At 64.8% G+C, this 56,059-nt stretch carries 52 protein-coding genes and 1 riboswitch (2 of these 53 only partly in view); of the genes, 17 read left to right on the plus strand and 35 right to left on the minus strand.

The genetic code is table 11. The features are described 5' to 3' along the window. From CK230_RS06480 to CK230_RS06490, 3 genes are all read right to left on the minus strand, one after another. A protein-coding gene (locus CK230_RS06480) for a caspase domain-containing protein (RefSeq protein WP_095816324.1) crosses the window boundary here: on the minus strand, positions 1-1,903 show its 5' portion. The gene continues 413 nt to the left of window position 1, outside the view; only the first 1,903 of its 2,316 coding nucleotides appear in the window; its start codon is at positions 1,901-1,903; its stop codon lies off the left edge, out of view. A 161-nt stretch (positions 1,904-2,064) separates the two neighbouring features. After that, positions 2,065-3,306 carry a class I SAM-dependent RNA methyltransferase gene (locus CK230_RS06485; protein ID WP_095816325.1) on the minus strand — a complete coding sequence of 414 codons (1,242 nt, stop codon included), beginning with the start codon at positions 3,304-3,306 and terminating at the stop codon, positions 2,065-2,067. Next, a complete protein-coding gene (locus tag CK230_RS06490; protein WP_095816326.1) occupies positions 3,303-4,076 on the minus strand; it encodes a TlyA family RNA methyltransferase in 774 nt (257 codons plus the stop codon). The genes CK230_RS06485 and CK230_RS06490 overlap by 4 nt, the downstream gene beginning before the upstream one ends. 100 nt (positions 4,077-4,176) lie before the next feature. Between CK230_RS06490 and CK230_RS06495 the strand changes: the two genes are divergently transcribed. Further along, positions 4,177-4,578 carry a GFA family protein gene (locus CK230_RS06495; protein WP_095816327.1) on the plus strand — a complete coding sequence of 134 codons (402 nt, stop codon included), beginning with the start codon at positions 4,177-4,179 and terminating at the stop codon, positions 4,576-4,578. Here the strand turns inward: CK230_RS06495 and CK230_RS06500 are convergent. From CK230_RS06500 to CK230_RS06525, 6 genes are all read right to left on the minus strand, one after another. Further along, positions 4,575-4,862, minus strand: coding sequence for a hypothetical protein (locus tag CK230_RS06500; RefSeq protein ID WP_095816328.1), 288 nt, complete (start codon positions 4,860-4,862; stop codon positions 4,575-4,577). The two genes, CK230_RS06495 and CK230_RS06500, sit on opposite strands and share 4 nt — an antisense overlap. Positions 4,863-5,012: 150 nt before the next feature. After that, on the minus strand, positions 5,013-6,920 hold the full coding sequence (gene dxs / locus CK230_RS06505) for a 1-deoxy-D-xylulose-5-phosphate synthase (protein ID WP_095816329.1): 1,908 nt from the start codon (positions 6,918-6,920) through the stop codon (positions 5,013-5,015). 435 nt (positions 6,921-7,355) lie between these two features. Continuing rightward, positions 7,356-8,276, minus strand: a complete 921-nt coding sequence (locus CK230_RS06510; protein WP_095816330.1) for a pirin family protein — start codon at positions 8,274-8,276, stop codon at positions 7,356-7,358. Between the two features lie 9 nt (positions 8,277-8,285). Then, complete coding sequence (locus CK230_RS06515) at positions 8,286-8,552, minus strand: DUF2277 domain-containing protein (RefSeq protein WP_095816331.1); 267 nt, start codon at positions 8,550-8,552, stop codon at positions 8,286-8,288. A gap of 211 nt (positions 8,553-8,763) precedes the next feature. Then, positions 8,764-9,015 carry an exodeoxyribonuclease VII small subunit gene (locus tag CK230_RS06520; protein ID WP_027164646.1) on the minus strand — a complete coding sequence of 84 codons (252 nt, stop codon included), beginning with the start codon at positions 9,013-9,015 and terminating at the stop codon, positions 8,764-8,766. A 3-nt stretch (positions 9,016-9,018) separates the two neighbouring features. Then, the gene (locus tag CK230_RS06525; protein ID WP_095816332.1) at positions 9,019-9,945 is read right to left on the minus strand and encodes a histone deacetylase family protein; all 927 of its coding nucleotides are present in this window, start codon (positions 9,943-9,945) and stop codon (positions 9,019-9,021) included. 115 nt (positions 9,946-10,060) lie between these two features. After that, positions 10,061-10,238, plus strand: a riboswitch (cobalamin riboswitch). Between the two features lie 42 nt (positions 10,239-10,280). Here CK230_RS06525 and bluB point away from each other — a divergent pair. Further along, positions 10,281-11,012: a 5,6-dimethylbenzimidazole synthase gene (gene bluB, locus CK230_RS06530; protein ID WP_176480027.1), complete on the plus strand. Its 732-nt coding sequence runs from the start codon at positions 10,281-10,283 to the stop codon at positions 11,010-11,012. Here bluB and CK230_RS32360 read toward each other — a convergent pair whose 3' ends face one another. Both CK230_RS32360 and CK230_RS06535 read right to left on the minus strand, forming a co-directional pair. Continuing rightward, the gene (locus CK230_RS32360) at positions 11,013-11,996 is read right to left on the minus strand and encodes a hypothetical protein (protein ID WP_176480028.1); all 984 of its coding nucleotides are present in this window, start codon (positions 11,994-11,996) and stop codon (positions 11,013-11,015) included. 130 nt (positions 11,997-12,126) lie between these two features. Further along, complete coding sequence (locus CK230_RS06535; RefSeq protein WP_095816333.1) at positions 12,127-12,720, minus strand: TetR/AcrR family transcriptional regulator; 594 nt, start codon at positions 12,718-12,720, stop codon at positions 12,127-12,129. 119 nt (positions 12,721-12,839) lie between these two features. On the opposite strand from CK230_RS06535, the gene CK230_RS06540 reads away from it, so the two are divergent. Further along, on the plus strand, positions 12,840-14,060 hold the full coding sequence (locus tag CK230_RS06540) for an MFS transporter (protein ID WP_095816334.1): 1,221 nt from the start codon (positions 12,840-12,842) through the stop codon (positions 14,058-14,060). Positions 14,061-14,314: 254 nt separating this feature from the next. On the opposite strand, the gene ribB is transcribed toward CK230_RS06540, so the two are convergent. After that, positions 14,315-15,415 carry a 3,4-dihydroxy-2-butanone-4-phosphate synthase gene (gene ribB / locus CK230_RS06545; protein WP_095816335.1) on the minus strand — a complete coding sequence of 367 codons (1,101 nt, stop codon included), beginning with the start codon at positions 15,413-15,415 and terminating at the stop codon, positions 14,315-14,317. A gap of 84 nt (positions 15,416-15,499) precedes the next feature. Then, complete coding sequence (aroC, locus tag CK230_RS06550; RefSeq protein ID WP_095816336.1) at positions 15,500-16,615, minus strand: chorismate synthase; 1,116 nt, start codon at positions 16,613-16,615, stop codon at positions 15,500-15,502. Positions 16,616-16,818: 203 nt separating this feature from the next. Between aroC and CK230_RS06555 the strand changes: the two genes are divergently transcribed. Then, positions 16,819-17,082 carry a DUF1344 domain-containing protein gene (locus tag CK230_RS06555; RefSeq protein WP_095816466.1) on the plus strand — a complete coding sequence of 88 codons (264 nt, stop codon included), beginning with the start codon at positions 16,819-16,821 and terminating at the stop codon, positions 17,080-17,082. A 461-nt stretch (positions 17,083-17,543) separates the two neighbouring features. Here the strand turns inward: CK230_RS06555 and CK230_RS06560 are convergent, their stop codons facing one another. The 4 genes from CK230_RS06560 to CK230_RS06575 all read right to left on the minus strand — a co-directional run bounded on the left by CK230_RS06560 (position 17,544) and on the right by CK230_RS06575 (position 20,671). Further along, positions 17,544-18,131 carry a histidine phosphatase family protein gene (locus CK230_RS06560; protein ID WP_095816467.1) on the minus strand — a complete coding sequence of 196 codons (588 nt, stop codon included), beginning with the start codon at positions 18,129-18,131 and terminating at the stop codon, positions 17,544-17,546. A 105-nt stretch (positions 18,132-18,236) separates the two neighbouring features. Beyond that, entirely contained in the window at positions 18,237-19,055 is an 819-nt protein-coding gene (gene fabI / locus CK230_RS06565; RefSeq protein WP_095816337.1) for an enoyl-ACP reductase FabI, read from the minus strand. Positions 19,056-19,163: 108 nt separating this feature from the next. Continuing rightward, positions 19,164-20,093 carry a J domain-containing protein gene (locus tag CK230_RS06570; RefSeq protein ID WP_095816338.1) on the minus strand — a complete coding sequence of 310 codons (930 nt, stop codon included), beginning with the start codon at positions 20,091-20,093 and terminating at the stop codon, positions 19,164-19,166. 113 nt (positions 20,094-20,206) lie between these two features. Continuing rightward, positions 20,207-20,671, minus strand: a complete 465-nt coding sequence (locus tag CK230_RS06575; protein WP_095816339.1) for an RT0821/Lpp0805 family surface protein — start codon at positions 20,669-20,671, stop codon at positions 20,207-20,209. Between the two features lie 40 nt (positions 20,672-20,711). Here CK230_RS06575 and pdxH point away from each other — a divergent pair, with 40 nt between their 5' ends. Continuing rightward, positions 20,712-21,329, plus strand: a complete 618-nt coding sequence (pdxH, locus tag CK230_RS06580; protein WP_095816340.1) for a pyridoxamine 5'-phosphate oxidase — start codon at positions 20,712-20,714, stop codon at positions 21,327-21,329. 12 nt (positions 21,330-21,341) lie between these two features. Here pdxH and CK230_RS06585 read toward each other — a convergent pair whose 3' ends face one another. From CK230_RS06585 to CK230_RS06620, 8 genes are all read right to left on the minus strand, one after another. Further along, positions 21,342-22,094: a crotonase/enoyl-CoA hydratase family protein gene (locus CK230_RS06585; RefSeq protein WP_095816341.1), complete on the minus strand. Its 753-nt coding sequence runs from the start codon at positions 22,092-22,094 to the stop codon at positions 21,342-21,344. A gap of 19 nt (positions 22,095-22,113) precedes the next feature. After that, a complete protein-coding gene (locus tag CK230_RS06590; protein ID WP_095816342.1) occupies positions 22,114-23,883 on the minus strand; it encodes an acyl-CoA dehydrogenase family protein in 1,770 nt (589 codons plus the stop codon). Positions 23,884-24,079: 196 nt separating this feature from the next. After that, positions 24,080-25,687, minus strand: a complete 1,608-nt coding sequence (locus tag CK230_RS06595) for an FGGY-family carbohydrate kinase (RefSeq protein ID WP_095816343.1) — start codon at positions 25,685-25,687, stop codon at positions 24,080-24,082. Between the two features lie 136 nt (positions 25,688-25,823). Continuing rightward, positions 25,824-26,552: an SDR family oxidoreductase gene (locus tag CK230_RS06600; protein ID WP_095816344.1), complete on the minus strand. Its 729-nt coding sequence runs from the start codon at positions 26,550-26,552 to the stop codon at positions 25,824-25,826. 24 nt (positions 26,553-26,576) lie between these two features. Then, positions 26,577-27,827 (minus strand): ABC transporter permease, encoded by a 1,251-nt coding sequence (locus CK230_RS06605; protein WP_095816345.1) that lies wholly within the window; start codon positions 27,825-27,827, stop codon positions 26,577-26,579. Further along, complete coding sequence (locus tag CK230_RS06610) at positions 27,824-28,654, minus strand: ATP-binding cassette domain-containing protein (protein WP_095816346.1); 831 nt, start codon at positions 28,652-28,654, stop codon at positions 27,824-27,826. The genes CK230_RS06605 and CK230_RS06610 overlap by 4 nt, the downstream gene beginning before the upstream one ends. A 67-nt stretch (positions 28,655-28,721) precedes the next feature. Further along, positions 28,722-29,804, minus strand: a complete 1,083-nt coding sequence (locus CK230_RS06615) for a sugar ABC transporter substrate-binding protein (RefSeq protein ID WP_095816347.1) — start codon at positions 29,802-29,804, stop codon at positions 28,722-28,724. A gap of 288 nt (positions 29,805-30,092) precedes the next feature. Next, positions 30,093-30,977, minus strand: a complete 885-nt coding sequence (locus tag CK230_RS06620) for an AraC family transcriptional regulator (RefSeq protein ID WP_042641694.1) — start codon at positions 30,975-30,977, stop codon at positions 30,093-30,095. A gap of 252 nt (positions 30,978-31,229) precedes the next feature. Here CK230_RS06620 and CK230_RS06625 point away from each other — a divergent pair, with 252 nt between their 5' ends. Beyond that, positions 31,230-32,390, plus strand: coding sequence for a glycoside hydrolase family 25 protein (locus tag CK230_RS06625; protein WP_095816348.1), 1,161 nt, complete (start codon positions 31,230-31,232; stop codon positions 32,388-32,390). Positions 32,391-32,400: 10 nt separating this feature from the next. On the opposite strand, the gene CK230_RS06630 is transcribed toward CK230_RS06625, so the two are convergent. After that, entirely contained in the window at positions 32,401-33,243 is an 843-nt protein-coding gene (locus tag CK230_RS06630) for an AraC family transcriptional regulator (protein WP_095816468.1), read from the minus strand. 249 nt (positions 33,244-33,492) lie between these two features. Between CK230_RS06630 and CK230_RS06635 the strand changes: the two genes are divergently transcribed. The 6 genes from CK230_RS06635 (at position 33,493) to CK230_RS06660 (ending at position 42,473) form a co-directional block, all read left to right on the plus strand. Continuing rightward, on the plus strand, positions 33,493-34,959 hold the full coding sequence (locus CK230_RS06635) for an alpha-glucosidase/alpha-galactosidase (RefSeq protein ID WP_095816469.1): 1,467 nt from the start codon (positions 33,493-33,495) through the stop codon (positions 34,957-34,959). 99 nt (positions 34,960-35,058) lie between these two features. After that, positions 35,059-37,143 carry an ABC transporter substrate-binding protein gene (locus CK230_RS06640; protein WP_095816349.1) on the plus strand — a complete coding sequence of 695 codons (2,085 nt, stop codon included), beginning with the start codon at positions 35,059-35,061 and terminating at the stop codon, positions 37,141-37,143. Positions 37,144-37,256: 113 nt separating this feature from the next. Next, positions 37,257-38,264, plus strand: a complete 1,008-nt coding sequence (locus CK230_RS06645; protein ID WP_095816350.1) for an ABC transporter permease — start codon at positions 37,257-37,259, stop codon at positions 38,262-38,264. After that, complete coding sequence (locus tag CK230_RS06650; protein WP_095816351.1) at positions 38,265-39,401, plus strand: ABC transporter permease; 1,137 nt, start codon at positions 38,265-38,267, stop codon at positions 39,399-39,401. A 10-nt stretch (positions 39,402-39,411) separates the two neighbouring features. Beyond that, positions 39,412-41,082, plus strand: a complete 1,671-nt coding sequence (locus tag CK230_RS06655; protein ID WP_095816352.1) for an ABC transporter ATP-binding protein — start codon at positions 39,412-39,414, stop codon at positions 41,080-41,082. A 20-nt stretch (positions 41,083-41,102) separates the two neighbouring features. Further along, positions 41,103-42,473, plus strand: a complete 1,371-nt coding sequence (locus CK230_RS06660) for an alpha-glucosidase/alpha-galactosidase (protein WP_095816353.1) — start codon at positions 41,103-41,105, stop codon at positions 42,471-42,473. A 7-nt stretch (positions 42,474-42,480) separates the two neighbouring features. Here CK230_RS06660 and purD read toward each other — a convergent pair whose 3' ends face one another. Both purD and CK230_RS06670 read right to left on the minus strand, forming a co-directional pair. Continuing rightward, the gene (gene purD, locus CK230_RS06665; RefSeq protein WP_095816470.1) at positions 42,481-43,761 is read right to left on the minus strand and encodes a phosphoribosylamine--glycine ligase; all 1,281 of its coding nucleotides are present in this window, start codon (positions 43,759-43,761) and stop codon (positions 42,481-42,483) included. A 311-nt stretch (positions 43,762-44,072) separates the two neighbouring features. Next, positions 44,073-44,867 carry a phytanoyl-CoA dioxygenase family protein gene (locus CK230_RS06670; RefSeq protein WP_095816354.1) on the minus strand — a complete coding sequence of 265 codons (795 nt, stop codon included), beginning with the start codon at positions 44,865-44,867 and terminating at the stop codon, positions 44,073-44,075. Positions 44,868-44,958: 91 nt separating this feature from the next. Here CK230_RS06670 and CK230_RS06675 point away from each other — a divergent pair, with 91 nt between their 5' ends. Both CK230_RS06675 and ubiA read left to right on the plus strand, forming a co-directional pair. Continuing rightward, positions 44,959-45,870, plus strand: coding sequence for a LysR family transcriptional regulator (locus CK230_RS06675; protein WP_095816355.1), 912 nt, complete (start codon positions 44,959-44,961; stop codon positions 45,868-45,870). A gap of 66 nt (positions 45,871-45,936) precedes the next feature. Beyond that, positions 45,937-46,920 carry a 4-hydroxybenzoate octaprenyltransferase gene (gene ubiA / locus CK230_RS06680; RefSeq protein WP_095816356.1) on the plus strand — a complete coding sequence of 328 codons (984 nt, stop codon included), beginning with the start codon at positions 45,937-45,939 and terminating at the stop codon, positions 46,918-46,920. A gap of 165 nt (positions 46,921-47,085) precedes the next feature. Here the strand turns inward: ubiA and CK230_RS06685 are convergent, their stop codons facing one another. The 3 genes from CK230_RS06685 to CK230_RS06695 all read right to left on the minus strand — a co-directional run bounded on the left by CK230_RS06685 (position 47,086) and on the right by CK230_RS06695 (position 50,310). Then, positions 47,086-47,652, minus strand: a complete 567-nt coding sequence (locus CK230_RS06685; protein ID WP_095816357.1) for a DUF6101 family protein — start codon at positions 47,650-47,652, stop codon at positions 47,086-47,088. A 185-nt stretch (positions 47,653-47,837) separates the two neighbouring features. After that, the gene (locus tag CK230_RS06690; RefSeq protein ID WP_095816358.1) at positions 47,838-49,271 is read right to left on the minus strand and encodes an FAD-binding oxidoreductase; all 1,434 of its coding nucleotides are present in this window, start codon (positions 49,269-49,271) and stop codon (positions 47,838-47,840) included. Between the two features lie 76 nt (positions 49,272-49,347). Continuing rightward, entirely contained in the window at positions 49,348-50,310 is a 963-nt protein-coding gene (locus tag CK230_RS06695; protein WP_245429838.1) for an L-threonylcarbamoyladenylate synthase, read from the minus strand. 273 nt (positions 50,311-50,583) lie between these two features. Here CK230_RS06695 and CK230_RS06700 point away from each other — a divergent pair, with 273 nt between their 5' ends. Together CK230_RS06700 and CK230_RS06705 are read left to right on the plus strand one after the other, a co-directional pair. Continuing rightward, positions 50,584-51,117, plus strand: a complete 534-nt coding sequence (locus CK230_RS06700; RefSeq protein ID WP_176480030.1) for a hypothetical protein — start codon at positions 50,584-50,586, stop codon at positions 51,115-51,117. A 101-nt stretch (positions 51,118-51,218) separates the two neighbouring features. Beyond that, the gene (locus CK230_RS06705) at positions 51,219-51,608 is read left to right on the plus strand and encodes a hypothetical protein (protein ID WP_095816360.1); all 390 of its coding nucleotides are present in this window, start codon (positions 51,219-51,221) and stop codon (positions 51,606-51,608) included. 97 nt (positions 51,609-51,705) lie between these two features. On the opposite strand, the gene CK230_RS33045 is transcribed toward CK230_RS06705, so the two are convergent. The 3 genes from CK230_RS33045 to CK230_RS06720 form a co-directional block, all read right to left on the minus strand. Further along, complete coding sequence (locus CK230_RS33045; protein WP_176480031.1) at positions 51,706-52,029, minus strand: ATPase; 324 nt, start codon at positions 52,027-52,029, stop codon at positions 51,706-51,708. A 163-nt stretch (positions 52,030-52,192) separates the two neighbouring features. After that, a complete protein-coding gene (gene glyS / locus CK230_RS06715; RefSeq protein WP_095816362.1) occupies positions 52,193-54,502 on the minus strand; it encodes a glycine--tRNA ligase subunit beta in 2,310 nt (769 codons plus the stop codon). A gap of 68 nt (positions 54,503-54,570) precedes the next feature. Next, positions 54,571-54,972 (minus strand): DUF559 domain-containing protein, encoded by a 402-nt coding sequence (locus tag CK230_RS06720; RefSeq protein WP_095816363.1) that lies wholly within the window; start codon positions 54,970-54,972, stop codon positions 54,571-54,573. Positions 54,973-55,224: 252 nt separating this feature from the next. Here CK230_RS06720 and CK230_RS06725 point away from each other — a divergent pair, with 252 nt between their 5' ends. Further along, on the plus strand, positions 55,225-55,407 hold the full coding sequence (locus tag CK230_RS06725) for a hypothetical protein (protein ID WP_095816364.1): 183 nt from the start codon (positions 55,225-55,227) through the stop codon (positions 55,405-55,407). Positions 55,408-55,503: 96 nt separating this feature from the next. Here CK230_RS06725 and CK230_RS06730 read toward each other — a convergent pair whose 3' ends face one another. Continuing rightward, a protein-coding gene (locus tag CK230_RS06730) for a glycine--tRNA ligase subunit alpha (protein ID WP_176480037.1) crosses the window boundary here: on the minus strand, positions 55,504-56,059 show its 3' portion. The gene runs 368 nt beyond the window's last position; the window shows 556 of its 924 coding nt (coding positions 369-924); its start codon lies beyond the right edge, outside the window; the stop codon is at positions 55,504-55,506.

Below are 56,059 nucleotides of genomic sequence, written 5' to 3' on the forward strand. Positions count from 1 at the left end.
CACCGTTGACGCTGGGCAGCTTGCGGAATTTGCCCTTGCCGGTCTGCCCCTCGGCGCCCTGACCGGTGACGATTTCACCCTGCTTGCCGAGCGTCTTCAGGCGGCTGTCCGCCGCTGCCGGCTTGCCGTTGACGAGCGGGAGCGGCTTGCCGTTCGCGAGCGGAACCGTCTTGCCATTCACGAGCGGAACCGTCTTGCCCTTCGCGAGGGGGAGCGGCTTGCCGTTAACGAGCGGCAGTGTCTTGCCGTTGGCTCCCGGCAAGGCATGCTCGGTCGCAAGCTTCTTCGAAAAGGGCGTTTCCAGGGGCGCCACCAGGCCGGGCTGCTTGTCTTGCTTAAGCGCAGCCTTCTTTTGCAGAAGCGGCGGCACCTTGGTGGCCAGGGCGGCGGCGCCCAGCCCAACCGCGCCGGCGGTCAGCTTCTGGCCGGTGGTCAGGCCACCGCCCTGCCCCGCCTGGTTGTTCTCGTTGATCACCGTGTTGTTGATGATCGTGGTGTTGTGGATGTTGTTGAAGATGATGTTGTCTGGCGGCGGCACGATGCTGCGCGGCGGGTTGACCCACACGGGTACCGGCACGAAAACCGGCACCGGTAGAACAAAAACCTCGACCGGCGGCCGTGGCGGCAGCAGCACGATGAAATCCGGCGGTGGTGGCGGCAGGAAGATCACCGCCACCGGCGGCGGCGGATCGAAATCGAAATCGGGGTCGTCGAAATAGAGGACCGGACGGTCGACATAGATAATTTCCTCCGGCGGCGGCGGCGGCACGTCATAGACGATGATGGAGAAGCTCGGCGGCGGCTCGAGCTCGGCGTCGAAATGCTCGAGCCGGCGGCGCGCGTCCCAAGCGTGCGGCCCGTGCGGATAGCGCTCGAGGTAAGACCAGTAGGCCTCGGGCGTGTCGCGCATCCAGGTCTGGCGCCAGGTGATCGCCTCGCGCCGCGCCGCGATGATGGCGCGCACGCGCTTGGCCATCGGGTCGTGCGGATAGGCGACGAGGAAATCCTCGTAGCCGCGCATCGTGTCGCGGTCGAGGGCCGCGACGTAGGCGTCGTGAGCGTCGAAGTCGCGGATCTCCCGCGTGCGGTCGGCCTGGGATTCCGCTTCGGAAACCTTCGGCGCCGGCGCATCCGGCGCGCGGTCGAAGAAGACGAAGGGCGCGTCGATCTTCGAGGCGTTCCACGGCACCTGCGCGCCTTGGGTGACCTCGTTGACGCGCAGGCGGGTGCGGTCGAACACATCCTCGAGCGACAGGCCGCCATCGCGCATCATCTCGGCGAGCGCCTGGGCGTAGGCCCCGTACGGCCCTTTGCCTTCCGGTGCGGCCGTGCCCGGCGCGGCGTTGAAGGCGATCAGCATGTTCGGGTCGGGATCGACCAGCGCGAGACCGCCGGCCAGCGGCTGGTCCGATTCGGGAAAATCATTCGGCCGCGCCGCGTCGAGCACGACGATGTTGACCTTGTTCGGCAGGGCGGCGAGCGGCCTCGTAAGATCGGAGACCCGCACGGCCTGGATCGGCAGGTCGGCCGGATTGGCGATCTTGGCGTCGACCGGCAGGAAATAGTTCTCGCCCTCAAACTGCGCGCCGTGGCCGGCCAGGTAGACGAAGACGACCGCGTCGGGACCGGCGGCCGAAACCTTGGCCAGGAAATCGCGATAGGCGCCGCGCAGCGATTCCTGGTCGACATCGCGGGCGCCGACCACGTCGAAGCCGGCCGCCTGCAACGTCTGCGCGATCAGTCCGGCGTCGTTGGCCGGCGTTGCCAGTTCGCCCGATGGATAGGCGGCATTGCCGATGACGAAGGCCAGGCGCTTTTCACCTTGCGCGAGCGCGCCGGTCGCCGAGACGGCGACGAGGATGATGAGGACAAGCGAAGCGAGGAGTTTCTGGAGCGTGCGCATTTCAGGCCACCCTGGATAAAAGCAACCAACGCTGACAGGGCCCTTCCTCTTCCCCCAGCGATTGCGAACTAGATCTACGCAAAGAGGCGGCTTTGCGGCGCGGCTCCGGCGGCCCGCGCGCAAGCGGGGACTTCAACAAAATGTGATCGGGGTTGCTTCGGCTATCGCCGCCGCTTCGGCTTCTCCAAAAGCGCCACGGCCTCGACATGCGGCGACCACAGGAACTGGTCGATCGGCGTGACGCTCTTCAGCGCATAGCCGCCGCCGATAAGGATGCGCAGATCGCGCGCGAGCGTCACCGGATTGCAGGACACGGCTGCGACCAGCGGCACGTCGGAGCGGGCGATCTGCTTCGACTGATCCTCGGCGCCGGCGCGCGGCGGGTCGAAGACCAGGCCGTCGAAGGCGTTCAACTCCTTGAAAGTCAGCGGCCGGCGGAACAGGTCGCGGCGTTCGGCGGTCACCCGTTTCAGGCCGGTGGCGAAGCGGTAGGCGCGATCGAGCGCGGCGAGTGCCGCGGCTTCGCCTTCGACGGCATGGACCTCGGACTTCGCGCCAAGCCGCAGGGCGAAGCTGCCGCAACCGGCAAACAGGTCCGCGACCTTCCTGGCGCGCGACAGATGCTGGCCGACAAGGCCGGCCATCGCCTGCTCGGCGGCTTCCGTCGCCTGCAGGAAGGCGCCAGGCGGCACGGCGACGGCGACCGGTCCGAACTGCACCACCGGCTTCTTCGGCTCGACAATGATCTCACCGTCGACGGAAAGCCGCGCAAGGCCCTCGGCCATGACGAAGTTGGAGGCGATGCGGCGCTGGTGGTCGCCAAGCTTGCCGGCTTCATGGACGGCAATGTCGAGCCCCGAAGCAGTGACGGTCACCGTCATATGGAAGGCTTTCGGCGTGGCGCAGACCAAGTCAGCCAGGGCGCGCAACCTGTCGAGCGCCGAGACGATCGCCGGAAGCGAGATAGGGCATTCCTCGATCGGGATGATTTCCGACGACAACGCGCGCACGAAGCCGAGCAGCATGCCGGCCTCGGTACGCCTGGCGCTGAAGGTGACGCGACGGCGGCTGTGTGGCGCGCAAGGCACCAGCGCGTCGATCTCGCAGGCGATGCCCTTGGTCTTCAGCGCCTGCACGACCCTCTCGCGCTTCCATTGCTGGTAGGCTTCGGCCTCAAAATGCTGGAGCGCGCAGCCGCCGCATTCGGTGAAATGGCGGCAGGCAGGATCGATCCTGAGCGGCGAGGCTTCCAGCACCGACATCAACGTGGCGCGGTCCTTCTGGCGCGCGGCGGTGACCGTTTCGCCGGGCAACGTGAACGGGATGAAGACCTCCCCGCCCTCGGCATTGGCGATGCCGTCGCCCTGCGAGCCCAGCCTCGCGATGGTGAAGCGTGTGCTCATCGGGATTTTGCGTCCTTGATCGCGGCAAGCAGGAACTCACGGTTACCGTCACCGCCTTCGATCGGCGACGGATGGAGTCCCAGCACGCGCCAGCCGGGAATGCCGGCGAGCCAATCGCGCAGATTTCCGGCAATGCGCACGGCATCGTCCGGATCCTTGAGCAGGCCGCCCTTGCCGATCGCCTCGCGCCCAGCCTCGAATTGCGGCTTGATCAGAAAGATCGCCTTGGCGCCCTCGCCCGCCAGTTCCAGTGCCGGCGGCAGCGCCAGCTTCAGCGAGATGAAGGAGACGTCGCAAACCAGGAAACCGGGAACGCGGACGCCTAGATCGGCTGCCGTCAGGTCGCGGGCGTTCAGCCCTTCGATCACCGTGACGCGCGGGTCGCCGGCGATGTCGGGGTGCAACTGGCCATGGCCGACATCGATCGCCGTGACATGCGCCGCGCCGCGCTCGAGCAGCACCTGGGTGAAGCCGCCGGTCGAGGCGCCGATATCGAGCGCCTCGCTGCCGGCAGGATCGAAGCCGAAACGGTCGAGGCCGGCGATCAGCTTCAGCGCGGCACGCGACACGTAAGCCTGGGCCGGATCGTCGATGGCGACCAGGCACTCGAACGCGACGGGTTGGCCGGGCTTGCGCGCAACGGTGCCGTCAACCGTCACCGTGCCGCGCTCGATCGCATCGCGGGCGCGCGAGCGGCTGGCGAACAGGCCGCGCCCGACGAGCAATTCGTCGAGCCGCTGGCGCTGGCTTGATGGCAAAGGGGAACTCATCGGCCTTCATTGGCGAAAGCCGGCCGCGAACGCAATGGGTTGAATACCGCGCACGAGGCTGCAGAATGCCGCCACGGTGGGCTGTCGATCGGAGGTATCGATGCTGAAGGGGACCTGTCATTGCGGCGCGGCCCATTGGACGCTGGAGGGTGATCCCGGTGGAATCACCGCTTGCAATTGCACGCTTTGCCGCCGCTACGGCGCGCTTTGGGCCTATGACTATCTCGACGAACGAATTCACATCGCCGGGCCGCTGAAGTCCTACACGCGCGCCGAGGTGGCCGAACCCGCGCTGGAAATCCTGTTCTGTCCGACCTGCGCCTGCGTGCTCGCCTGGCGCGGCCTGCGCTCCGGCAAGAGCGGCCGCACGCGCATCGCCGTCAATGTCAGGCTGGCGCCGCCCGAGGAGGTCGCCGACCTGCCGATCGACCATTTCGATGGGCTCGATACATTTGACGACTTGCCGCGCGACGGCCGCTGCGTGCGCGACATGTGGTTCTAGAAAACGGTACGGGAGACGCGGCGCACGACGGCCGGCTTCGGGCCGTCATTGCCGGAGGCTTCCTTGTGCGGAGGCTCGGCCGGCACCGGCGCGGGTGGCGGGGCATCCGGCAGCACAACGAACTGCGGCCTCTGCTTGTAGGAGAAGCCGCCGCGGATGTTGCCCATCTTGCCGGCGACGATGTCCATCGCCGCCTTTTCGATATTGCGGTCGTAACGCGTCTCGGCTGCCACCGGCGCCGCCAAAGCCGCCAGCAAGGCCACGCCGCAAAGGAACGACTTCATTGTTCTTACCCCCTGCCCAGGACCAAGGTCTTAGCAGGGCGCCGTTGAAAATCGGCCAAGAGACAGGGTAAGCAAACCGCCAAACGGAAGCGCTAACAAATGGTTAGCATAGAAAGCCGGCAAATTGATTCAAAAAGCTAACGTCTTGATTCAGGCGCGCTGCGCCTGAACACCATGGCCGAGCGTCGCGAAGACCGTGCGCACGATGCCGGCCGAATCCAGGCCGGCATCGGCATACATCTTTTCGGGCTTGGCGTGGTCGCTGAACACGTCCGGCAAGACCAGTGGGCGCACCTTGATGCCGCTTTCCAGCAGGCCTTCATGGGCGAGGAAATGCAGCACTTGGGCAGCGAAGCCGCCGATGGCGCCCTCCTCCACGGTCACCAGCACTTCATGCGAACGGGCGAGCCGCCGGATCAGATCCTCGTCGAGCGGCTTGGCGAAGCGGGCGTCGGCGACGGTGGTGGAGAGGCCCGCGGCGCCGAGCTCCTCGGCGGCCAGAAGGCAATCCTGCAGCCGCGTGCCGAAGGAAAGCAGCGCGACCTTGGTACCCTCTCTCACAACCCGGCCCTTGCCGATCTCGAGCACCGAGCCGCGCTCCGGCATGTCGACGCCGACGCCGTTGCCGCGGGGATAGCGGAAGGCGATCGGGCCGTCGTCATAGGACGCCGCCGTGCGCACCATATGGCGCAGCTCCGCCTCGTCGGCCGCGGCCATGACGACGAAGCCCGGCAGCGTGGCGAGGAAGGTGGTGTCGAAGGCGCCGCAATGGGTGGCGCCGTCGGCGCCGACGTAACCGGCGCGGTCGATCGGGAAGCGCACCGGCAGTTTCTGGATCGCCACGTCATGGACGACCTGGTCGTAGGCGCGCTGCAGGAAGGTCGAGTAGATGGCGGCGAAGGGCTTGTAGCCCTCGGTGGCCAGCCCAGCGGCGAAGGTCACCGCATGCTGCTCGGCGATGCCGACGTCGAAGGTTCGCTTCGGAAACACCTCGCCGAAGAGATCGAGGCCGGTGCCGCTCGGCATGGCGGCGGTGATGGCGACGATGCGCTCGTCCTCGCGCGCTTCCTGGATCAGGCTCTCGGCGAAGACCTTGGTGTAGGAGGGCGCGTTGGCCGGCGCCTTGGCCTGCGCTCCGGTGATGACGTCGAACTTGTTGACGCCGTGATATTTGTCGGCGGCGGCTTCCGCCGGCGCATAGCCCTTGCCCTTCTGGGTCACGACATGGATCAGCACCGGACCCTTGCCATTGTCGCGGACATTCTTCAGCACCGGGATCAGGTGCTCGAGATTGTGCCCGTCGATCGGGCCGATGTGATAGAAGCCGAGCTCCTCGAACAAGGTGCCGCCGGTGACGTAGCCGCGCGCATGCTCGACCGCCCGGGTGATGGCGCGGTCGGCGCGCTTGCCGAGATAGGAGGTCAGCTTCTTGCCGAAATCGCGCAGGCCCAGATAGGCCTTGCCGGAGGCTAGCCTGGCCAGATAGGCGCTCATGGCGCCGGTCGGCGGCGCGATCGACATGTCGTTGTCGTTGAGGATGACGATGAGGCGGGCATCGAGCGCGCCGGCATTGTTCAGCGCCTCGAAAGCCATGCCGGCAGACATCGAGCCATCGCCGATGACGGAAATCACATTGTTGCGGCCACCCGAAAGGTCGCGGCCCATGGCCATGCCGAGGCCGGCCGAAATCGAGGTTGAGGAGTGCGCGGCGCCGAACGGGTCGTATTCGCTCTCGGCCCGCCGGGTGAAGCCGGAAAGCCCACCTTCCTGGCGCAGCGTGCGGATGCGGTCGCGGCGGCCGGTTAGGATCTTGTGCGGATAGGCCTGGTGGCCGACATCCCAGATCACCCGGTCGTCCGGCGTGTTGAAGACATAGTGCAGCGCGATGGTCAGCTCGACGACGCCGAGTCCGGCGCCTAGGTGGCCGCCCGTCTGCGACACGGCGTCGATGAGCTCGGCGCGCAGTTCGGCCGCAAGCTTCGGCAGTGCCCCCTCATCGAGCTTCCGCAGGTCCGCCGGGATGCGGACCTTGTCGAGCAGCGGCGTGTCTGGCTTCACTCGGGCGCGTCCTGCCTCAATTGATCGAACACGGCGCTACCAGCAGATTGCGCCATAATCATGCGCGGAATAGGCCGCCGGCGGTCGAATGTAAATGCGCGTCAGTGACGCGCAGGCCCGTTTCGATGAACATCGCAAACGTCTGGAAATTGGCGGAAACCTTCCCAGCGTCGTCATTCCAGGGCGAAGCAGGAGCGAAGCTCCGTCGCGGAGACCCTGGAATCCATGCCGTGACCTTGGCCGAAGAGTGCAGCGGAGCAGAATTCTGCACCGTTGCAACGCTTGGAAGTCACGGAATGGATCCTCGGGTCTACGCGCGTCGCTTCGCTCCTTGCTCCGCCCGTGGATGGAGACGCGATCGATGTGTTCAGCCAATCGCCATGGCATACAACCTTGCTAACGCAGGCATGTCCGGGCGGTCGAAATTCTGCGCTACTAACCTTCTGGCAGCGGGATGAACTCTTCCTCATCGCCGGGAACGATATCGAAGCGGCCTGTCTTCCATTCCTGCTTGGCCTGTTCGATGCGTTCCTTCGAGGACGAGACGAAATTCCACCAGATGTAGCGCTGAGAACCCAGCGAAGCGCCGCCGAACAGCATGAAATGCGCGCCGCGCTCGGAGGAAACGACGATCTCCTCGCCCGGCTTGAACACGAGGAGCCGCTCGGCCGGGAAGACATCGCCGGCGATCGAGAGGTCGCCTTCCAGCGTGTAGATGGCGCGTTCCTCGGCATCGGCGGGAATCTGCACGCTGGCGCCCGCCGCCAGGCGCAGATCGGCATAAAGCGTGTCCGATGCTGTCGCGACGGGCGAGCGCAAGCCTGAGAATTCGCCGATGACGATGCGGCCGCTGACGCCTTCGGCGTCGATCTCGGGCAAGCGGGCGACCGACGTGTTCGCGAACACCGGGGCGATCTCCTCCTTGCCGTCGGGCAGCGCCAGCCAGGTCTGCAGGCCGGAGACCGACATCGGCGCGCCGCGCAGTTCCTCGGGCGTGCGCTCGGAATGAACGATGCCGCGTCCCGCGGTCATCAAATTCACGTCGCCCGGCGCGATAACCATTTCGGTGCCGAGCGAGTCGCGGTGCCTGATCTTGCCGTCGAACAGATAGGTGACGGTGGAGAGCCCGATATGCGGATGCGGGCGCACGTCGAGCGCATGGCCGGCACGCAGGATCGCCGGGCCCATGCGGTCGAAGAAGATGAACGGCCCGACCAGACGGCGCTTTGCCGTCGGCAAGGCGCGGCGCACTTCGAAACCGCCGATATCCTTGGCGTTGGGGATGACCATCAGCTCGATCTGATCGCAGGCGAAGGCATCGCCGGGTTCCGGATCGTTTCCGGGAAAAAAGCTCATGATGTTCCCTCAGGCGAAACGCAGCGCCGACCTGGCCTTCGCCTTGGCGGCCTCATCCTCGCGATTGCGCGGTTCCTGGCTGGTTTCGAGCGAATCGATCAGTTCGCGCGCGATCGCCGCGATTGCCTCAACGGCATGGTGGAAAGCATGCTCGTTGCGCTTGGATGGCTTGGTCGAGCCGCTCAGCTTGCGCACGAATTGCAGCGCTGCGTCATGCACCTCGTCATTGGTCGCCGGCGGCTCGAAATTGGCCAAGGTCTTGATGTTGCGGCACATGGTCTGCAAGCCTCCTGTCTTTCGTTTCCTCGATCAAGCACCGAGGTGTGTTGAGATTCAGGTCAGGCCGTGCCGGAGTCGAAGACGGGCGCGAAGCGACCAAACTGGATGGTCTCCGAGAACCGGAGCGGAGCGTACTTGAAGTACGTGAGCACCGGAAGCGCAGGAGGCCGCCATTTGCAGGCCGGCCTCACCTGAATATCAATACACCTCACTCGGCGTCGAGCGGCTCCGTTCCTACCGGCTTGCCGTCGCGCGACAGCCTGATCTTCTCGACCTTGTCCTCGGCCGCCTTGAGCAGCCGGTCGCAATGCGCCTTCAGCGCCTCGCCGCGCTCATAGATCTTGATCGACTGGTCGAGCGGGACGTCGCCGCGCTCCAGATCATCGACGATCTTCTCCAGCGCGTCGAGCGCCTGCTCGAAGCTCATCGCCTTGACGTCCTCATTGCCTTCCACTGCCATACTCTATCCCTTCATCAGCCGCCCGACATGGGCGGCGACTGAAAATGCCAGTCCCTGCAGATCGTAGCCGCCTTCCAGCAGGCTGACGAGCCTGTTGCCGCTGTGGCGGCCGGCGCGCTCCATCAGTTGCCCGGTCGCCCAGTCGAAATCGTCCTCGGTCAGGTTGATCTCGGCCAGCGGATCGCGGTGATGCGCGTCGAAACCGGCGGAAATGATGATCAGGTCCGGCGCGAAGGCATCGATGGACGGCAGCACGCGCGACAGGAAGGCGTCACGGAACAGATCGCTGCCGGTCCGCGGCGCGAGCGGCGCGTTGACGATGTTGCCGGCGCCGGTCTCGCTCTTCGCCCCGGTGCCCGGGTAGAGCGGCATCTGGTGCGTCGAGCAATAGAGCACCGACGAGTCGTCCCAAAAGATGTCCTGCGTCCCGTTGCCGTGATGCACGTCCCAATCGACGATGGCGACGCGCTCGGCCTGGTGCTTCTTCTGCGCATGGCGGGCGGCGATCGCCGCCGTATTGAACAGGCAGAACCCCATCGCGGTCGTCTTTTCGGCATGATGTCCCGGCGGACGCGCGGCAACGAAGACATTTGCGGCGCGGCCCTCGAAGACGTCGTCGACGGCGGCGTTGGCCGCGCCGATCGCCGTCACCGCCGCCTGCCAGCTTTTCGGGCTGGCGCTGGTGTCGGCGTCGATCGAGACGATGCCGCTCTTAGGGATCGCCGCGCGCACGCGCTCGACGAAAGTCTCGGGGTGCGCATAGAGGATGGTTTTCTCGTCGCCTTCCGGCGCCTTGACGCGGTCGAGCGCCGAAAACGCCTCGTCGTCCAGCACGCGCTCGATGGCGCGCAGGCGGTCGGGCCGCTCGGGGTGGCCGGGCGGCGTTAGGTGTTCCAGGAAGATCGGGTGCGTGTAAAGACGGGTGGCCATGGCGCCTAATCTAGGCACCTGCGGCCGTAATGACCATGTTTGAAAAGCCGAATGGCTGGGGAAATTGCGCCAGCCCATGTCGTCCGCGCCATTGGCGGGTGCCGAACTTCGCGATAAGGTCATCCCGCTGCCTGGTGCCCGCGACGCGGGAGAATCGGGAACACGGTTGAACTCCGTGGCGTGCCCAACGCTGTGAGGGGGACCGCGCCGGCAAACGCCACTGTCGATGACGGGAAGGCGCCGGAGCGGGACGATCCCGAGCCAGAAGACCGGCCCGGCAGACATGGTTATCCGCTTGGTCAGGCGGATGATTGCTTGTCGCAAGGGGAAAAGCGATGACGGCAGCAGCGATCGCCGCGTGCGGCGACGACTTTGACCAATTGGCGCGCGACGCGGTCTATCGGGCGATGTTCACCAGGCGTGACGTGCGCAGCCATTTTGTCCCCGACGATCTTGACGACTGTGTGCTGGCGCGGCTTCTCAACGCCGCGCACCATGCGCCGTCGGTCGGCTACATGCAGCCGTGGAATTTCATCGTCATCCGCGATGCCGAGCGGCGCAGACAAGTGCGCGACCTGTTCCTCGCCGCGCGCGAGCAGGAACTGCCGGCGATCGAGGCGGAGCGGCAGGCGCTCTACCGCAAGCTGAAGCTCGAAGGCATCTGCGAAAGCGCGCTCAACCTCTGCATCACCTGCGACCGGCAGCGCTCGAAGGACTCGCCGCTCGGGCGCTGGCACAATCCGGAGATGGACCTCTACAGCACCGTCTGCGCGGTGCAGAATTTCTGGCTGGCGGCACGCGCCGAGGGCGTCGGCGTCGGCTGGGTGAGCATCATCGAGACGGAGGCGCTGAAGCGGCTTCTCGCGATCCCGGAGCATGTCACGCCGATCGCCTATCTGTGTGTCGGCCGCGTCTCGGAATTCGCACCCAAGCCGGATCTCGAGGCGCATGGCTGGGGCAAGCGCCTGCCGCTGCCCGAGCTGGTGATGAGCGAGACGTTTCGCGGCGCCGGCGAGGCGCCGCTCAAATCGGCGATAGCAAGGCTTGGCGGCCCCGGGAGGCCGTGATCAGGCCGCTCGCGGCGTGTCCCAGCGCGAGCCGCCGCCGAAAGAGCCCAGCGCCTTGTCGCGCAGTTCCCTGAATTTGGATGACGCCTCCGCAAGCCGGCGATCCCATTCCGGATTAGGCGTCTGGCCTTCGATGGTTTCGAAATAGACCTGCATCAGCGATGCGATGGCGAATGGCTCGATGAAGGCGGCCTTGAAGGCCCAGGCAAAGACGATGGCCAGCACAAAGGCCCAGCCGGCTAGCTGTCCCGGCATGACCCACAGGATCGCGGCCGCGGGCGCCAGCATCAGCAGGAAGATGACGAAGGACACGCCCCACATGATCACCGCCAGCCAGACGGCGTTCTTGACCATGTGCTTGCCGTTCTGCGCGTAAAGCACGACGCCTTGCCGCGCCGTCTCGAAGGGCGAGTTCGAATTGATGCGGATGTTGTAGCCGAGGATGATCTCGTCGACATAGGTCAGCGAGAGGCGAATGACCGTGTTGATGAAGCTGACGATGCCGCTTAGGCCTGGAATGGGCAGGAAGGCGGCGATGCCGCCGATCAGGCCGGTGATGGCGCGGATGGCGCCCTTGACCAGCTGGTCGACGACGAAAAGGATGTTGGCCTCGGCAAAGCGCTGGGAGACCACTTCCTTGGCATAGGCGATCTGGCCCTGGCCGTCGGGGATATCGTGGCCATCGATCAGATGCACCATGACCGCGATATGGCCCGCTTTCAGCACATATAGGATGTATTCGCGGATCCAGTAGACGGCGATCGACACGACGCCGAAGCCGACCACGCCGCCCCAGAGAGCGAAGGACATCGGGCCATCCGGATCGGTCGAGATATGGCCGACGCCGTAGCCGACGCTGGCGCCCGTGCCGGTCGCCATGATGTAGGCGACCGTGATGCCGAAATAGACGATCATGCGAAAGACGATAAACGGCCATGTCCGCATCATGATGGACACCGACCGGCCAATGCTGAAGTCCCACATGGCCCCGACTCTCCACGCCCTAAGAGATGGCGCAGGAGGATGCGCTCGCCCTATTGATTGTCAATCGCGGCAGGGTTGCACCGGCCCGAAACCGGTGCACAACGTGGCGGCTTGGTTACCCAAGCGTGCTCTAAGGCTTTCTGCGCAAGCCTTCGAGCAGTAGCTTAAACGCCGCGATCGCCTTCCTCGATGTGGCTTCGGGATCCTTGGAATTGGCGATGCGCTGTGCGGCCTGGCTGCTGGCGCCGTTGATCAGCCGCGCAACTGTCTCGGGATCGACATCGGCGACGACCACGCCCTCTTCCTGCAACGCGGTCAGGTGTTCGGTCATCGAGGCGATGCAGGCATTGGCGTTTGGCCACTGCGCCGGATCGCCGAGCACGGCCGGGCCGTCGCGGAACATGATGCGCTGGATCTCCGGCTCCAGCGCCATCTCGATATAGGTGGTGCATTCGTCGACGAAATGCTGCCAGCGGGTCGGCGCCTTCGACGCCGCCTCGTTGACCCGCAAGGCCATCTCGCCGTCGATCTCGGCGATCACCGCCTGCAGCAGCCCCTTCTTGTCGCCGAAATGATGGTAGAGCGCGCCGCGCGTCAGGCCGGCCGAGGCGGTGAAATCGTCCATCGAGGCCTCGGCATAGCCGATCGTGCCGAAGGCGTCGCGGGCGGCCGCAATTAGCTTGGCGCGCGTCTCGGCGATCATCTCCTTGCGCGGTCTGTGCATGCCCTGGCCCTATTCGCATACGCCTCGTATGCCAATTGACATACGCAGCGTATGAACTATCTCACACTCATACGCAACGTATGTAGTTGTGGTATACACCCTTGTCGAGGAGCAGGATCATGCGAAACCCCTACGCGGAAATCTTTCGGGCTCCCGGCACGAAAGCCTTTGCCGCGGCCGCCTTCATCGCGCGCCTGCCGATCGCCATGGTGCCGATCGGCATCGTGGCGATGCTGTCGCAGACGCATGGCGAATACTGGCTGGCCGGCGCGGTTTCCGCGACCTACGCGCTGGTCAATGCTTTTCTTTCGCCGCAAGTGTCGCGGCTGGTGGACCGGCGCGGCCAGACAGTGATCGCGGCACCGATGACGCTTGTCTCGGTGCTTGCCTTCGCGACGCTGATTATCGCGGCCAATCAGCACTGGCCGGCCTGGACCTTATTCCCGTCCGCCCTGCTCGCCGCCGCCATGCCCAGCATCCCGGCGCTGGTCAGGGCGCGCTGGACCGAGATTTTTCGTGACCGGCCGGAATTGAACACCGCATTCGCCTTCGAGTCCGCCGCCGACGAGTTGGTCTATGTCGCCGGCGCCTCGCTGTCGGTGGGCTTGAGCGCTGCGTTGTTCCCGGAAGCCGGCATGGTGGTCAGCACGCTCCTTTTGGCGCTCGGCTCGACGGCATTCCTGCTGCAGCGCTCGACGGAGCCGCCTGTCCGCCCGGTCGAGCATGGCGCGACCGGTTCGGCGATCCGCCTGCGGCCGGTGCAGATCATCACCTTCGCGCTCATCTTCGTCGGCGCAACCTTCGCCACCACGGAAGTGACGACGGTTGCGATCACCAAGGCGCTCGGCCAGCCAGAGGCGGCAAGCCTGGTCATCGGGGTCTATGCGCTGGGATCCTTCGTGCTCGGCGTCATCGTCGGCGCGCTCAACCTGAAGGCGCCGCTGCAGCGGCAATTGGCGGTGGCGGTCACCGTGATCGCGCTCACCACCCTGCCGCTGCTTTTCGTCGACACGGTGCCGACGCTGGCGCTGGCGGTCTTCGTCAGCGGCGTCGCGATCTCGCCGACCTTCATCACCGCCTTCGGCCTGATCGAACGCCACGTGCCGCCGGCGATGCTCACCGAGGGCGTGACCTGGGTGACGACCGGCATCGGCATCGGCATGGCGCTCGGCTCCTTCGCCGCCGGCTGGACGGTCGACACTTTCGGCCCGCAGAACGGGTTCTGGGTTTCAGTCGCGGCGGGCTCCATCGCGCTCGCCACCGTGCTTGCCGGCCAATGTCGGCTGGCGACGGACGATCGCGATGTGGATAGAGGCGAAGCGGTGATGCCTGCCAAGTGATGATTATTCGACCGTCCGATCATCATCGCAAACGTTGGCAGTCAGCCGGAGCCTCAACGACTTCGTCATCCACGGCGGAGCGACGCGAAGCGGAGCGCAGACCCCAAGGATGACGACGTCGCGTAGGTCTCGGCCAATCGCCTGCGTCGCGGAGGGTTCGGGCAACCGCCTATGTCGCCGAGGCTTCGGTCAGTCAGCGACACCGCGGGCTGCAACGCCGCCGTAGGGCCTCCCGCTCGTCAACCCTTCGACGACTAAAGGATCTCGGTCTTGGCGATGTGGATGCCGAAGCCTTCGAGACCGACATAATGGCGCTCGCGCGAGGCGATCAGGTTGATCGAGGAGATGCCGAGATCCTTGAGTATCTGGGCGCCGAGGCCGATCTCGCGCCATTCGTTCTCGCGGCGGCGAGCCTCTTCGTGATCCTCGCGGTCGCCGCTCACCGGACGCTTGCGCTCCTGATGCGCGACGCCGACCGAGCCTTCGCGCAGATAGACGATAACACCGCGCCGGCGCTCGCCCATCGTCTTCATGATGCCGTCGAGCCGGTGGCTGGTGCCGAAGACGTCGGTCACGACGTCCTCCGGATGCAGGCGCACCGGCACCTCCTCGCCGTCGCGGATGTCGCCGAAGACGACCGCAAGGTGGTGCATGGAATCCCATGGCAGCGTGTAGGTGAAGGCCTGCGCCTTGCCGCCGGGCGTTTCGATATCGGAACAGGCGACGCGCTGGACCAGCGTTTCCTTGCGCTGGCGGTAGGCGATGAGGTCGGCCACCGAAACCTGCTTCAGGCCATGCTCCTCGGCGAAGGCCTGCACTTCCGGCCCGCGCTTGACCGTGCCGTCGTCATTGACCAGCTCGGAGATGACGCCGACCGGCGGCAGTCCGGCAAGCTTGCAGAGATCGACCGCGGCTTCGGTATGGCCGGAGCGCATCAAGACGCCGCCTTCGCGCGCGATCAGCGGGAAGATGTGGCCGGGACGCACGAAATCCGACGGGCCGACATTGCCGTTGGCAAGGTTGCGCACGGTGAGCGTGCGGTCGTCGGCGGAAATGCCTGTCGTGGTGCCATGCTTGAAATCGACGCTGACGGTGAAGGCGGTGATGTGGGCGGAGTCATTGTCCGCCACCATCGGCGCGAGGTTGAGGCGCCTCGCATCCTCGCGCAGCATCGGCGTGCAGACGATGCCGGAGGTGTTGCGCACGATGAAGGCCATTTTCTCCGGCGTGCAGTGCACGGCGGCGACGATCAGGTCGCCCTCGTTCTCGCGCCCGTCATCGTCCATGACGACAACGATCTCGCCGCGCTCGAAGGCGCGGATCGCTTCGACGATCTTCTTCTGGTCGTAAGGCATGGGCGCTCGCTTTGCTCGTAGGAAGTAGGCAGTAGGCAGTAGGCAGTAGAAGAAAGAAAACGGCTGTCTGGGGCGGTCTACTGCCTAGTCCCTACTGCCTACTGCCTTCCCTGTCTGTCCTCTGTGCCGCAGATAATGATCGGCAATCGCGCAGGCAACCATGGCCTCGCCGATCGGCACGGCGCGGATGCCGACGCAGGGGTCGTGGCGGCCCTTGGTCGTCACCTGGACATCCTTGCCGTCCTTGTCGATCGATTTGCGAGGGGTCAGGATCGACGAGGTCGGCTTGACGGCGAAGCGGGCGACGATCGGCTGTCCCGTAGAGATGCCGCCCAATATGCCGCCGGCATGGTTGGACAAAAACACCGGCTTGCCGTCATTGCCCATGCGCATCTCGTCGGCGTTCTGTTCGCCGGTGATGCGGGCGGCCTCGAATCCGTTGCCGATCTCGACGCCCTTGACGGCGTTGATCGACATCAGGCCCGACGCGATGTCCTGATCGAGCTTGGCGTAGATCGGCGCGCCGAGACCGGGCGGCACGCCGTCGGCGACGATCTCGATCACCGCGCCGACCGAGGAGCCGGCCTTTCGGATGCCGTCGAGATAGGCCGTGAAGACCGGAACCGAGGCCGGATCCGGGGTGAAGAACGGGTTTTCGGCGTCGCCGACGAAATTCCAGTTCCAGTTGGCGCGATCGATGGACTTCTCGCCCATCGAGACCAGCGCGCCGCGCACCGTCATGCCGGGCACTATCCTGCGCGCCAGCGCGCCGGCCGCGACCCGCGCCGCCGTCTCGCGCGCCGAGGATCGGCCGCCGCCGCGATGGTCGCGCAGGCCGTATTTGACCTCGTAGGTGTAGTCGGCATGGCCGGGACGGTACTGGCGGGCGATCTCGCCATAATCCTTGGAGCGCTGGTCGACATTCTCGATCAGCATCGACACCGGCGTGCCGGTGGTGATCATCGTCTCGCCGTCCTCGTCGAGGATGAAGCCGGACAGGATCTTCACCTCGTCCGGCTCGCGGCGCTGGGTGACGAAGCGCGACTGGCCGGGACGACGACGGTCTAGCTCGGCCTGGATGTCCTCGCGCTTGAAGCGGATGCCGGGCGGGCAGCCGTCGACAACGCAGCCAAGTGCGGCGCCATGGCTTTCACCCCAGGTGGTGACGCGGAATAGGTGGCCGAATGTGTTGTGCGACATGAAAAACGCCCTGCCCGGTGACGAAACCGGCTACGGCTGCCTTCTATTGGCGTTTTCCACAGTGGTCAAACGGTGATCGGATGCATCAAACTGTGATGTGGCGGATTTAGTTTTGACACATTCGGTTGGTTTCTGCTCTCTTCCCATCCGCCGTTGAGGATCCGCCGCTGACGAGCCGGCGCAATAACCTAAAGAGGACGACGATGCGTACCCTGATTGGCGCCGCCTGCGCCATGCTGCTGATTTCCACCGCCGCCGCGTTCGCCGGCCAGACCGAAGGCCTGATCAAGAAGGTCGACAAGGACACGCTGACGCTGACGCTGGACGACGGAAAGGCCTACAAGCTCAACGCCGAAACCGATATCGACTCGCTGAAGCCGGGGATGGACATCGTCATCGCCTATGACGTGAGCAATGGCGAGAATGTCGTGACGGATATGCAGTTGCCCGACAGCGACCAGAACTAAATTCAGGTGAGGCCGGCCTGCAAATGGCGGCTTCCTGCGCTTCTACAGCGCCGCGCGTCCGGACGGACGCGCAAAGGACGCTGTAGCACTTTAATTTGCGCATGATCCCTTTCCGAAAATCGTTTCTCGATTTTCGGGGTCATGCGCGTGCTCACGTACGAAGAGTACGCTCCGCTCCGGTTCTCGGAACCCACCATTTTCGGCTCGGCCTGACCTGAATTCGCCGCGCCGCGAGGTTCTGGCCACCGCGCACCGTCGGTGTTTGGAAACTGGCCCGTACGCCCAAAGCTTGGTCATTCCAGGGCGAAGCAAGGAGCGCAGCGACGCGCAGACCCTGGAATCCATGCCGTTACGTCAGAGCTTTGCAGCGGTGCAGAACGACCTTTGTTCTGCACCGCTTTTGCTATTCGGCTGAGGTCACGGCATGGATCCTTGGGTCTTCGCTCCGGCCGCACCCGGACCTACAGCCACTCCAGGCCGCGGCCCTGCAGCCGGAGCAGGCGGTCCTGCGGGATCTCCAGGGCGGCCGCGTCGTTCTTGGATATGCCTTCGACGAAGCGGAAAAGGCAGCGCATGACGCCGCCATGGGTGACGCACACCGTCTGCCGGTCAAGCGCGTCGAACCAAGGCTTCACCCGTTCGAGCAGCATCTCGTAGCTTTCCGCGCCCTCGCCCGGGGGCTGGAAATCCCATTTGGCGGCGCGGCGGCCACGCGTGGATCCAGGATGCCGGGCCTCGAGCTCCCGAAACGTAAAACCCTGCCATTCGCCGAAACTCAATTCCACCAGACGCGGCTCCGTCCGGTAGGCGAGCGGGTCGAGCCCCATTGCGGCGCGCATCAGTTCCATGGTTTCGCATGTGCGCCGCATCGGACTTGCGACAAAGTCGAAATCCTCACCCTTGCCGATCATCGCGGCCAGGCGCCGTCCGTTGGCAGTGGCCTGCCGGCGTCCAAGCTCATTGATGTCGGTGTCGGCCTGACCCTGCAGGCGACGCTGGGTATTCCACTCGGTCTGGCCGTGGCGCGCGATGTAGACGAGCGGGTACATCAGGTCTTCCAAGGTCGGACGCTATTTGTTTTTGCAAGCAATTCCGGACGGAAAACCGCTTCGCACTTTTCCTGGACTTGCTTGGACGCTGGATAGGCGGAAAGATCAGTCCTTGACGGTCGAGATATCCGGCGCGTCGACCGCCTTCATGCCGACGACATGATAGCCGGAATCGACGTGATGGACCTCGCCGGTCACGCCGCGCGACAGGTCGGACAGGAAATAGACGCCGGAATCGCCGACCTCTTCCTGAGTGACCGTCTGCTTCAGCGGCGAATTGTATTCGTTCCACTTCAGGATATAGCGGAAATCGCCGATGCCGGAGGCGGCGAGTGTCTTGATCGGCCCGGCCGAGATCGCGTTGACGCGGATCTTCCTGGCGCCGAGGTCGACGGCGAGATAGCGCACGCTTGCTTCCAGCGCCGCCTTGGCGACGCCCATGACGTTGTAATGCGGCATCACCTTCTCGGCGCCGTAATAGGTCAGCGTCAAAAGCGAACCGCCGTCCGTCATCAGCGGCTCGGCGCGCTTGGCGATGGTGGTGAAGGAATACACCGAGATGTCCATGGTGCGCAGGAAATTGTCGCGCGTCGTCTCGACATAACGGCCGGTGAGCTCGTCCTTGTCGGAGAAGGCGATAGCATGGACGAGGAAGTCGAGCTTGCCCCAATGGCCGGCGATATCGGCAAAGACGGCGTCGAGGCTTTCGGAATCGGTCACGTCGCAATGTCCAGCGACATGCGCGTTGAGTTCGGCCGCCAGCGGCTCGACGCGCTTCTTGAACGCCTCGCCCTGATAGGTCAGCGCGATTTCGGCGCCGTGATCGACGCAAGCCTTGGCGATCCCATAAGCGATCGACCGATTGTTGGCGACACCGAGGATCAGGCCCCGCTTACCGGCCATCAGGCCCTGTCCACCTGCCATGTGCAAGCTCTCCGCAAGAATATCTGCTTTGTGGAGAGCCCTATCGCACAGGCACAGAGCCCCTTCAAGCGCTCAAAAGACACTGTGACGGGAACAAAATTCCCTCGATCAGCCTTTTCGGCGGCGCATCAAGGCCTCAAGCTCGGCATCGCCGCCTTCCGGAAGCATCAGCCGCACATGGGCATAGAGATCGCCATGGCCGCCTGCCTTTTCCGGCAGGCCCCTGCCCTTGAGGCGCAGCACCTTGTCCGAACTCGACCATGCCGGGACGTTGACCGCGAGCTTGCCGGTCGGCGTCTCGACCGCCACCTTGGCGCCGAGCACGGCGTCGGCCAGATCGACGGGCAGATCGACATGCAGGTCGCGCCCCTCGATGCGGTAGCGCGGGTGCCGGCGGATGTGGATCTTGACCAGCGCGTCGCCCGGCTGGCCGGGTCCCTGCTCGCCCTGCCCCTTGAGGCGGATGGTCTGACCCTCTTCGACATAGGCCGGCAGCTTGACCGCCATCTTGCGCCCGTCGGGGAACATCGCCGTCACCTTCTCGGCGGTCGCGGCCTCCTCGACGGTGATGTCCAGGGTGACGTTGAGGTCGGCCGCCTGGGCAGGCTGGCGTCGGTCGCCAGCCCTGCCGCCGCCACGGGCGCTGGAAAAAGCATCGCCGAAGATCTGGCTGAAGATGTCGCTGTTGCCATCGAACGGATCGCCGCCCGGACGCCCGCTGCGGAATTCGAAATGCGCGCCGCCCGGGCCCTGCTGACGGCGGAAGCCCGCGAACGGGTCGCCGCCGGCCGCACCCTCAAAGCCCTGGAATTTCGGCTTGCCGTCGGCGTCGATCTCGCCGCGATCATAGGCGCCGCGCGTCTTCTCGTCGCCGACGATCTCGTAAGCCTGGTTGGCGGCGGCAAAACGGTCCTTCGCCTTGGGATCATTCGGATTCTGGTCCGGATGATATTTCTTGGCGAGCTTGCGGTAAGCCGATTTTATGTCCTTCGCCGATGCGTTCTTGGCAACGCCCAGCACCTCATAGGGGTCGCGCATGCTTCCTGCCTGCAAGAGAGATTGGAATTGTGGTCGCCCCCTATATGCGCTCGCATAGGAAGAAATTCCAGTGGCGCAAGGGCAATTGGCCCGTGAAACTCAAAGCGCCCAAATCAAAGCGCCTTGAATTCCTGCATGCGCCAGCCGCCGGCTCCGGCTAGGCAGAGTTCACCCTTGTAGAGCGCGACGCCGTCGAAGCTCTCGCGCGTGGCGCTGAAACGGCGGCAGGTCAGGCCGCCATCCGTCAGTTCCACCAGCTCGGTGATGGCGCCGCGCGAGCCGGTGCCTGCATTGGCCCATGGTACCGTCTGGCCGCCAAGCTCCTTGATGTCGGCGGAAGAAACCGCGTTGCCGATGGTGGTCTGGTCGGAGTCCTGGTCGGAGACAGCCGGGACGGCTGGCGAGGACTGCGCGCTGGAGGTGACGATCGAGCGGTCGACCTCGGCCTTTTGCAGGCTGAACCCGCCGGCACCGCAGGCGGCAAGGGGAAGCGCCAACGTCAGCAGCGCAGCCTTGGCACTGGCCGAAGCGATAACGCTCCGTTGCCCGCTGTCAAAAGCTTGCGCGATACGCGACAATCGGCGAACTCCTCCCGCAATGTTAAAAATTTGGAAAACTATGAACGAAACCGAGTTAACAAGCAGTGACTTCACCGAGGCCGGAGAGCCGTTCCGGCTGTTTGCCGCATGGCTGGAGGACGCGACCAAAAGCGAGCCCAACGATCCCAACGGCGTCGCCCTGGCGACCGTCGACGCCGACGGCATGCCGGATGTGCGGATGGTGCTGCTCAAGGGGTTCGACGAAAAGGGGTTTGTCTTCTACACGAATTTCGAGAGCGCCAAGGGCCGCGAGATTCTTGGCAGCATGAAGGCGGCGATGTGCTTCCACTGGAAATCGCTGCGCCGCCAGGTGCGCGTGCGCGGGCCGGTGGAGATCGTCAGCGACGCCGAGGCCGACGCCTATTATGTAACCAGGCCGCGCGGCAGCCGCATCGGCGCCTGGGCCTCGAAGCAGTCGCGGCCGCTGGAGAGCCGCTTCGCGCTGGAGAAAGCGGTGGCCGAATACACGGCGCGCTACGCCATCGGCGAGATTCCGCGGCCAAAACACTGGTCGGGCTTCCGCATCGTGCCGCAGACGATCGAGTTCTGGCACGACAGGCCGTTCCGGCTGCATGACCGTGTCGTGTTCTCACGCAATGCCGCCGGCGGCTGGGACAAGACCAGGCTGTATCCCTGAGGGACGACGCGTTCAGCTCTTCTTGCGGGTCATGAAAGCGGTCAGCGCGGCGCGGGTCTCTTCGGATGTGAGCCGCTCGCGGAAATGCTCGGCCTCGACCTTGATGCGGGCGATGAGCGCCTCGCGCGGCCCGCGCATCAGGTCGCGCGCGATCTTCAGCGCCTGCGGCGGCTTGGCGGCGATGCCGTCGGCGGCGGCCAGCACCGCGCTTTCCAGCGCATCCTCGGCAACCACCTCATAGATCAGCCCGGCGGCCTTGGCGCGCTCGGCCGAAAAGCCTTCGCCGAGGCCAAGCAGCGCGAAGGCGCCCTGCCGTCCCAGCAGCTGCGGCGCGATCAGGCTGGAGCCGGCCTCCGGCACCAGGCCGAGATCGACGAAGGGCGTGCGGAAGAGCGTGCGCGGCGTGGCGAAGGTCAGGTCGCAATGAAGGTTGAGCGTGGTGCCGATGCCGACGGCGATGCCGTCGACGCCCGACACCATCGGCTTCTCAGACCTCGCCAGCGCCATCAGGAAATCCCAGACCTCGTTGCCGCCCTCGCCGCCGGTGGCGATGACCAGGAAATCGGCGAGATCGTTGCCGGCGGAGAAGGCGCCCGGAACGCCGAGGAAAACGTGGACGCGGACCGCCGGATCGGCATCGCCTTCGGCAAGGGCGGCCGACATTTTTGCGTACATGGCGCGCGTCAGCGCGTTCTTCTTGTCCGGCCTGTTCATCCGGATGATCTGCACGGCGCTCTGGCGCTCGACGACGATATGGTCTGTCACGATTTTTTCCTTGTGAACGTCAGGCCGAAATCAGCGCCTTGCCGGCGACGGCGAGGCTTTCGGCGCCGTCGATGACGCGCTCCTTCAGCGCGCGGGTCTCGCCAAGCAGGTTTTCGGCAAAGAAGCGGCAAAGCGCGATGCGGTTGCGGTCGGCCAGCCCGCCCTGCGCCAGATAGGCGCCGCCGGCGGCGAGCGAGATCAGGCGCAGATAGGGCGTCGCGCCGGCCATCGCGGCTTCGGCCTTGCCGTCGGCAAGCAGTTTTTGCAGGAAGCGCGTCGCCTCGTCGAGATCGGCCAGCGCGCGGTCGAGATTGTCGGCGGTGCGGCCGAAGCCGTCGATGTTGGAGGTGCGAACGCCATCGGCGACCGCTTTCAACTCGCCGATATAGGAATGCACATGCTCGCCGCCGCCGAGCGGCAGCTTTCGCGCCACGAGGTCGATCGCCTGGATGCCGTTGGTGCCTTCATAGATCGGCGCGATGCGAGCGTCGCGATAAAGCGCCGCGGCACCCGTCTCCTCGATGAAGCCCATGCCGCCATGCACCTGGACGCCCAGCGAGGCGACCTCGACGCCGATATCGGTGGAGAAGGCCTTCGCGAGCGGCGTCAGCAGGCTGGCGCGGTCGTGCCATTTGGCTGCGGCCTCGCCCTCGCCGACACGCGCGCGGTCGATGGCATGGGCGCAGGCATAGCTGATCGAGCGGGCGATCTGGGTCAGCGCCCGCATGGTGAGCAGATTGCGCTGCACGTCCGGGTGATGAACGATCGGCGCCATGCCGGAGCCCGCATAGGCGGAAGCCTTGCCCTGGCGGCGCTCATTGGCATAGGCGATCGCCTTCTGCGTCGCGGTCTCGGCCACCGCCACGCCCTGCATGCCGACAGCAAGGCGGGCGTTGTTCATCATGGTGAACATGCAGGCGAGCCCCTTGTTCTCCTCGCCGATCAGCCAGCCGACGGCGCCGGGTTTGGCGCCCTGGAAACCGTCGCCATAGATCATGGTGCAGGTCGGCGAGGCATGGATGCCGAGCTTGTGCTCGAGGCCGGAACAGAAGACGTCGTTGCGGGCGCCGAGCGAACCGTCGTCGTTGACGAAGAATTTCGGCACCAAAAACAGCGAGATGCCGCGCGTGCCGGCAGGCGCGTCGGGCAGCCGCGCCAGCACCATGTGCACGATGTTGTCGGTGAAATCATGCTCGCCATAGGTGATGAATATCTTCTGGCCGAAAATGCGGTAAGTGCCGTCGCCGACGGGCTCGGCGCGGCTGCGCAACGCGGCGAGATCGGAGCCAGCCTGCGGCTCAGTCAGGTTCATCGTGCCCATCCACTCGCCGGAGACGAGCTTTGCGAGATATTTGGCCTTGAGTTCCTCGGAAGCGTGCTTGTCGAGCGCCTCGACCGCGCCCATGGTCAGCGTCGGGCCAATGCCGAAGGCCATGGCGGCGGAATTCCACATCTCAAGTGCTGCAACGCCGAGCATGGTCGGCAGGCCCTGACCGCCAAACTCCTCCGGACCGGACAGCGCGTTCCAGCCGCCTTCGATCCAGCGCCGGTAAAGCTCCTTCCAGCCGGGCGGCGTGGTGACGACCGCATCCTTCAGCACCGCGCCATGCTCGTCGCCGATCTTGTAGAGGGGGGCGACCTCCTCGCTGGCGAAGCGGCCGGCTTCGGCCAGGATCGCGTCGACAATATCCTCGCCAAGATCGCCGAAAATGCCGGCGTCCAGCGCCGGCTTCAGCCCGGCCACTTGCTTGAGCGTAAAGGCGATGTCCTCGACCGGCGCGCGATACATGTCTGCTCCTCCTCCGTCCCGGCCAATCGTAGTGCATGGCCGACGCGAAACCATGCGTCGATTTCGCGCCTTCTTTTTACGTAAACGTCAAACTTTGTCACGCGGATTTTGCATGGACGCCGTCATCCGCGGCGGAGCAGGACCCGGCGCCCAATCCATTCGAGGTCTCGTCACTGTTCAGTCGCTGACCGGTCCCTCAGCATATGCTGCGGCCTACCCCCTGCAGCGCCAGGAAGGCTTCGTAACGCTTGTCGTGCCAAGCGCGGATGTCGCCCGACGCAGGTGTAAAAACGTCGCCAAGCCGGGACATGGCAGGCATGGCGCTCGAAAGGTCAGGGTAATGCCCGGCCGCGACGGCACCGAGCATCGCGGCGCCCAGCAGCACCGGCTCCGGCGACTGCGAGGCGGCGACCGGCAGGCCGGCGGCGTCGGCGAGCAGCTGGCGCACCAGCAGCGACTGCCCGGCGCCGCCGCTGATGACGATGGTGTCGACGGCAAGGCCGGACGACGCCATCGCCGCCACGATCTGGCGCACGCCGTAGCCCAGACCGCAAAGCCCGGCCACGTAGAGGCCGACGAGACTTTCGACGGAACGGTCGGTGGCGAGCCCCGCAATCAGGCCGCGCGCGCCCGGATCGGCCAAGGGGGAGCGGTTACCGAGGAATTCGGGCACGACATGGATGCTTCCCGCGAGCTTGGCGGCCGCCGACAGGTCGGGCGAAGCCGCCGCGGCGGCCGCGGCCAGCCAGTCGACCAGCGATTTGCCTTCCGCCACGGCGCGCGCGGCAGCCTCGGCTTGCGCCGGGTGAAAATGCACCAGGAGATCGATGGCCGCGCCGGCGGCCGACTGGCCGCCCTCGCTCAGCCAGAACCCGGGCACCATGGCGGAGTAATAGGGTCCCCACACTCCCGGAACGAAGGCCGGCGCTTCGCTGCTTGCCATGGTGCAGGCCGAGGTACCCAGAACATAGGCCATGCGCGAGGCGATGGTGCCGGCATCGCCGGCAGCACCCACCGTGCCGACACCGCCGGCATGGGCATCGATCAGCCCGGCGGCGACGACCGTGCCCGCGACCAGCCCCAACTCGGCCGCGGCCTTCTCCGTCAGGCCGGCGCCCACCGCCATGCCTGGGTCGACCACTTCGGTGCCGATACGGGCAAATCTCTCATCCGCAAGCTCGCCGAGCCCTACGGAATGAAAATAGCTGTCGTCCCAGCGCCGCTCATGGCCGAGATAGGTCCATTTGCAGGAAAGCGTGCAGACCGAGCGGGCAAGGCTGCCGGTGGCGCGCCAAGTCAGGTAGTCGGCAAGGTCGAAAAAATGCCGCGCTTTGGCAAAAGTCGCGGGCAGGTTTTCCTTCAGCCACAAAAGCTTTGGCGTTTCCATCTCCGGCGAGATGACGCCTCCGACATAGTCGAGGACAGGATGGTGGCCGGCATTGATGCGTCTGGTCTGGTCGAGGGCGCGATGGTCCATCCAGACGATGATGTTTCTGTCGCTGTCTCCGGAACGGCCCACGGGCAGCGGCTCGCCATCGTCGCCGACCACCACCAGGGAACAGGTAGCGTCGAAGCCAATACCGCCGATCTCCCGGGGATCGACGCCCGCCTTCGCGACCGCCTCGTGCACGCTGGCGCATACCGCCTGCCAGATGTCGCGGCTGGACTGCTCGGCGATCTCGCCAGGCTCGACGAAGAGCGCGATGTCGCGCTTGGCCGAAGCGAGCAACTCGCCGCGCTCGTCGAAGACGCCGGCGCGCGCGCTGCCGGTGCCTACATCGATGCCGAGGAAGTGGGAAGGCATTGGGGAACCTCGGGGTGAATGGTGAAGTGGTGAATAGTGAATAGCGAATGGTGAATGGTGAATGGTGAATGGTTAGTAGTGAGTAGTGAGTAGTGAGTGGATAACTTCCTATTCACTATTCACTATTCACCATTCACTAAAGATCATTGCTCTGCGGCAGGATCACCAGATCCCGGATGGTGATGTTTCTCGGCCGCGTCAGCATGAACAGGACGGCTTCCGCGACCTCGGTCGGCTGCATCAGCCCGCCGGCCGCCAGTTCGTCCTCGAGCTTCTGCTTCGGCCAATCGCTGATCAGCGCCGTCACCACCGGGCCGGGCGCCACAGCGCCGACGCGCAGACCGTGCTTGGCGACCTGACGGCGCAGCGTGTGGACGAAGGCCTGGATGGCGTGCTTGGAGGCCGTGTAGACCGGCTCCCAGACGACGGGCACCAGCCCGGCGATCGAGCTGGTGACGATGATGTCGCCGGTCTTGCGTCCGACCATGTGCGGCAGCACCGCATGCACCGAACGGAACACCGAGTTGATGTTGAGATTCAGCATGCGGTCCCAGGCATCCGGATCACCGTTGAGGATCTCGCCGCCGACATAGGAGCCGGCATTGGCGTGGAAGATGTCGAGCTGGCCGGCCTTGTCGAGGATGCCGGGCAGCATGGTCGCCACGCTGGCGGGGGTGGTGAGGTCGATCACCAGCGGGATCGCGCCGTCGCCGAGCTCGGCGACGACCTCCTTCAGCCGGTCCTCGGCGCGGTCGACCAGCACGACGCGGGCGCCGGCGGCAAGCATCGCCCTGGCGCATTCGAGGCCGATGCCCGATGCCGCGCCGGTGACCGCGGCGACTTTTCCCGAAAGATCTTGAGCCATGTGTACCCTTCTCGTTTGAACGGATCAGGCGCGGCCGTGCGAGGCACGGGAACGGCGCGCGAGGGAGTCGACGATCACGGCGATGGCCAGAACGGCACCGGTGATCATGTATCGAAGCGACGAGGACAGATCGAGCAGCGTCAGCCCGCTGGCGATCGACTGGATGACGATGATGCCGAGCAGCGCGGAATAGGCGCTGCCGCGGCCGCCGAACAGGCTGGTGCCGCCGATGACCGCGGCCGCGATGGCGTTCAAATTGACGTCGCCGGTGCCGGCCTGCTGGCTGGCGGAAGCGAGCCTGGCGGCTGCAAGCACGCCGCCCAGCGCGGCGAAGAGCGAGCACAGCGCGAAGGCGCTGAGATAGATGGCGCGCACCTTGATGCCGGCACGCCGTGCCGCCTCGCGGTTGCCGCCGACGGCGGTCATCGAGCGCCCCCATTTGGTCCGGGTCAGCGCATAGTTCATAGCTACGACTAGGCCAACGAAGAGGCCGAACATCCACGGGATGCCGCGTGACTGGTTGAGGTAGGCGACGATCAGCTCGAGGCCGATGGTTATGACGGCGACGCGCAGGACGAGCCCGGCCACGGACGGGGTCGACAGATTGGCCGCGCGGCGGCGCGCGAAGGTGCGAAGCCCGCTGACCAGCATCGCCAAACCCGGGATCGCGGCAAGCGTGTGCGAGACCCATTTCGGCATCACCATCAGCTGGCCGAAATCCACCAGGGCCGAGCCATAGGGCAGGTTGATCGAGCCGGTGGAGCCGAGGATGTAGAGCTGCATGCCCAGCACCGCGAGCAGGCCGGCCAGCGTCGAAACGAAGCTCGGCATGCCGAGGCGGTTGAACAGCAAGGCATAGAGCGAGCCGATCAGGGCGCCGAAGGCCAGCGCGGCCAGGATCGCCAGCGCGACCGGCCAGCCCTGGTTGACCCACAGCGTGCCGACCATCGCAGAGGCGAAGCCGCTGATCGAGCCGACCGAGAGGTCGATCTCGCCGACCATCAGCACGCAGACGATGCCGAGCGCGATGACGCCGACCGTCGAGCAATCGAACAGGAGATTGACCAGATTGCTGCTCGAAACGAAGACCGGGTTGAGGCTGGTGAAGACCGTCCAGATCACCACGAGGCCGACGATGACCGGCAGCGAGCCGAGATCGCCGCTGCGTACGCGATCGAGGAAGGCGCGAACCGCGCCGCCGATGCCTGCCTCATGCTTCACGCGCGCATCGGCGCGATCGAGCGCCAGGGGAGCCGAATTGCCTTGCTCCGTCATGGACGCTGCTCCCCCGCCTGTGCGCTGTGATCGCGTTCTGCCCGCAGCCGCTCGGCGCGGCGCGACACCGCGTTGTTGGACGCGCCGGTGATGGCGCTCACCAGGTCCTGGTTCGAGGCATCCGGCTCGAAGACGCCGTTGTTGCGCCCGAGCCTCAGCACCACGATGCGGTCGGCGACGGCGCGGACATCCTCCATGTTGTGGCTGATCATGACGACGCCGAGGCCGCGGGCGCGGACGCGGTCGATCAAGTTGAGCACTTCCGCCGTCTGCGCGACGCCAAGCGCGGCGGTCGGCTCATCGAGCAGGATGAGCTTCGGCTCGAGCAGCAGCGAGCGTGCGATCGCGACCGTCTGGCGCTGGCCGCCGGACAGCGAGGCGACCGCCTCGCGCACGCTCGGAATGCGCGCCGACAATTCGTTGAGCAGCGTCCAGGCGCGCATCTCCATCGCCACCTCGTCCAGCCGAAGCGGGCTGAGCTCGTTGCCGAGGAAAATGTTGGCGACGACATCGAGGTTCTCGCAAAGCGCGAGGTCCTGGAACACCGTGGCGATGCCGAGCGTCAGAGCCGCGCGCGGGTCGGGCAGCGTGACCGGCCGGCCGCGGAAATTGATCGTTCCCGAGCTCGGCTGATGCACGCCGGCCAGAATCTTGACCAGCGTCGACTTGCCGGCGCCGTTGTCGCCGACCAGGGCGACGACCTCGCCTGCATGGACGTCGAAGTCGATATCGGTCAGCGCCGAGACGGCGCCGAAATTCTTGGATATGCCGCGCAGGCTGAGCACCAGCTCGCCGACGGATGCCGACCCTTCAGGACTTTCGCTCATGCGCCGCCTCTCTTGACAGTCGTTGCCTGGACATCCGGCCGCCCATGGGCGGCCGGATGCCACTTGATCAGTTGGTGATGCCGAGCTTCTTGCAGCCTTCAGCATAGCGGTCGACGCAGAGCTCGGCCGCCGTGTTGATCTTCTTGTCGATGATCTCGGCCTTGAGGTTCTCCTGCGTCACGACAGCCGGCGTGAAGAGCTGCGAGGGCGTGTCGTAGAGCGTCATCTCGGCCTTCGGCGTCTCGCCCGACAGGAGCTTGACGGCGACGTTGGCCGCGGCGGCCGCGACAATCTCGCTAGGCTTGGAGATGGTGTTGTACTGGTCGCCGGCGATGATCAGTTGCAGCGCCGCGATGGTCGCGTCGTTGCCGGTTACCGGCGGAACCGGATCGACGCCCGCCGCCTTGAAGGCAGCGATCGCGCCGCCGCCAGTGCCGTCATTGGCGGCAACGACGCCGAGGATCTTGGTGCCGAAGCGGGTGATCTGGCCGCTCGCCCATTGCTGCGCCTTCGGCGGCGCCCATTCCGGCGTGTCGAACTCGGCCAGGATCGGGTAGCCGCTGTTGTCGAGGCCCTCATGGATGCCCTTCTTGATCAGGCCAGCGGCGGCGTCGGTCGGCGAGCCGTTGATCTGCAGCAGGCCACCGCCGGCAGGATCGACCTTGAGCGCCTTGAGGTGCTCCACCAGCGAATCCGCAATCGCCTTGCCGATGCCTTCATTGTTGAAGGACACGTAGAAATCGGCGGGCGCCGTCGGGATGGGCCGATCATAAGCGATCACCTTGACGCCCTGGCTCTGCGCTAGCTTCACCAGCGAGGCGGCGGCGGTGGAGTCGACCGGATCTAGGACGATCGCCTTGGCGCCCTGCGAGATCACCGAATTGAACTGCTGCTGCTGGCGCGCGGCATCGGCATCGGCGTTCTGGTAGATCACCTTGCAGCCCGGGCACAGTTTCTTCATCTCGGCGACGAAGCCCGGATAGTCATGCTGTTCGTAGCGGGTCGATGCCTGGTCGGGCATCAGGAACGCGACCGTCGCATCGGTGACGGTGTCGGCGAGCGCCGCCGTGCTGCCGAGCAGCGAGACGGCGAAAACGGCCGCGATGGTCGATTTCAAGGCAAACGGCGATTTCCAAGCATGTCTGGTCATTCGAATGTCTCCCTTCCGAGAAATGGTTTCACGAGGACCTGCGCGGTGAACGGCGCGCCAGGCCTTGACTGCATGTCGAACTGTTGAAAGGAGTATGATCAGTCGGCTGAGGATCGATCCGATCCTGGTAAAGCCGCGCAAACATCCTCCTGAAGTGCTGGATTTCACAACAAACGATCTCCAGCACCGGGTGCCTTGCACCCCGCGTTCTTCCTTCCCTGAATGTCTCTTTGGTGTTGACGCAATTCCTTTTGGAATTGCTTTGAGCTCCTCCCGGTTTCCTCCCTGTTAGGCGGCAATCTCCGCGTTTATGTTCTCAGCCAGCAAGGCCCGGAAACGCGAAGGCGACATGCCTTTCTGCGCCAGGAACTGGCGGTTGAAATTTGAGATGTTGTTGTAGCCGGCGGCATAGCAGATCTCGGTGATCGACATCTGTGCCTCGCTCATCAACAACTGGCAGGCAAGGTTGATGCGCAGCCGGTTGACATATTGCACCAGCGCCATGCCGGTGTGGCGGCGAAAGCTGCGCGAGAAGGCGCTCGGGCTGCGCCCGGCGATCTCGGCCAGCGTCCCTTCGCTGAACGGCTCGGTCAGGTGGCAATTGATGTAGGCGAGCGCCTGGTTGATGCCTGCCGACATGAAGCCGGAGGGGTCGGGCAGATAGCCGGCGCTGGCCAGCGTGCGGACGTCGCCGGCGCGGTTCAAGATGTCGAGCACGGCCATGAACAGCGACAGGCGACGCACGCCCTGCGCCTCGGTCAACTCCGCCAGCAGAGGCGCCGCAAGCTCGGCCGTCGCCGGCGAGAACAGCGCGCCGCGGCGGCTGGTTTCTAGGATGCCGGCGCAGGCGGCAAGTTCGGGCAAGGCGGCTGAAGCGCTGGCGATGAATTCTTCGGAGAACTGCACGACGCGGCCGCGCAGCGGCACGGTCTCGCCCGGCGGCACGTCGCTGACCCAATTGTGCGGCAGGTTCGGCCCGGTGAGCACCAGATTGCCTGGCTCGAACTCGCCGATGAAATCGCCGACGAAATAACGGCCAGTGGTGGCGACGACCAGATGAAGTTCGTATTCGGGATGGAAGTGCCAGCGCACGGTGCGGAAAGGATAGCCGTGGGCCCAGGCCTTAAACGACTCTCCCTGTCTGATCTGGACGACTTCCAGGTCCGGATTCATGTTCATTTTCCTCCCCGCGCGGGTCCGGTCTTGTGACCGGTTGCTGCGCTTCGTCAGGCGGGCCCGTCTCTTCCCACTGGCCGCCATGATTGAAAGCTTAGGCGGCAATTGAAGCCCCTGCCACCACGGCTTGTCCACCCGACCGATACTTTTTTGACGTTCCGGAACGGACCGAAGCACTCCGATGTTGTGAAAGCACTTCCTTAACCATAGCGGTTCAGGATCGTTCCCTGGTCAGTGGGGACACCCTGATTGAAAAAGCCGGCGCGCACTCTTCGCCGCCTGGCGCTGATCGCTGCGGCGGTTGCGCTGGGCACGGCGGCAAAGGCCTCGGATTTCTCCGAGCCGTGGAAGAATGCCGACCGCCCGCTGGTGATCGACGCCTACGAATACAACTCGATCGACTGGCAGCAGCTTATCACCGACAAGCGCGTCGCCGGCTTCATCAACAAGGCGTCCGACGGGCTGCCGCCGCCTTATTTCTGCCTCGGCGCCGAGGCCGACGTCAAACTCTGCAAGGCGCAGTGGAAGCGCTATGCGGTGACGCGCGAATTGTTCCAGACGCGCAAGGTGGTGGCCAAGGCGCTCGGCCTGAAATGGGGCGCCTATCACCTGGCCCGTCCCGGCAACCCGGTCGAGCAGGCCAACAACTTCATCGACTTCGCCGAGCCGGCGCCCGACGACTTGATGGCTCTCGACATTGAAGGCATCGACCCGACGCAATGGATGTCGCTGGAGGACGCCGAGGAATTCGTGCGCCAGGTGCATCGCCGCGTCGGCCGGTTCCCGGTGCTCTATGTCAACGGCAAGACCGCCCAGTACATCGCCGACAACCGTTACCAGTATCGGCTGCTGTCGCGGCTGCCACTCTGGTATGCGCGCTACAAGCCGGACATCGACGTGCATTTCCCGATGGGCAACTGGCAGGGCTATGCGCTGTGGCAATTCTCGGCGCAGGCGAATTGCGGCCGTTTCCGCTGCCCCTACCGCGTGCCCGGCACGCCCAACGACATCGACGTCAGCGTCGCGCCGATGAGCGCTGATGAGCTGCGCCGACAATGGGCCTCTGGCGGACTGCTCGACGTGCCGGCCGACTATCTCGCCTCGATCCCGGTGCCGCTCTCGCGCGAAAAAGCCCTCGCCGGCAAGGTGACCATCACCTATGCCGATGTGGCGACGCCGCCGACCGTGGAAGAAATGGTCGCGGTGCTCGGCGCGCGCTGGGAGAAATTCCGCGACGGCTTCCGCATGCCTGTCGTGAAGACAGTGCCGCGGCGCCCGGGCTTCGGCATCGTGCAATATGTCGCCTGGAAGCGGACCGAGCAGCGCACGCCCGAGCAGATCGACGCGGCCTTTGCCGCCGCCGATCCGGTCAAGACCGCGTCGACCGCTCTCGACCACAGGCGGCACTGAATCCCAAGCATCAGCGATGGTTGCCGAGGCTGGCGTACATGCCCGTGGTGCGGAACTGCGTCGGATTGATGCCGTAGCAGCGGCGAAAGACCTTGGAAAAATAGTTCGCGTCCTCGAACCCGCACAGCACCGCGACCTCCTTGACCGGCAGGAAATCGGCCTTGGTGAGCAGCTTCGCCGCGCGCTGCAGCCGCTGCTGCAGGACGAACTCCGCCGGCGGCAGTCCTTCGCTCTCGGCGAAGCAGCGCGAGAAATGGGCGCGGCTGAGGCCGCTGATCTCGACCAGCTCCGCCACCGGCAGCGGCTTGTCGAGATTGGCGTTGATGTGGTCGATGACCGGCTGCATGGCGCTCTGCTTCTCGGCGAAGGCATGCGAGCCGAAGACATCGTCGTAAAGCGCCATCGCCGCCTCATAGGCGATCGCCGACGCCGCGCCGGGCGAAGCCGCCCCCTTGATGAGCCGCAAGCTGCAATCGGCGAGATGATCGATGGTCGCCGGCTGCAGCCGGAACACCGGGCCCGAGACGCTTAAGATGGATTTGTGGATGCGCAGCGCCTCCTCGCCGTTCATCGAGATCCAGAAATATTCCCAGCGGTCACCCTTGGCCAACCAGTAGCGATGGTTGTGCGGCACCAGAACCAGCAGCGTGTCGTTCGCCTGCAGTCGATAGTTGCGGTTCTCGTAACGCAATTGGCCGGTGCCGCTGATTGTATGCTGGAGCACCGTGAACGGAGTCTGGCCACGCTTTCTTCCATCCCAGTCATAGGTTTCGTCCTCGCGCACCTCATAGCCGGTGCTTGTCGGCATGGCATGCAGCCGCTGGCGCCCGCGCGGCAGCGAAATCGTCCGCATCAGCTCCCCGTAGGCGATCAGGTCACGCAGCACAAAATTACCCTCGAAAGCATAATCCTTCTCTGGCGGCGCCCGCCAATAAGGGCATAATCCAACTTCTCAGAACGCGATAGACCCGCGGTCGAGGAGCGGGCGGGAGGAGAAAGAGCCGGATTTTCCGGCTTTGAGTGGCTGATGCGCGATGGCGCGCGGCCCAAATCCTCCTTTGTTGCTCCTTGCCTGGCATTCAGTTGGATCGAGGTGAAGGTGATGAGCTTCAAAATCGCTATTATCGGCGCGGGCAGCGTCGGGTTCACCAAGAAGCTGTTCACCGACATTCTGTGCGTGCCTGAATTCCAGGACATCGAATTCGCGCTGACCGACATCAGCGAGCACAATCTTGGGATGATCAAGGCGATCCTCGACCGGATCGTCGAGGCGAATAAGCTGCCGACCAAAGTTACGGCGACCACGAACCGCCGCCAGGCGCTGGAGGGCGCGCGCTACATCATCAGCTGCGTGCGCATCGGCGGGCTGGAGGCCTATGCCGACGACATCCGCATCCCGCTGAAATATGGCATCGACCAGTGCGTCGGCGACACGATCTGCGCCGGCGGCATCCTCTACGGTCAGCGCAACATTCCGGTGATCCTGGACTTCTGCAAAGACATTCGCGAAGTCGCTGCGACCGGCGCGAAATTCCTGAACTATGCCAACCCGATGGCCATGAACACCTGGGCGGCGATCGAATACGGCAAGGTGGATACGGTTGGCCTCTGCCACGGCGTCCAGCACGGCGCCGCGCAGATCGCCGAAGTGCTCGGCGCGAAGTCATCCAGAGAGCTCGACCATGTCTGCTCCGGCATCAACCACCAGACCTGGTTCATCGAGCTCAAGCTGAACGGCCGGCCGATCGGCAAGGACGAGCTGGTCGCCGCCTTCGAGGCCCATCCGGTCTATTCGAAGCAGGAAAAACTGCGCATCGACGTGCTGAAGCGCTTCGGCGTCTACTCGACCGAAAGCAACGGCCACCTGTCCGAATATCTGCCCTGGTACCGCAAACGCCCCGACGAGATCACGCGCTGGATCGACATGTCCGACTGGATCCACGGTGAGACCGGCGGCTACCTGCGCTACTCGACCGAGACCCGCAACTGGTTCGAGAAGGAATATCCGCAGTTCCTCGAAGCAGCGTCGAAGCCGATCGACCCGGCAAAACGCTCCAACGAGCATGCCAGCCATATCCTCGAGGCGCTGGAAACCAACCGCGTCTATCGCGGCCACTTCAACGTCAAGAACAACGGCGTGATCACCAACCTGCCGCAGGACGCGATTATCGAATCGCCCGGCTTCGTCGACCGTTTCGGCATCAACATGGCGGCAGGCATCACGCTGCCGGAGGCATGTGCGGCCACCTGCATGGCCTCGATCAACGTGCAGCGCATGTCGGTGCATGCGGCGATCGCCGGCGACATCGACCTGTTGAAACTCGCCGTGCTGCACGATCCGCTGGTCGGCGCAGTGTCGACGCCGGAAGAGGTCTGGCAGATGGTAGACGAGATGGTGGTCGCTGAAGCCGCATGGCTGCCGCAATATGCGCACGCCGTTCCGGCGGCGAAGGAGCGGCTTTCGAAAGCCAAGGTCAAGACCCGCGAATGGGCGGGCGCCGCACGGCGCAGCGTGCGCTCGATCGAGGAATTGCGCGCCGAAAAGGCGGCGCTGAAACAGGCCGGCTGAGGCCTAAAGGCAAGCAGGCCGGGTCGCAGGAGGCGGCTCGGCAAGAAATTCGCAAGAGGCGGGCAGCAGCAGACGTCCACAAACATCTGGGAGGAGACTATGAGGACTTTTCGTAGAACTGGCATTGCCGCTGGGCTGATGCTCGGCGTTTCAGTCCAAGCACTCAACGCCTTCGCTTCCGAGCCGACGACCCCGCCGCAGCCTGCGACATTCCCGGCCGAAGGCAAGATCCATTATGTGGCGCGCGACTCCATCCTGGAGTTCAAGGCGCTGCCCGAATATCACGAGCCGGACTGGGTGACCGAGAAATACGTCAAGACCGGCAAGCTGCCGCCGGTCAAGGACAGGCTGCCGAAGGAACCGCTGGTCTTCAAGACCGCCAACATGCCGGACGGCATCGGCGTCTATGGCGACACGATGCGCCATGTCATCGGCGGCCGGCCGGAAGGCTGGAACTACGGCGCCGGCCAGACGCAAGGCTGGGGCGGCATCGACATCGGGCTTTCCGAATGCCTGACGCGCACGGCGCCGCTGTTCCAGGTCGAGGCCAAGGACACCGAGCCGCTGCCCAACCTCGCCAAGAGCTGGGACTGGTCGAGCGACGGCCACAAGCTGACAATGCATCTGATCGAAGGCGCCAAATGGTCCGACGGCGCGCCCTTCAATGCCGACGACGTCATGTTCTACTGGGACGACGAGGTGGTCGATCCGAACGTCTCGCCTCTGAACGGCGCCACGCCGGAAACTTTCGGCGTCGGCACAACGCTGAAGAAGATCGACGACTACACGGTCGAGTGGACGTTCAAGGAGGCGTTCCCGCGGCAGTATCTCTATGCCATGGCTTACGGCACTTTCTGCCCCGGCCCGTCGCACATCCTGAAGCCGCAGCATCCGAAATATTCGAAGAACACCTACGACCAGTTCAAGAACGCCTTCCCGCCGGAATATATGAACATGCCGGTGATGGGCGCCTGGGTGCCGGTCGAATACCGGCCGGACGACATCATCGTCATGCGCCGCAACCCCTACTATTGGAAGGTCGACGAGAAGGGCAACCAGCTGCCTTATCTCAACGAGCTGCATTACAAGCTCTCGACCTGGGCCGACCGCGACGTGCAGGCTGTTGCCGGCTCCGGAGATTTCTCCAACCTCGAGCAGCCGGAGAACTTCGTCGCCTCGCTGAAACGCGCGGCTGACAAGAATGCACCTGCACGCCTCGCCTTCGGCCCGCGTCTCATCGGCTACAATCTGCGCATGAACTTTTCCGCCAATGGCTGGGGCAACCCGGACGAACGCGGCCAGGCGATCCGCGAGTTGAACCGCAACGAGGACTTCCGCAAGGCCGTCACCATGGCGCTCGACCGCAAGGCGCTGGGCGACTCGCTGGTCAAGGGCCCGTTCACCGCCATTTATCCGGGCGGCTTCTCGTCCGGCACCAGCTTCTATGACCGCAAGTCAACGGTCTATTATCCGTTCGACCTCGAAGGCGCGAAAGCATTGCTCGCCAAGGCGGGTCTCAAGGATACCGACGGCGACGGCATCGTGAACTTCCCGGCCGGCACCGCCGGCGGCAAGGATGTCGAGATCGTCATGCTGGTCAACAACGACTACACCACCGACAAGAGCCTTGCCGAAGGTGTGGTCGCGCAGATGGAGAAACTCGGCCTCAGAGTCGTTCTCAACGGGCTTAACGGCACGCAGCGCGATGCCACGCAATATTCCGGCCGCTTCGACTGGCTGATCCGGCGAAACGAAACCGAGCTCACCTCCGTCGTTCAAAACACCGAGCAGTTGGCGCCAGTCGGCCCGAAGACCAGTTGGAACCATCGCGCGCCGGAAAGCGGCCAGGTCGACCTTATGCCCTTCGAAAAGGACCTCGTGGATATCGTCAACAAGTTCGTCTCGACGCAGGACAACGACCAGCGCGCCGAGCTGATGCGGAACTTCCAGAAGATCTCGACCGAGCATGTCTACAATGTCGGCCTGACGGAATATCCGGGCGCGCTCATCATCAACAAGCGCTTCTCCAACATCCCGCAGGGCACGCCGATCTTCATGTTCAATTGGGCCGAGGATTCGATCATGCGCGAGCGCGTGTTCGTCAAGGCGGACAAGCAGGCAAAGTATGAGTTGTTCCCCAAGGAATTGCCCGGCAAGCCTGGCGATAAGGGACCGATGGATTAAGCTTACCTCCCCTGACCGAGAGACGTCCGGCCGCGCCGCGGTGCGGCCGGACAAGCGAAATCTCCGAACGCACCCCAGGGGAGCGGCGGGCAGACAAGAAGGCGGACGATCCGATGCTGCGATTCCTGCTCATGCGCATCGCTTCGGCGATTCCGGTTTTCGCGATCTTAAGCCTCGTCACCTTCGCCATCATCCAGGCGCCGCCGGGCGACTATGCCGACTACATCAAATCGCAGCTCATCAACCAGGGCGGCGCGTCCTACGCCGAAGCCGATGCGCAGGCGCAGGCCTACCGCGTCGAGCATGGCCTCGATAAGCCGCTGCCCGTCCAGTATCTCAACTGGATCGGCGGCATCGTCACCCGCGGCGATTTCGGCTACAGCCTCTATTACAACAAGCCGGTGGCCGACGTCGTGGGCGAACGCCTGCCGCGCACGCTGCTGCTCGCGCTGGTCTGCCACCTGCTCGCCTCGGTGCTCGGCATCAGCTTCGGCATATGGGCGGCGACAAGGCAGTATAGCTGGATCGACTCGACACTTTCGGCGATCTCGTTCCTCGGCATGACGGTGCCGCGCTTCCTGATGGCGCTGATCATCGTCTATCTGCTGGTCTTCCAGTTCAACGTGTCGGAGATCGGCTCGTTCTTCTCGCCGCAGTATGGCGGCGCGCCGTGGTCCTGGGCGAAGTTCGTCGACCTGGTCAAGCATGTCTGGCCGGTGGTGGCGATCGCGACCTTCGGCGGCCTCGCCTACAACATGCGCGTCATGCGCGGCAACCTGCTCGACACGCTGAACATGCAATATGTTGAAACGGCCAAGGCCAAGGGTCTGACCGGCGGCGCAGTGGTGATGCGGCACGCCGTGCCCAACGCGCTGCATCCGCTGGTGATGTATCAGGGCGTGGTGCTGCCCTATATGCTCACGGGCGAGATCGAGACGGCGATCATCTTCGCGCTGCCGACCGTCGGCCCGGCCATCGTCGGCTCCATGGCGGTCGGCGACGTCTATGTCACCGCCACCTTCATGATGGTGCTGTCGGCGACGCTGATCGTTGGCAACGTCATCGCCGACCTGCTGCTCGTGCTGCTCGACCCGCGCGTGCGTCAGTTCGGGGAGCGCTAGATGCTGGCGCGCGACCCCTCCCCGCCGCCACCGGCCGAAGGCGTGGCCATAGCCGAACCGGCGCACGCCAATGAGAGCTACATCGCGCTGGTCTGGCGCCGACTGAAGCGCTCCTGGACCGGCATGGCCGGGCTCTTCCTAGTCGTGCTTCTGCTTGTCATGGCTCTCTTCGCGGATTTCATCGCACCCTCGGATCCGAAGGCGACCGATGTCGCTTTCGCGCCGCCGCAGGTGCCGAGCTTTCATGACAAGGACGGCAATTTCACCTTCAGGCCGAGGATCTATGCGCTGGCCGACTCGGCCGACCTCGATCCGGTCACCTTCCAGCCGATCGTCGGCCCCGACTACGACCACCCGCGCCTGCTCGGCTTCTTCGTCGAGGGCGCGCCCTACAGGCTGTTCGGGCTGATCCCGGCCGACCGGCATTTCTTTGCCTCGATGGACGGCCAGCCGGTGCATTTCCTCGGCACCGACAAGTTCGGCCGCGACGTGCTATCGCGCGCCATCCACGGCTCGCGGGTTTCGCTGATGATCGCGCTGACGGTGGTCTTCATCATCACGCTGATCGGCACCACCGTCGGCATGGTTTCCGGTTATTTCGGCGGCAAGTTCGATATCTGGATGCAGCGCTTTGTCGAGTTGGTGCTCGCCTTCCCGCAGCTGCCGCTTTATCTGGCGCTGACGACGCTGATCCCGGTCACCGCGCCGACCAATGTCTTCCTCGGTTTCGTCATCATCGTCATGTCGGCGCTGGGCTGGGCGCAGATGTCGCGGGAGGTGCGCGGCAAGACGCTGGCGCTGGCGCGCATCGACTATGTGCGCGCCGCCATGGCGGTCGGCGCCACCGACCGGCGCATCATCATGCAGCACATTTTTCCCAATGTGATGAGCCATGTCATCGTCGCGGTGACGATCGCCATCCCGACCGTCGTGCTGCTCGAAGCCTTTCTCGGCTTCCTCGGCTTTGCCGTAAAGCCGCCGCTGATCTCCTGGGGGCTGATGCTGCAGGACACGGCGACCTATTCGGTCATCGGCACCTATCCGTGGATCCTGTCGCCGGTCGGCTTCGTGCTGGTCACCGTCTTTGCCTTCAACGCGCTGGGCGACGGCCTGCGCGATGCCGTCGATCCGTATTGAGGTGGCCGGGATGACGACGATCGCGCTCGCAGATAATTTCGCACCCGCCGTCCGGCTCGACCATGCCGGGCGCCATGAACAGCCCATCATCGACGCGCGCAACATCGAGGTCGCGTTCAAGGTGGAGCACGGCACCGTCGAGGCGGTGAAGGACGTCTCGTTCCAGCTCTATCGCGGCGAGACCATCGCCATCGTCGGCGAGTCCGGTTCCGGCAAATCGGTGACGGCACGCACCGTGATGGGGCTCTTGTCGCGGCGGGCGACGGTGTCGCCACGCTCGAGCGTGGACTATCTCGGGCAGAATATCCTGAAATTCCCCGAGGCCGCCCGGCGCAAGCTGCGCGGCAACCGCATCTCGATGATCTTCCAGGAACCGATGAGCTCGCTCAACCCGATCTATACGGTCGGCAGCCAGATCGTCGAGGCGATCCGGGTGCACCGCAGGGTGAGCCGCAGGGAAGCCTGGGCGCGGGCGCTCGAGCTCCTCAAGCATGTCCAGATCCCCGAGCCGGAGGCAAGGCTCAAGCAATATCCGCATCAGCTCTCCGGCGGCCAGCGCCAGCGCGTCATGATCGCCATGGCCTTGGCCAACGACCCCGATGTGCTGATCGCCGACGAGCCGACCACGGCGCTCGACGTCACGGTGCAGGCGCAGATCCTGAACCTGATCCGCAATCTTCAGAAAGAGCTGAAGATGGCGGTGATCCTGATCACCCACGACCTCACCGTGGTGCGCAAATTCTCCGACTACGTCTATGTCATGCAGCATGGCGAGATGCGCGAGCACAACGTCACCGAGCGGCTCTTCGCCAATCCCCAGCATCCCTACACACAGCGGCTGCTCGCTTCCGAACCGCATGGGCGGCCGCAGCCGCTGCCTGAGGGTTCCGGCGCCATCCTCGAGGCGAACGGCGTGCGCGTCTGCTTCATGCTGCGCCACGGTTCGTTCCTGAAGCCGGACTGGCGCGAGCTGGTCGCGGTCGACGATCTCGACTTAAAACTCTGCCGCCACGAGACGCTGGGGCTGGTCGGCGAATCCGGCTCCGGCAAGACGACCTTCGGCCAGGCCCTGCTCAGATTGCAGGATGCCAAGCGCGGCGAAATCCGCTTCGACGGCCAGCCGATTGAGAAGCTCGCGCGCGCAGAGATGCGGCCGCTGCGCTCGCGCATGCAGATCGTTTTCCAGGATCCGTTCTCCTCGCTCAATCCGCGCATGACGATCGGCCAGATCATCGAGGAAGGGCTGGTCGTCAACAAGCTGGGCGCGACGCGGCGCGAACGGGTCGAGCGGGTGCGCGAGGCGCTGGTCAGCGCCGGCATGCCGGGTAACATCCTGTCGCGCTTCCCGCATGAATTCTCCGGCGGCCAGCGGCAGCGCATCGCGATCGCGCGGGCCATTGCGCTGGAGCCTGAATTCATCCTGCTCGACGAGCCGACTTCGGCGCTGGACCTTTCCGTCCAGGCGCAGATCATCGACCTGCTGCGCAAGCTGCAGGACGAGCGCGGCCTCAGCTATCTGTTCATCTCGCACGACCTCAAGGTGGTGCGGGCGCTGTGCCACCGCGTCATCGTCATGCAGCACGGCAGGATCGTCGAACAGGGACCCGTCGACGAGGTCCTTTCCAATCCCAAGACCGCCTACACCGAACGGCTCGTCAGGGCCGCTTTCGAGGTGGCGTAGAAAAGTGCCGGAGGCTTACAGTGGCTAGAAATCCCAGGATCGCGTTCATCGGCGCCGGCTCGACGGTGTTCATGAAAAACATCGTCGGCGACGTGCTGCAGCGGCCTGCGCTGTCGGGCGCGACGATCGCGCTGATGGACATCAATCCGCAGCGGCTGGAAGAAAGCGCCGTCGTCGTCAACAAGCTGATCGCGACGCTCGGCGTCAAGGCGAAGGCCGAGACCTATTCCGACCAGCGCAAGGCGCTGCAAGGGGCCGACTTCGTCGTCGTCGCCTTCCAGATCGGCGGCTACGAGCCCTGCACCGTCACCGATTTCGAGGTACCGAAGAAATACGGCCTGCGCCAGACCATCGCCGACACGCTCGGCGTCGGCGGCATCATGCGCGGCCTCAGGACCGTGCCGCATCTGTGGAAGATCTGTGAGGACATACTCGCCGTCTGCCCGGAGGCGATCATGCTGCAATATGTGAACCCGATGGCGATCAACACCTGGGCGATCGCCGAGAAATTCCCCACGATCAAGCAGGTCGGGCTCTGCCACTCGGTGCAGGGCACGGCGATGGAATTGGCGCACGACCTCGACCTTCCCTACGAAGAAATCCGCTACCGCTCGGCTGGCATCAACCACATGGCCTTCTACCTGAAGTTCGAGCATCGCCAGGCCGACGGCTCCTACCGCGACCTCTATCCCGATCTCGTGCGCGCCTATCGCGAAGGCCGTGCGCCGAAGCCGGGCTGGAACCCGCGCTGCCCGAACAAGGTGCGCTACGAGATGCTGACCCGGCTCGGCTATTTCGTCACCGAGAGCTCGGAGCATTTCGCCGAATACACGCCCTATTTCATCAAGGACGGCCGCCCCGACCTGATCGAGAAATACGGCATTCCGCTGGATGAATATCCAAAACGCTGCATCGAGCAGATCGAGCGCTGGAAGGGCCAGGCGGAAGCCTACCGCTCGGCCGACCGGATCGAGGTCGAGCAGTCCAGGGAATATGCCTCCTCGATCATGAACTCCGTGTGGACCGGCGAGCCGTCGGTGATCTATGGCAATGTCCGCAACAATGGCTGCATCACCTCGCTGCCTTTCGACTGCGCGGCGGAAGTGCCGTGCCTGGTCGACGCTTCCGGCATTCAGCCGACTTACATTGGCGACCTGCCGCCGCAGCTGACGGCGCTGATCCGCACCAACATCAATGTGCAGGAGCTGACGGTGCGGGCGCTGATGAGCGAGAACCGCGAGCACATCTACCACGCGGCGATGATGGACCCGCATACAGCGGCCGAGCTCGACCTCGACCAGATCTGGTCGTTGGTCGACGACCTGCTTGCCGCGCATGGCGACTGGCTGCCCGCCTGGGCGCGTGGCGGACGAAAGAGCGCGGCCGCCTGAGGCCGGATTACGCGCCGGCCTTCTCGCGTGCCACGGCCTGCCAGCCGATGTCGTGGCGATAGAAGCCCTGCGGCCAGTCGATGTGATCGATTGCCGCGTAGGCCCTGGCCTGCGCCTCGCCTACCGTCTTGCCAAGCGCGGTGACGTTGAGCACGCGGCCGCCATTGGCGACCAGCGCCCCGCCATTGACGGCGGTGCCGGCGTGGAAAATCTGGGCGCCATCACGCTCGGCCTCGTCGAGGCCGCGGATGACGGAGCCCTTTTCCGGCGTGCCGGGATAGCCCCTTGCCGCCATCACCACGGTCAGCGCCGCCGCGTCGCTCCAGCGGATCGACATGTGCGCGAGCTGGCCGTCGACGGCGGCGCTGAGCAGGACGAGCAGGTCGTCCTTCAGCCGCATCATCAGCACCTGGCATTCGGGATCGCCGAAGCGGGTGTTGTACTCGATCAGCTTCGGGCCCTGGTCGGTAATCATCAGGCCGGCGAAGAGGATACCGGCGAAGGGCGCGCCGAGTTCGGCCATGCCGCGCATGGTCGGCTCGATGATCTCGCGCATGGTGCGCTCGGTCATTTCGGGCGTCATCCCCGGCGCCGGCGAATAGGCGCCCATGCCGCCGGTGTTCGGCCCGGTATCGCCGTCGCCGACGCGCTTGTGGTCCTGCGCGGTGCCGAAGGGGAGAGCCGTGGCGCCGTCACACAGGCAGAAGAAGCTTGCCTCCTCGCCGGTGAGATATTCCTCGACCACGACCTCGGCGCCGGCGGCCCCGAATGCGCCGTCGAAACAAGCCTCCAGCGCGGCGTTCGCCTCATCAGAAGTCATCGCGATGGTGACGCCCTTGCCGGCGGCGAGCCCGTCTGCCTTGATGACGATCGGCGCGCCGACTTTCTCGACATAGGCCCTGGCCGAAGCGAGATCGCCGAAGCGCCCATAGGCGGCGGTGGGGATGTTGAACCTCGCGCAGAGATCCTTGGTAAAACCCTTCGAGCCCTCCAGCCGGGCCGCCGCCTTGGAAGGGCCGAAGACGCGGATGCCCCAGGCACGCAGGTCGTCGGCGATGCCCGCGACCAGCGGGCCTTCCGGGCCGACCACCACGAGGTCGATCTTCTTTTCCTGGCAGAAGGCGGCGACGGCGGAATGGTCGGCAACGTCCAGCTTCACCAGCTCGGCGACACGGCCGATGCCCGGATTGCCGGGCGCGGCATAAAGCTTCGCCAGCAGCGGCGAGGCGGAGATCTTCCAGGCGAGCGCATGTTCGCGGCCACCCGAGCCGAGAAGAAGAACGTTCATGGCCACCTCTTGCTGATCGTCTCCCCCGACCCCGCTATTGGTCCGCGCGCGGCGGGTCAAGGCGTCTTGGCATTTTGGCGGCAATTGCGCACGGGAAAGCAGCGCAAACGCCGGGGATTGATTGAAGTCGCCCCAACCTCGTCATTCTATGGCGAAGCAAGGAGCGAAGCGACGCGGCGCAGACTTAGCCGGAGGATGCAAATGGCAGAGAATTCTGCACCGTTGCGGCGCTTCGAGGTCACGGAATGGATCCTCGGGTCTGCGCGTCCGCTTCGCTCCCGCTCCGCCCGTGGATGACGAGGCAGGGCCGCTCAGCTCTGATAGATAACAGGGAACCAGTCCTCGCGCAGCTTCTGGCCGGGCTTCATGTCGTGGCCCGGATAGGGCGGCGAGGTGCGGCCGGGACGCTCGACATAATGCGCGTCGTCGCCCACCCAGCGCAGCGACAGCGCCCGGCGCCGCGCCGCCGTCAGATTGCCGCGCGCGCCATGTGCGGTGCGGAAATCGAACAGGATGGCATCGCCCGGCTGCATCTCCCATTCCAGCACCTTCATCGAAGGATCGCGGTCGGGATCGGGCACCGGCAAATAGTCCCCCTCGCCGGCATAGAAATTGGCGTCGTTCAGCCAGCGCACCGGCAGCACCATCTTTTCCCATTTGTGCGAGCCGGCGATCAGCCGCAGCGTCGCCTCCTTCACCGGATCGATCGGGATCCAGAAGCTAACCGTCTGGCTGCCGTCGACAAAGTAATAGGGAATGTCCTGGTGCCACGGCGTCGGCTTCTGCGTGCCCGGCTCCTTGACCAGGACGTGGTCGTGGAAGAACTGCGCGCTGCGCGACTGCATGACGGCGGCGGCAAGCTCGGCGGCCGGCGATTCCCTGACGATCCTGACGAATTCCGGGATGCGCTCCCAGTTGCAGTAGTCGTCGAAGAAGCTGCCCTTGCCGCCGGCGATGTCGGATGCCGTGGCGCTGCGATTCTCGATATTGCGTTCGATGCCGTCCGCGATCACGTCGACCCAGTCCTTGAAGGCGCCGCGGATGCAGACCGCGCCGTCGCGCTGGTAATCGGCAATCGTCGCGGCGTCGATTTTCGGGCTGGCCATCGTGCTCTCCTGCTTGTTCGATGACCGACTATCGCAAGAGCGTCACATCACGTAAAATAATAACTTGTCATTTCACTTATAGTTTTCATCTATGAAGTTCTCGCTGACCCAATTGCGCTATGTCGTTGCCGTGGCCCGCTATGGCAGCGTGACCATGGCGGCCCAGGCGTTGAACGTTTCGCAGCCGTCCATCTCGGTGGCGATCGACCATGTCGAGGACGCGCTTGGCCAGAAACTCTTCGTGCGCCATCGGGGCAGCGGCGTTGCGCTGACATCCTTCGGCCGCAGGGCCGTCGCCAAGGCAAGGCAGGTGCTGGGCGAGGCGGACGAGCTGGCGGCGCTCGGATCGCGCGACGCCGATATCGGCGGCGAGCTGGTGCTCGGCTGCTTCGAGGACCTGGCGCCCTATTTCGCCCCGGCGCTGATGCGTGCCTTTGCCGAGCGCTGCCCGGCCGTCACCGTCGTCATCGGCCACGAGACCTTCGACACGCTGGGACGGCGCCTGGCCGACAGCGCCGTCGATCTCGGCCTCACCTACGATCTCGGCCTTCCCGGCCATTTCAAGCGCGTCCTGCTGCATGAATTGCGACCGCACGCGCTTTTGCCCGCCGGCCATGTGCTGGCGGACAAGCATTCCGTCAGCCTGGCGGAGCTAGCCCAGCATCCGCTGATCACCACGGACCAGCCGCACAGCTGGCAGCACATGCTGGACCTCTTCCTCAGCCGCGGTCTGTCGCCGGTCGCGCGGGCGACGACCAGCTCGTTCGAGCTGCAGCGCTCCATGGTGGCCAACGGCTTCGGCGTCGCGGTCAGCTATACGAGGCCGTATGGCGACCGCAGCTATGACGGCCTGCCGCTGGTCTTAAAGCCTCTCTCCGACGCGCTGCCGATGCAGCGCATCATCCTGACGCATGACACGCGCCAGCGCCTGTCGAAGGCGGCCGTGGCCTTCATCGACGTCGCCAAGGCATGGTTCGCCGGTCACGATGTTTTCACCGCCTGAGGTTTCGGCGCTTGAGCGACATTGCGGCCGCTTGACGGGGCCGCCTGCTGCTGCCACTCCAACGTGATGGAAACCGTCCAGTCGAAAGCGATCCAGGGCCGTGTCGCCGACGCGCCGAGCGGCCATTGGGTCTACCGCGTGCTGCCGCGCTGGCTGTGGCCCTATGCGCAGCTGGCGCGCTGGGACCGGCCGATCGGCTGGCAGCTGCTGCTCTGGCCCTGCTGGTGGTCGGCAGCACTTGCCGCGGGCGCCTATCCGCGCCCGACCGACCCGCTGCTGACGCTGCTTCCAGCGCCCTGGTACCTGCTTTTGTTCTTCATCGGCGCCGTCGCCATGCGCGGCGCCGGCTGCACCTATAACGACCTCGCCGACGAGGACATCGACAATCAGGTCGAGCGCACCCGCTCGCGCCCGCTGCCCGCCGGCAAGGTGACGCGGCGCCAGGCCTGGATCTTCGTCATCATCCAGGCGCTGGTGGGCCTGGCCGTGCTGCTGCAGTTCAACAGCTTCGCCATTCCGCTCGGCGTCGCTTCGCTCGCGATCGTCGCGGTCTATCCCTTCATGAAGCGCATCACCAACTGGCCGCAATTCGTGCTGGGCTTGGCCTTCTCCTGGGGCGCGCTGATGGGCTGGGCTGTCGAGTTCGGCGACATCGATGACCCGGCGATCATGCTCTATATCGGCTCGATCCTGTGGGTGATCGGCTACGACACGATCTACGCGCATCAGGACAAGGAAGACGACGCCATCGTCGGCGTGCGCTCGACGGCGCGGCTGTTCGGCGACAACACCAAGATGTGGCTCACCGGGCTCTATGGCGGCGCGCTGATCTGCTTCGCCATCGCCTTTGCCTCGGCGCAGGTGCCGATCGTGGCGCTGGCCGGCCTGATCGCCGCCGGCGCGCATATGGCGCGCCAGATCATCCGGCTAGACATCAACAATGGGGACCAGTGCCTGAAGCTGTTCAAATCGAACAACCAGGTCGGCTGGCTGATCTTCCTCGGGCTGATCGGCGGGTCGGTGTGGATATGGCTGAAGCCGCTGGTGTAGCGGGCTTTTTCCTTCTCCCCTTGTGGGAGAAGGTGGATCGGCGCGCAGCGCCGAGACGGATGAGGGGTGTTCCAGCGAAGTGAGACGCTGGCTTTCTCTGGAGCACCCCTCATCCGTCGCCTTCGGCGACACCTTCTCCCACAAGGGGAGAAGGGGAAGGTCGCACTACTCCCTTGCAATGATCTCCTGGCCGTCGATGACAAGCCTCAGGCCAAGGTTGCCGGCCTTGCGGCGGGCGAGGAAGCGCGGGCGGCGCGTGGTGGAGACACGGCCCTTGCGGCGCTCCTGCGGCGTCCGCGCCTTGATGGCGGCGCCGAGCGATTCTTCCAGCGTACGGGCGATGCCGTCGGCCTCGATCAAAAGCATCGGCAGGCGATAGGCGTCGGCCCAGGCGCGCCAGTCGGCGGCGACGTCCTCAAGATCATCGGCGACCAGCAGCGGCACCGACAGCATCGGATCATTGTGCAGGAGCTCGAGCGTCACCGTGACGTTGCCGTCCGGATCTTCCAAGGCCCGCGCCGCGACGCCGCGGAACGCCTTGGCGGGCAGCGCGATGATCGCCGGCACGCCGCTCATCTCCAGCATGCGGCGGATGACGGCGCCACGCTGGTCGATGGTGAAGGTGACATCGCCATAGTCGTCGCGCGTGGCATAGCTCACCATCTGGGGCAGGCGAAACGGGTCGAGACGCATGTTGCGCCCGGCCCAGACTGGCTTCAGTCCAGTGTTCATCGAATGTCTTCCCTGTTACTCCTGAGGGCCGTTTTCCGGTTCTCTCAGGGCCGGTTTTCCGGCCTCGTTATGGGAAGAAGCATTAGCGCTGGCTTCTTACCGTCGCGCTTAAGAAGTTCGGTTAAATTTTGCTGATCGGAGCCGATGGTTATCGGAATGCGACCGACCATCAGCTAGGGGAAGGATCAGATAACCTTACCGGGATTCATGATGCCGGCCGGATCGAAGGCGGCCTTCACGCGACGCATCAGGTCGATGGCCATCGGCGGCGCCGTGGCGATGAGCTCGTCGCGCTTCAACTGACCGATGCCGTGCTCGGCCGAGATCGAGCCGTGGAAGGAGCGCACGACATCGTGCACGGCCTTATTCATCGGGTGGTAGAGCTCGAGGAACGGCTCGTCCTGCCAGTCCACGGGGCGCGAGATGTTGTAGTGAAGATTGCCGTCGCCCATATGGCCGAAGCAAACCACGCGCGCGCCGGGGCAGACAGTCTCCACCACGCCGGCCGCCTTTTCGATGAAGTCCGGGATCGAGGCGATCGGCACGGAGATGTCGTGCTTGATCGAGGCGCCCTCGGGCTTTTGGCATTCGGGCAGCGTCTCGCGGAAATTCCAGAAGGCATCGCCCTGGGCCAGGCTTGCCGACACCACGGCATCACCGACGATGCCTTGCTCGAGGCCGGCCGAAAGGATCTCCTCGATCAGCGCCTTGCCGTCCTCTTCAGAGCGTCCGGACGAGATCTGCATCAGCACATACCACGGCCAGTCGTCGGCCAGCGGCCGGGTGATACCTTGCCCGTGCTTCAGCGTGAAATCGTAAGGCCTTCTGGCGATCAGCTCGAAAGCGGTGAGCGAGGCGCCGGCCCTATCCATCGCCAAGGTGAACAACGAAAGCGCGTCCTTAGGGGACGACGGCAGGCCGGCAAAGGCGACCTCCCTGCCCTTCGGCTTCGGGAACAGCTTCAGCACTGCGGCGGTGATGACGCCGAGCGTGCCTTCGGCGCCGACGAAGAGGTTCTTCAGGTCGTAGCCGGTGTTGTCCTTCTTCAATTTGCGCAAATCGTCGAAGACCTCGCCGGTCGGCAGCACCACCTCGACGCCGAGGCAGAGCTCACGCGCATTTCCATAGGCAAGCACGCCGGTGCCGCCGGCGTTGGAGGAGAGATTGCCGCCGATCTGGCAGGAGCCTTGCGCGGCGAGCGAGAGCGGAAACAGCCGGTCGGCGGCGTCGGCGGCCTCCTGCAGCGTCTGCAGGATGACGCCGGCCTCGGCCGTCACTGTGTTCGACAGGACATCGATCTCGCGGATGCGGTTCAGCCGCGACAGTGACAGCACGATGTCGTGGCCGGATTTGTCCGGCACCTGGGCGCCGACCAAGCCCGTATTGCCGCTCTGCGGCACGATCGGCGTGCCGGTCTCGGTCGCAAGGCGCATGATGCGGCTCACCTCCTCGACGCTGCCCGGCCTCAGAACCAGCGATGTGCGACCATGCCAGAGGCCGCGCCGCTCGGTGATGTAGGGCGCGATGTCGGCCTGATCGCGCAGCGCATATTTGTCGCCGACGATTGCCGCGAAGCGGTCGATGACGGCAGGGTCGAGGTCGAAGGGCTGATCGTTCATGGGTCAGAACCTAAAGCAATTCCAGGAAAAGTGCGAAACGGTTCCGTCCGGAATTGCATCAAAACAAAGCGATAGATCAGCCAGTCTTGCCGCGTGGCGCGGCAGCACGGGCAAGGCGGTCATTTATCGCCTCGCCCAGGCCCTCGAACGGGATCGGTTCGACAGCGATGGTCGTGGCGCCGCTGCGGTCGAGCGCCTGCATGGCCGCAAAAAGGTTGCTTGCCGCCTCGCGCAGGTCGCCTCTCTCGGAAAGATTGCGCAGCGCAACGGCCTGTTCCCAGCCCCAGGCGCGTTTGCCGCCGAAAGCGAGCAACGCCTCGCCTTCGGCAATCTTCTCCACGTTCAGCCGCATCGCCGCACCCGGCGCGTAATGCGAGGCGAGCATGCCGGGCGCTTCGATGCCGGCAGCGCCACGCACCAGTTTCGCGCCGGCCACCGCCTCGATCTCCTCGGCGCCGATGCCGCCGGGCCTGAGCAGCCGCAATTTGCCATGCTCGACCTTGAGAATGGTCGATTCCAGGCCGACGAGCGTGGCGCCGCCATCGACGACCAGCTTGATCCTGTCACCGAGATCGGCGGCGACCGCTTGCGCCGTCGTGCCACTGATCTTTCCGGACGAATTGGCGCTGGGGGCGGCGAGCGCCCGGCCGAGCCGCGCGATCAGCTCGCCGCCGAACCCGCGCGGCATGCGCAGCGCGATCGTGTCCAGCCCCGCGGTGACCAGCGGATGGATGCCGTTGTCCGCGCGCTGCGGCAGCACCAGCGTCAGCGGGCCGGGCCAGAAGGCTTCGGCCAATCTTGCCGAGAGCGGGTCGAAGCCGGCGATGCGGTCGGCCATCGCGCGATCGGCGACATGGGCGATCAGCGGGTTGAAGCGTGGCCGGCCCTTGGCCTCGAAAATGCGCGCAACGGCGACGCCGTTGGTGGCATCACCTGCCAGGCCGTAAACCGTCTCGGTCGGGATGGCGACGACGTCGCCGGCTTGAAGCAACGCCAAAGCCCGCTCAAGCGCCTCGCCAACCGCCAATATCTCAGCCAAATTCGCCACCAGTCCTGATGCATGTTGCCCAATAGTGTGCAGCGGTTTTGGGACAACAACATGCATGAAACAAAACCTAAAGCGCGTCGATTGAATCCATTTCAACGCGACGCGCTTTAGACATGCCGGTCCCGTAATACGGCCGCATCCATCGGGCAAGTGCGCGCATTGGCGATTTATCAATCCCTAAAATGTTAAGTTTCCGCGCAAGCCGGCTTCAATTTGCCGGCGTTAAGGTGCGGGCCGGTGGTTACGGGCTGGGGAGTTTTCGTCATGCGTTTGCTCGGAGCGTTCGGCATAAGCCTTTTGGCAATGAACGGCGCGGCGCATGCTTCGTCGATCGTCGCGCTCGGCGTCTCGACCTCGACGCCTTCAGTGGTCAAGTTGGACGCGATCGATCCGGCCAAGCTGTCGGCGCTCTCCGCGCCATCGTTGATTGCGCTCGGCGACTACCCCATGCCCGCCGTCACCGACGAAAAGGTCGCGGCTATTCCCGAAAAGCCCGGGCATCAGCCGGCGCCGATGATCATCCGCGGCGGCATTGTCGGCGGCGCCTTCGCAACGCCTGCCGCGACCGCATCGGCCAAGCCCGCAACGCCGGCAACCGCGGCCACCACGCCGGCGGCCACCACGCCGGCAAACGGCACTTCGCCGGCAACGCCTGCCGACGGCACCGCGTCCGCTTCGAACGGCAACGACAAGGCCGGCAGCCAGCCGACCGCTACAGCCAATGCGTCGGGCGGCGCGCAGCCACAGGCCCAGCCGCAAAATGCCCAGCAGCTGCCGCGCGTCGGCAAGGCGATGTAAATCACACTGGACGCCATCCCGATATGCTAGGCGCTTGGCACTGTCCGAATCCCGTCATCGGGATCGGGCACGATAGCACTGGCATTTCAAAGGGGGGTTTCATGACTGTTTCGAAAGCAATGGCCGTTGCCGGGCTGGTGGCGGCAACAGTGCTGGGCGCGGGTTCGGCGCGGGCCGACGATATGCTCGGCTCTTACGTCGCGCGGATTTCCGATCGCGATCATCGGGCCAGCGACGGCTATCCGCTGAGCAGCGCGGCGCAGATGGTGCGGCAAGACCGCGCCAACTGGCACAAGTTCCACCGGCGCGACGGCGACGACCAGGGCGATCCCTGGTTCCGCAGCGACGGCTCGCGCGCCGACCTGCAGCGCATGCTGGAACGCGGCGGCGCCATGAGCAGCGCCACAAGGCGCGCCATCGTCAATGGCGAACCGTTGATCGAGGTGGATGTCTATTCCGACAGCGTGCGGGTCAGCATAGTGGAAGATTGAGAGGTCAATCTTCCTGGAGGACTGACGAGCCTAGCCTGACGAAAAGGGCGACGCGCTCAACGCGCCGCCCCTCATGCCTCACACGACAGGAGACGGCTCAGGCCGCTTCTTCTTCGTCATCATCTTCGTCGGCGTCCTCTTCATCCTCGTCGCCGTCTTCATCCTCGTCATCGGACTCGTCGCCCGAGGCCTTGGCTTCTTCGTCGGCGTCATCGTCTTCGTCTTCGTCGTCATCTTCATCCTCGTCTTCCGACTCGGCGTCAGTCGAGGCGATGGCCTCCTCTTCGTCGTCTTCGGAAGGACCGGCGGATTCGACCGCCGCCGCAGCGGCGTGGTCGAGGAGATTTTCGGAAGTGGATTCGATGCCCTCGGCGGCGGCCGGGGTCTCTTCAATCAGGTCGATATCGTCAACGGAATTCATGGCATGCCTCCGTGTTTGGGAACGTATCTTTGTCCCATGCAGAGGTCATCGCCGTATGACTGTAAGCCGACTCCGGCGCATTAAATTTCGGACGCAAAATTGTTCAAGCCTGCCCGTACACTAGCGAATACGAGCAGGCCTCAACCGCGCGATTTCTTCGCGGTCAGCCGACGATCTTTGAAAAATCCGCGACCTGATCGGTGGCGGCGCGGATGCGGGCAAGCAGCGCCAGGCGGTTGGCGCGCACGGCCTGGTCCTCATCATTCACGAGAACGCCTTCAAAGAATGAATCAACCGGTTCGCGCAACACGCTAAGGGCCAGCATGGCGCCGGAAAAATCTTCGTTTTGAATTGCTTGGCCGGCTTCCTTCTCGGCCTGATTCACCGCGGCATAGAGCTTCTTTTCCGCGTCCTCGCGGAACAGAGCCGACTCAACGGTCTCGGCCACAGCCGTTTTCTTCTTCTCTTCCGCCGCCAGGATGTTGGCGGCGCGCTTGGTGCCGGCGAGCAGGTTCTTGCCTTCGTCGGTGTCGAGCAAGGAGCCCAGCGCCTCGACGCGGCGCACGATCTGCAACAGGTCGTCGGACTGCAGCGTGATGACGGCGTCGATCAGATCGTGCCGCGCGCCCTGGTCGCGGAGGTAGACCTTCAGGCGGTCGTGGAAGAAGGCAAGGAGGTCGGACGACTGATCCGCGCCGCCTTTGAAATTTGCAAAGGCCTTAGCGAAAACTGACGCCAGCGCCAGGCGAATCCGGTTCTCGATGAGGATCCTGACCACGCCAAGCGCAGCTCGGCGGAGCGCGAACGGATCCTTGCTGCCGGTCGGCTTCTCATCGATCGCCCAGAAGCCGGTCAGCGTGTCGAGCTTGTCGGCGAGCGCGACCGCGACCGAGACCGGATCGGTCGGCACGCGGTCGGACGGACCCTGCGGCTTATAATGCTCCTCGGCGGCCGCGGCCACCGATGCGTGCTCGTCCTGCAGCAGCGCGTATTTGCGGCCCATGGCGCCTTGCAGTTCCGGAAACTCGCCAACCACTTCGGTCTGCAGATCGGCCTTGGCGAGCACCGCCGCGCGGGCGACAAGCGCGGTAATCTCCCTCCTTGAGGGGGAGATGTCGCCGAAGGCGACAGAGGGGGTCGTCTCACGTAGAATGCCGAGGCTGTCCGTCGTTGCGGAAGACGCTGGCGCTTCACGCGCGGCGACCCCCTCTGGCCTGCCGGCCATCTCCCCCTCAAGGGGGGAGATCGACTTCGCGACCACCGGCGCCAGTTCCTCGGCCAGGCGCTTGATACGCTCAACGCGCGCGCCTTGCGTGCCGAGTTTGGCATGGAAGGTCACGTTGAGATGGTCGAGCCGCGCCATGCGCTGGTCGAGCGGCTTCTTCAGATCCAGGTCGAACTTCGCCGCTGATACGCCCAGTTGATCGAGATCTGGCAGGTCGCTTTGGTCGGTCCTCCAGAAATAGAGCGCATCGGACAGGCGCGCCCTGACCACCTTGCCGTTGCCGTAGGCGATCTCCTTGCCGCCGCCCTTCGCCTCGATGTTGGCGACCAGGATGAAGCGATTGGACAGATCGTCGGACGCGCCCTGTGGCCGGGTGACGAAGCATTTCTGGTTGGCGCGGATGGTGAGGCGGATGACCTCGCCCGGAATGGTGAGGAAATCCTGCTCGAACTCGCCCATCAGCACGACCGGCCATTCGACCAGGCCGGAGACTTCCTCCAGCAGGCCCTCGTCCTCGACGAGGTCGAGGCCGTTGGCGAAGGCAATGTTGCGGGCATCGGCCAGGATGATCTCCTTGCGCCGGTCCGCGTCGAGCACGACCTTGGCCGCTTCGAGCTTCGCCACATAGTCGTCGAAGCGGCGCACGGTGATCGGGCCCGGCGCATGGAAGCGGTGGCCATAGGTGATGTTGCCGGCGCGGATGCCGTCGATCTCGAAATCGACCACGACCGGCTCCTCGGTCTCCGGGCCGAAGGTGCAGACGATCGACTGCAACGGCCGTACCCAGCGCAGCGAGCCGGGCTTCGCCGAGGCCGGCCCCCAGCGCATCGATTTCGGCCAGGGGAAGCTCTTGATGATGCCCGGCACCAGCTCGGCGATGATCTCTTCGGCCGCCCTGCCCGGCTTCGAGATGTGCGCGAGATAGAAATCGCCCTTCTTCGGATCGGAATGGACATGCGCCTCGGCGATCGATGACAGGCCGGCCTTGCGCAGGAAACCCTGCACCGCCTGCTCGGGCGCCGTGGTCGAGGGACCCTTGATCTCCTCGCGAATGTCCTTCGAGCGCGCCGTCAGGCCGCGGATGTCGAGCGCCAGGCGCCGCGGCGTCCAATATTCGCGCGCCGCCTCATAGGTGAGACCCGCCTCGACCAGACCGTCGGTCAGCATCTTCCTGAGGTCGCCGGCAGCCTTGCGCTGCATGCGGGCTGGAATCTCTTCCGAGCGAAGTTCTAGAAGCAGGTCAGGCATGATTAGGCTCCCACCCTCCCCTTGATGGGGAGGGTCGGCGCGTAGCGCCGGGGCGGGGTGACGGCCTCTCAGCCGCCAATACCTTCGGCACCATCGCGCAGATGCAGGTGTGATTTCCGTTCTTCCACCGCCGCATAAATTGTATCGAGCACGGAATCCAGTTCGTTTTTTATCTCATGGTTCCAGAAGCGGACGACGCGATAGCCCTGGCTTTCAAACCATCGTGTTCGAACTTCATCATGGCGAAGTTGATCATCGGCACTGTGGTGGGAGCCATCCACCTCGATAATCAATTTCAGCCGATGGGATAAGAAGTCGGGGTAATAGGCGCCCACAGACGCCTGTCGGCGGAAATGTGTCCCTTCGACCGGGATGCGCCACAGGTGCCGCCACAGCAGTCGTTCTTCGTCCGTCATCGAGGCGCGAAGCCTTCGTGCGGACTGCAACTTGAAACGGTCAAGTTTTGGCATAGGGAAGCGCCAGTCACCCCCACCCGCCGCTTCGCGGCGACCTCCCCCATCAAGGGGGAGGTAAGAGCGCATAGCAACTCGGCCGGCCCCTGTCACCCTGCATGCCGATCCCCATTTCGATCGATTTCAGGAAATTTTCAGGTCTTCGTCGGGACCGGGCGGGTCCACCCGTCCTAAGTGCAGACACCCCATGAACCGAACACGGCGCTGAAGCGACACACGCTCAGGCGGAGACCTATTGGCTGAACGACAATGAAGACGGCATCGAGAACCCTGCAGATCCTGGCGCTCAGCGCCTGCTTCGCCGCCCAGATGCACGGCGTGATCACGATGCCGGGGGTGAGGCAGGCCATGCGCACGATCGACGGCGCGACCGCGCAGATCGTGTTGCCGGCCGGCGCCGCCACCGAGACCCTGAAAGCCGTACCGGCCTAGAGCGATCCACCGTTTCACGGCAACGGTGAATTCGCTCTATCTTGTTTTGACGCGATTCCGGACGGAAAACCGCTACGCACTTTTCCTGGAATTGCTCTAAGCCGCCGCCAGCCCGCCTGCCCGTGTCTTCAGAAACGCCTCGCCGCAGGCTTTGGCCAGGTTGCGCACACGCAGGATATAGCTTTGCCGCTCGGTGACCGAGATCACGCCGCGCGCGTCGAGCAGGTTGAAGACATGGCTTGCCTTGATGCACTGGTCGTAGGCCGGAAAGACCATGCGGTGCATGGCCAGATTGTCGCTCGGCTTCGGCGTGCCGGCATCGAGCAGCGCCTTGCACTCGGCCTCGGCGTCCTCGAAGTGCCTCAGCAGCATCGCGGTGTTGGCGAATTCGAAATTGTGGCGCGAATATTCCTGCTCGGCCTGCAGGAAGACGTCGCCGTAGGTGACTTTCTCGGCACCCTCGCGGCCGTTGAAATTCAGGTCGTAGACATTGTCGACGCCCTGCACATACATGGCGAGCCGCTCCAGCCCGTAGGTCAACTCGCCCGCCACCGGCGCGCATTCGATGCCGCAGACCTGCTGGAAATAGGTGAACTGGGAGACTTCCATGCCGTCGCACCAGCACTCCCAGCCAAGCCCCCAGGCGCCAAGC

Source organism: Mesorhizobium sp. WSM3859 (assembly GCF_002295065.1).
GTDB lineage: Bacteria > Pseudomonadota > Alphaproteobacteria > Rhizobiales > Rhizobiaceae > Mesorhizobium.

What these genes read in the sequence shown, in the direction of transcription:
- CK230_RS06590 (WP_095816342.1), bottom strand. Translation starts at nt 23,883, where the DNA reads ATGTATCGCGCGCCGGTCGAGGACATCGCCTTTACGCTCAAGCAAGTG.
- purD (WP_095816470.1), bottom strand. Translation starts at nt 43,761, where the DNA reads ATGAACGTTCTTCTTCTCGGCTCGGGTGGCCGCGAACATGCGCTCGCC.
- CK230_RS06490 (WP_095816326.1), bottom strand. Translation starts at nt 4,076, where the DNA reads ATGAGTTCCCCTTTGCCATCAAGCCAGCGCCAGCGGCTCGACGAATTG.
- fabI (WP_095816337.1), bottom strand. Translation starts at nt 19,055, where the DNA reads ATGGCAGGTGGACAGGGCCTGATGGCCGGTAAGCGGGGCCTGATCCTC.
- CK230_RS06540 (WP_095816334.1), top strand. Translation starts at nt 12,840, where the DNA reads ATGCGAAACCCCTACGCGGAAATCTTTCGGGCTCCCGGCACGAAAGCC.
- CK230_RS06510 (WP_095816330.1), bottom strand. Translation starts at nt 8,276, where the DNA reads ATGAGCTTTTTTCCCGGAAACGATCCGGAACCCGGCGATGCCTTCGCC.
- CK230_RS06630 (WP_095816468.1), bottom strand. Translation starts at nt 33,243, where the DNA reads ATGCGGACGATTTCGCTGCCGCGCGGGCGCCAGCGGCTGCATGCCATG.
- CK230_RS06685 (WP_095816357.1), bottom strand. Translation starts at nt 47,652, where the DNA reads ATGAACACTGGACTGAAGCCAGTCTGGGCCGGGCGCAACATGCGTCTC.
- CK230_RS06670 (WP_095816354.1), bottom strand. Translation starts at nt 44,867, where the DNA reads ATGGCCAGCCCGAAAATCGACGCCGCGACGATTGCCGATTACCAGCGC.
- pdxH (WP_095816340.1), top strand. Translation starts at nt 20,712, where the DNA reads ATGAACGAAACCGAGTTAACAAGCAGTGACTTCACCGAGGCCGGAGAG.
- CK230_RS06485 (WP_095816325.1), bottom strand. Translation starts at nt 3,306, where the DNA reads ATGAGCACACGCTTCACCATCGCGAGGCTGGGCTCGCAGGGCGACGGC.
- CK230_RS06650 (WP_095816351.1), top strand. Translation starts at nt 38,265, where the DNA reads ATGCTGGCGCGCGACCCCTCCCCGCCGCCACCGGCCGAAGGCGTGGCC.
- glyS (WP_095816362.1), bottom strand. Translation starts at nt 54,502, where the DNA reads ATGCCTGACCTGCTTCTAGAACTTCGCTCGGAAGAGATTCCAGCCCGC.
- CK230_RS06600 (WP_095816344.1), bottom strand. Translation starts at nt 26,552, where the DNA reads ATGGCTCAAGATCTTTCGGGAAAAGTCGCCGCGGTCACCGGCGCGGCA.
- CK230_RS06605 (WP_095816345.1), bottom strand. Translation starts at nt 27,827, where the DNA reads ATGACGGAGCAAGGCAATTCGGCTCCCCTGGCGCTCGATCGCGCCGAT.
- CK230_RS06515 (WP_095816331.1), bottom strand. Translation starts at nt 8,552, where the DNA reads ATGTGCCGCAACATCAAGACCTTGGCCAATTTCGAGCCGCCGGCGACC.
- ribB (WP_095816335.1), bottom strand. Translation starts at nt 15,415, where the DNA reads ATGCCTTACGACCAGAAGAAGATCGTCGAAGCGATCCGCGCCTTCGAG.
- CK230_RS06615 (WP_095816347.1), bottom strand. Translation starts at nt 29,804, where the DNA reads ATGACCAGACATGCTTGGAAATCGCCGTTTGCCTTGAAATCGACCATC.
- CK230_RS06705 (WP_095816360.1), top strand. Translation starts at nt 51,219, where the DNA reads ATGACTGTTTCGAAAGCAATGGCCGTTGCCGGGCTGGTGGCGGCAACA.
- CK230_RS06500 (WP_095816328.1), bottom strand. Translation starts at nt 4,862, where the DNA reads ATGAAGTCGTTCCTTTGCGGCGTGGCCTTGCTGGCGGCTTTGGCGGCG.
- CK230_RS06645 (WP_095816350.1), top strand. Translation starts at nt 37,257, where the DNA reads ATGCTGCGATTCCTGCTCATGCGCATCGCTTCGGCGATTCCGGTTTTC.
- bluB (WP_176480027.1), top strand. Translation starts at nt 10,281, where the DNA reads ATGACGGCAGCAGCGATCGCCGCGTGCGGCGACGACTTTGACCAATTG.
- CK230_RS06535 (WP_095816333.1), bottom strand. Translation starts at nt 12,720, where the DNA reads ATGCACAGACCGCGCAAGGAGATGATCGCCGAGACGCGCGCCAAGCTA.
- CK230_RS06700 (WP_176480030.1), top strand. Translation starts at nt 50,584, where the DNA reads ATGCGTTTGCTCGGAGCGTTCGGCATAAGCCTTTTGGCAATGAACGGC.
- CK230_RS06610 (WP_095816346.1), bottom strand. Translation starts at nt 28,654, where the DNA reads ATGAGCGAAAGTCCTGAAGGGTCGGCATCCGTCGGCGAGCTGGTGCTC.
- CK230_RS06675 (WP_095816355.1), top strand. Translation starts at nt 44,959, where the DNA reads ATGAAGTTCTCGCTGACCCAATTGCGCTATGTCGTTGCCGTGGCCCGC.
- CK230_RS06725 (WP_095816364.1), top strand. Translation starts at nt 55,225, where the DNA reads ATGAAGACGGCATCGAGAACCCTGCAGATCCTGGCGCTCAGCGCCTGC.
- CK230_RS06690 (WP_095816358.1), bottom strand. Translation starts at nt 49,271, where the DNA reads ATGAACGATCAGCCCTTCGACCTCGACCCTGCCGTCATCGACCGCTTC.
- CK230_RS06495 (WP_095816327.1), top strand. Translation starts at nt 4,177, where the DNA reads ATGCTGAAGGGGACCTGTCATTGCGGCGCGGCCCATTGGACGCTGGAG.
- CK230_RS06570 (WP_095816338.1), bottom strand. Translation starts at nt 20,093, where the DNA reads ATGCGCGACCCCTATGAGGTGCTGGGCGTTGCCAAGAACGCATCGGCG.
- CK230_RS06720 (WP_095816363.1), bottom strand. Translation starts at nt 54,972, where the DNA reads ATGCCAAAACTTGACCGTTTCAAGTTGCAGTCCGCACGAAGGCTTCGC.
- CK230_RS06620 (WP_042641694.1), bottom strand. Translation starts at nt 30,977, where the DNA reads ATGAATCCGGACCTGGAAGTCGTCCAGATCAGACAGGGAGAGTCGTTT.
- CK230_RS06525 (WP_095816332.1), bottom strand. Translation starts at nt 9,945, where the DNA reads ATGGCCACCCGTCTTTACACGCACCCGATCTTCCTGGAACACCTAACG.
- CK230_RS06555 (WP_095816466.1), top strand. Translation starts at nt 16,819, where the DNA reads ATGCGTACCCTGATTGGCGCCGCCTGCGCCATGCTGCTGATTTCCACC.
- CK230_RS33045 (WP_176480031.1), bottom strand. Translation starts at nt 52,029, where the DNA reads ATGAATTCCGTTGACGATATCGACCTGATTGAAGAGACCCCGGCCGCC.
- CK230_RS06595 (WP_095816343.1), bottom strand. Translation starts at nt 25,687, where the DNA reads ATGCCTTCCCACTTCCTCGGCATCGATGTAGGCACCGGCAGCGCGCGC.
- CK230_RS06635 (WP_095816469.1), top strand. Translation starts at nt 33,493, where the DNA reads ATGAGCTTCAAAATCGCTATTATCGGCGCGGGCAGCGTCGGGTTCACC.
- CK230_RS06655 (WP_095816352.1), top strand. Translation starts at nt 39,412, where the DNA reads ATGACGACGATCGCGCTCGCAGATAATTTCGCACCCGCCGTCCGGCTC.
- CK230_RS06640 (WP_095816349.1), top strand. Translation starts at nt 35,059, where the DNA reads ATGAGGACTTTTCGTAGAACTGGCATTGCCGCTGGGCTGATGCTCGGC.
- CK230_RS06560 (WP_095816467.1), bottom strand. Translation starts at nt 18,131, where the DNA reads ATGTACCCGCTCGTCTACATCGCGCGCCACGGCCAGACCGAGTGGAAT.
- CK230_RS06520 (WP_027164646.1), bottom strand. Translation starts at nt 9,015, where the DNA reads ATGGCAGTGGAAGGCAATGAGGACGTCAAGGCGATGAGCTTCGAGCAG.
- aroC (WP_095816336.1), bottom strand. Translation starts at nt 16,615, where the DNA reads ATGTCGCACAACACATTCGGCCACCTATTCCGCGTCACCACCTGGGGT.
- ubiA (WP_095816356.1), top strand. Translation starts at nt 45,937, where the DNA reads ATGGAAACCGTCCAGTCGAAAGCGATCCAGGGCCGTGTCGCCGACGCG.
- CK230_RS32360 (WP_176480028.1), bottom strand. Translation starts at nt 11,996, where the DNA reads ATGTGGGACTTCAGCATTGGCCGGTCGGTGTCCATCATGATGCGGACA.